This is a genomic window from Leptospirales bacterium (genome assembly GCA_019694655.1).
In the GTDB taxonomy this organism is placed as follows: domain Bacteria; phylum Spirochaetota; class Leptospiria; order Leptospirales; family Leptonemataceae; genus SSF53.
The window spans coordinates 57,403-115,073 of record JAIBBN010000006.1; the positions used below are offsets into that span (position 1 = coordinate 57,403).

Consider the following 57,671-nt stretch of genomic DNA (forward strand, 5'->3'; position numbering starts at 1 on the left):
TACATTCAGCTCGACGGGCAGGCCAACGGGCTACGCCCGGGCGAATCCGTACAAATATTCCTCGCCGACCTGAGGCGGCGCGAAGATGCGCAGGAGCTTTTCGTAGTTGCAATGGGCTTCATCGCTGCTGCAGCGGTGCTGTTACTTCTGAACCGCTATCTGGATCGCCTGATACTGGCGCCCGCCGAGCGCGCGGTACGCGTAAGTCAGTTGAGGCTTAAGGGCGAGGAGATCGAGCGCAGCGGAATTTCACAAGAGCCCTTCACCGAGCTTACGCTCTTGATCAACAGCTACGATCTACTCTACCAGAAAATGCGGGCGCCCGCGCGAAAGCTGCTTACGCATTCCACTGCAATCGACAACTTGCCTGAATCACCCGCCGAGTAGGGCCAGCACCAGGCCCTCGCCCTTTTTCAATTCGCCCAGGCTGCGGGCCACAACCGCGCCTGCTTTGCCGCCGGCCTGGTCCAGTTTCTCCGCCGCACCGCTGTGGATCGAAGAGCACAGCAGGTCGCCAGGCGCAACGGGACGCTTCTCGGCATGTACGCGAATTCTGGCTATGCCCGCGACAGCCACATAGAGTCGACCCTGGCTTTCGCCTTCCGACTGTGCATTCAAGACGATGGCCGGATTTTCAACTATCACGCCAAATATTTGTGAACTCTGGGCATCGCGAGATTTCCGCAGCCGATAGTCAGCGCCCTGCGCTTCGATGGCTACCAGGTCGCCAGGACCCAGTACGTCCTTTTCTTCCACTCGCGCCAGCAATGCCACAACACTATCGACGCCGCTGAACCGGGCGCCGCCCTCAACCGCAACCAGGCCTCGCGCCAGCAATGCCAGCTCGCCGCCCTTTACGCCGCGCTCTGGCAAATCGCCGCCAGCAATCAGTGCGTAGTCGCGATCGCTTGCAAATCTTCCGCCGGCGCCCTCGCGGGAAGCGCCGACCACTCCGGCGCCGTCGGCCCCAAGACCCAGGCCCACCACTCCCGCTTCTTTTCCGGCGCCCAGGACGCCTTCCCGTTGGCCTTCGCCGGTCAACCCGGCGCCCTCGCCGCTATTGACGCCAGCAATTGGCGCGTGGGCCAGAGGCGCGGCTTGCACTGCTTTGAATGCCACGCCCGTAGAGCTCGTGAGGCGAATCAAGCCCTGATGGCTGTCAAAATCATGGGCCTTCGGCGCGTAGTCATGGTGGTGTTCCAGGGGCATCCGGGCGTCGGACAATCTGGGATCGTCAGCTTGAACGGCGCGGCCCTGCAACGCGCTGCCGCTTGCCGCCAGTTCTACTATTCCGGCGCGCTCCTCAGTTGCGCGGCGCAATCTGGAATCCGAACCCTGTACTACGACGCCTTCGCGCTCCTCTCCGTCTCTGGCCAGCTCGACAATGCCGCGGGTTTCCGTGGTAGACGGTTGCAGTCGCGGATCGTTGGCCTGCACCGCCGCTTCGGCGGCGTTTTCGCCAGATCGAGCAAAGCGCATAATGCCGGCCTGTTCCACTGTAGCACGGCGCAATCGATGATCATTTCCCTGCACTGCGGCGTTTGGCGCATCTTCGCCGATTTCGGCGAGGCGCACGATGCCCGGCGCTTTGGTGGATGCCAGTCGCAGGCGAGAATCGGAGCCCTGCACGACGACCCCCGGTCTATTTTCGCTATCGGCTGCAAGTTCTACAAGACCAGGCTGTTCCTCTGTAGCAACGCGCAAACGCGCATCATTGCTCTGCACGGCGTGACCGCCGCGTACTTCTCCGTCTCGCGCCAGCCTTACGATTCCGGGCAGGTCTTCCGTGGCATATTTCAGACGGCGATCGCTGCCCTGCACCGCAACGCCGCTGCGGTCTTCGCCATCCGATGCCAGCTCAACGATTCCGGTACTCTCCGTACTCGCCTCGCGTAGCCGGCGGTCAGACCCCTGAACTACAACGCCTTCGCGCACTTCTCCGTCCACTGCGAGGCGAACCATTCCGGAGCGCAGTACAGAGGCATGGTGGATTGGCTCTGAATATGCTCGGCCCGGACTTTCGAGAGCGTCCGGCGAGGCGTAAAACTCAACCTCGATAATTTGCGAGACGAATTTACCCTCGCGAGTGCGTGCGCCTTCGGCTATGCTGAGGCGAACATAGCGCATATTGGTTGGCAGGAAGCGCCAGCGATACCAGACAGCAGCCTCCGAGAGGAAACCGTTTTCTTCAATCAAATGGTGCCAGGCGATGTTGTCCTCGCTGTATGAAAAACTGAATACTTCAGGGAAAAATGTATCGGCATCATCTTTCGAAAGCAATCTGATTTCGGTCAGGCGGTTGATGGCGCCAAGATCGAAGAGCAGCGTCTCCTCTTCGCGTTTTGCGCGGAGACTGCTGGACCATCCGTACTCCGGTCTCAGATCAATGAGATTTTCTTTCACCCAGAGTCGATCCAGTTCGCTGGAAGCCTGTATTTCGACAATGCCGGATATGCTCAGCCGGAACTCGCCGAAGGCGGCCAGATATTTCCCGGTTCGATTCGCTCTGCCGCACAGGAATAAGAACTTGAGATGGCGCGCCGTAATCAGCGGAAAATGCCAGACAGCTGCTTTGCCGCTGATCAAGCGATAGTCTGCCTCCTGGAGAATTGGTTCCCACACGCGACCGTCGTTTGAAATTTCAAATCGAAACGTATTTGGGAAAAAATCGAGAAGCTCGCTATCAGCTTCGATGGAAATAGAATTGAAAGCCTCAATAGAATCGAAGCTGGCAATGCAGGCGGCAAGACCCGGCGTATCCAATTCCTCTGATCGCCAGCGCAAGATTCGACCAGCGTTTGCCTTGCTTTCGCCCGGCGCGGACCAGCTCTGAATAGGCAGAACGCGAGGGTGAGAGATTCGGACCAGCTCACTCACTCAGTCTACGCTCCGCTCTTGCCAGTAGTCCTTGCGCGTTTGCATAGCGCCGGTCAACACTGGCTCGAAAAAAATCCGCCCTGCACAGCGTTCCAGCAGAATCTTCAACTGCCCCGGAAGATCATCAGCAAACACCAGCAATCCCTCTCGTTCGCCCAGAAATGCGTTGCGAATGAGCGCCATGCTCCCGGCCGAGATTTTGCTGGCGAGCATAGTTTCCAGATGGGTCCAGGAGCCCGTCCTGGGATTGTCCGCGCGATACAAAATGGATTCAAGATTCGTCGCACTGGGCGGCAGTCCGGCAAGTTCGCATTCGTTGCGCGCCTGTTGCAGCGCAGCAGCGCCAAAGCGACGACCAAGATGGTCCACCCGACTCTGCTCGCCGCCAGCGCCGCCGGATGGATGATGATTGATAGATATCTGGATCTGGTTGTACGGCGGGGCGCCAGCAAACACCGGCGAGGGCGCCGCCCCGCCCCGCCGGGGATCGGCGGCATGCTCCGCTGAGGGCGGCCGTGGAGCCCCCGAGGGGGGCGTTGACTCGCCACGCTGGAACTGGTCAAAGCGAAAACTGTAGTGTGTGGTTCGACGTCCGTTGCCAGTCGTGATGCTGAGCAGGCCCAATTCCACCAGCTCCTGACGCGCTTTTCGTAAGGTCGATTTCTGCTTAAATCCTGTCAGTTCAAGAAGTCTCCGCCCGCCCGGGAAGACGCTCTTGTAGCTGCGGTCTGAAAATCGCAGCAAAACGGGATAGAGCGTTCTGGCGGCGCTCGACATCCGTGCCCACAGCCCGCTTTCAATAATTGCAGCTACAAATTTAAAGTACGGCAGTTCATCGCCAGCCATAACAATTCCCCCGGCATTCGGAGGGCAATTCCAGGTTGACAGAAGAAATGCTTGTTTTTAGACTCTTGTTGGATCAACATTTCCCTGTGGAAGCCCCGCCCCCGGTTGCCGCCGGGGGCTTTTTTTGCCTGGTTTCGATCAGTTTGATTTGAATCGACCCCGGCTATGACCGGGGCTGTCGGAGGGCGTTGTAGCTGAGCTTGCCGGCTCAGGCGCTTCCATGTTGGACTAAGCCAAGAGGAAACGCAACAGCGCCCCTCTTCTTGTCCCGGATATCCAGATTATGTCTCCTGAGCTTTCCGGGTCAACGCTTTTTGGAAGCGCGCCTGCAGTTCGGCCAGTTCAAAATAAATTCAGGCATATCAATATTTGATTCTAGGGGCGCGCCGCGCCGCCCAGTAATTCGGCCCAGGATTTCTTGAGCCTGTCGCGCAAACGACGGGCCTCATCGCTGGAGCGACATATCACCAGGAGCTCGTTTTCGCGCAGTTCGACTCGCGGAGCAACGATAGCGTCGACCGCCTGGCTCGCCTTTGGTTTTCCAGTCGCGGGACTGGCTTTGCCCTGGGCAGCCCCCCCCTCCCCCGTTGCGGGAGCTGGCTGCAGAAACTCCCGAGCGTCCCGTACCGTCTTGATTGCGCCGCTGCGATAGGCCGCGAGGAACTCTGGAAGCTGCTGCTTGCGGTAGGCCTGGACGGCCTGGATCAGCAGGTTGCGACTATCAATGCCTGCGCCTACGCATTGCTCCAGGCTTTCCGTCGGCAGCTGCGCGATGCCAAGAATTTCGGTTACATAGTTGCGCGACTTGCCAACCAGTTCGGCCAGGCTTTGATCGGAAAGGTCTTCCTGCTTCTTGAGCCGAAGCAGCGCTTGGGCCTCTTCGCCGGGACTCAGGTTTTCCCGCTGCAAATTCTCGACGATGGCAATTCGCCAGTAGTCGCGTTCTTCGCGCGAGATGATCCGGCACTCCGCCTCCTGTCTGCCCAGCTTCTTCAAGGCGTGGTAGCGTCGTTCTCCGGCGATGATGCGAAAACCTTCTCCGTCGCGCGTCACGACCAGCGGTGAGAGCAAACCCTCGCGCTTGATGCTCTCCGCCAGTTCGTCAATGTTGATCGTTCGCTGCTGGCGCGGCTGCTCGCTGGAGGGGCGCAGGCGATTGAGCTTAACCGACTGGATGACGCCATCCAGGGTCTCGCGGCGGTAAATATCAGTCAGCGCCCCAAGGCGTTTAGTCTTTGAGTTCATGAAGCAGCTCCGCTATGAAAGAGTCGTACTCCTGGGCCTGTTTGGAATCCGGCGCATAGTCAAAGATTGATTGGCGTGCGACATGACTTTCCCCCACCGCCACGCCCTCGCTGATGGCGGCGTCAAAAACCGTGAAATACTGGGAGAGTACCGGCAGGATCGTCTTGTTCAATACGGTCTTGGGTTTGAGTTGTGTGACCAGCGCGCCGGCCACCTGGAGCTCGGGGTTGATTCGCCGCTTGATGGAATTGATGGTGCCTTGCAAACCGGTCATGCCATCGACGGAGAATTTTTCAGCCTGTGCAGGAATGACCACATGCGTGGCGGCGCTGAGCGCATTGATCGTAAAAATGGAAAGTGAAGGCGGGCAGTCGATAACGACCATCTCAAAGCCCTTAAGAGTCTGCAGGGCGTCGCGGACAACGTAGGGCGCATCAACATTCAACGCAAAACTCTCCACCTCGGCCAGGGTAATGCGCGAGGGCGCGAGGCTGAGATTTGGGCGTCCGGTTTCGACAATGACCTCCGCCAGCGGAGTCTGGCTGTTGAACACATCGTACATTGATTTTTCCAGGCTGTCAGGGGGGAGAAAAATTCCCGTACTGTTTGCCTGGGGGTCGAGGTCCATCAACAGGGTTGGAATATTGCGACGCGCCAGTCCGAAGGCCAGGTTCAGGGCGGTCGTAGTCTTGCCTTCGCCTCCCTTCTGGTTTGCTACCGCGATTATGTAGGTCTTTTTCATTGGGCCCAGGAATGTGACATAATATAGGAAGCCATCGCTGTCAAATTCTTCTTGGGCGTAGCGGTGGATTGTTTCTTCTTGCGGATGTCGGATATCCGACGTCAAGCCCTGGAAGCTCGCTGGTTCAGCAGTGGTCGGACGTCCGACATGAGTCTAGAGTTTTTTTGCTGCCGCTCCATTTTGCTGCAGCGCGATGTCGAAGATACAATGGAAATCCAGCAATGTCGGCCTGGTTTGAGAAGTATATTGAGCTGGCCTCTGCCGGCGCCGCAAACCCGGGCGGCGCTCTGCGCGCCCTGGGGCACGCCGGCGCCGCCATGCTATTCCAGCGCCAGGGGAGTTCCTTTGTTGTCCTGGCCCGGTACGGGTATGGCGATGCAAGCTGGTCCTATGAATTCCTGACGAAGCAGCCGCAGGCAATAGCGCCGGCCTTCCGCGGCGGCGCCGCTACTATTCGAGTTGGCGGGCTGCGCCATCCCGGCCTGCAACTCTGGGCGGCCATCGACCAGGTTGACTCGCCGCAATGGCTGCTGCTTGTAGAGGCGCCGCCTGAGATCGAGGATGTTGCCCTTGCCCTTCGGCCGGGCCTCGCTATGGAAATCGGGGCCCGGCATTCGCCCCGCCCGCCGCGGGAATCCGGACCCGTAGAGTTGCCGCTGTGGCTGAGCGAGCAGCTGCCGGATGCCGCTCGGCTGCCGGGTCCGCTTCTAATCTGCGCCGAGCCGGGCGCCGGCAAAGAGGAGTTCGTTCATGCGCTCATTCGGGAGCGACTCGGTCAGGCCCCCGGCGTGATCTTCTTCCATCCCGGACGGCTTTCAGAAGCGGTGCAGTTGCGGGAGCTTTTCGGGGATCCCGCCGGGGCCCGCCTGGGCGCCGATACGCCGGCGACTCCAATTGTACAGCGCGCAGACGGCGCCATTGTCATTCAAGAGGCCGCTGACCTGGCGCCCCACAGCCAGCTTCGGATTCTCGGCCATTTTGCCAGCGCGCCGACTGAGCGCTTGTGGGTATTCGAAACCTCCCGCGACCTGGAGCAGCTTGTCCGGGCAGAGCGATTCCTGGCCGGTCTATACCAGGACCTGCGTCCCGGAATGATCCGCCTGCCAGCCATGAATGCGGTGCGGGAGCGCATCCCCGATGAGGCGCAGCGTTTGCTGTCCGGGTTTCGGCGTACCTATCGGCGAGAGATACAGCTGGCTGACGGGGCGCTGGAAGCGTTGAAGAAGCACAGCTGGCGAGGCAACTGGCGGGAACTGAAGAACAGCCTGGAGTCAGCGTTTCTTATGTGCAGCGGCGCGACAATTGAAGCCCCCGATTTACGGCTTGGTCTGTGGTCCAGTCCGGAGGATTGGGATGACCTCAACTTGCGGCGGCGGCAGCAGGAATTGGAGCGAGCCCTGATCTTGCGAGCCTATGGCTTGCATGGCGGTAACCAGGTCCAGATGGCCCGCGCTCTTGGGATCTCGCGCGGCTCCTTGCAGTACAAGCTGGACAAGTACCGGCTGAATTGAGGCAAAAATGTTCGAGGGAAGTTCGGAGCAGGATTCAGAGCGCAGCACCCGGGGCGGCTATTTGATCAAGATCAAACCCTCGAGGAAGAGCTGCATAGTTTACGCAGACGGAACGCCCGAGAAGGCGGGAAGCGGGGCAGGGCAGAGTATCGAACAGCCTATCCCCTTTGTGGCCTTTATCGGCCCAAATTTTCAACCAACGCTCCCGGCGGGCAAAATCGATCTGGCTGAATGCCGCCGGGGACGGCTGGCAATCCCTTACCGCATAGCTGGCCGCCCGGACCTGCGCGCACTTTCCATAACCTGCAATTCGAGATCTGACCAATTCCCGGTGCAGGTGCAACAGTATCCGACCGTCCGCCAGTTTCTGGGGCGGGAAGGGGAGGGGCATCCTTACCGCTATATTGTAGTCGATCCCGACCTGCCGCGGCTCGACCTGGTTACGCTGAAGGTCAAAAATCCTGAAGCCCGCATTCTAATTCTCAAGGCCGAAGAACGCCCCGCTCCCCAGGTGGCAGCAGAGATTGACCAGCATAAAGTTCGGGCCACGGATCTCGTAAGCAGCGGCAACGCCGCTGGCGAACTCACCGCCAATCCGGTTTTCAATGCTCGAGTCCATCTGCGCAATCTGCATCTGGCAAAGGTGCGGCAGCTCCTGATGGAATCTGTCATGAGTGTACAGGAGCTAGAATTCATCCGTACTTTCCTGGCGATCATGATTCGAAACGATCAGGGAAAAGCAGAGCTCGCAAGCGTCGGAGAGGAGCTGCGTGCGCTGGATGAGCTTTATCGACTTGCCGGATTGGTTCTGAATGCCGACGGCGACTCCCTTTCCGAGGTGCTCGATGGGCCACTGCGGGACCAGGTCCGCAGCAGCCTTCTGGACTTTGTCGCCGCCCGTCGTCGCAAAGCTACGGACAAGGAGGAAGAGTTGCAGCTATGGGAGTGGGAATATCGGCTCAAGTCTGCCTAGCTATACATATGAATAGTTATTTGTGCCTCAAAAAAGGGCTAAAGAGGCTTGACTTCGATCCGATATGCCTCAAATTTAAGCAGTTCATGCGCCTCCGGCTCACAATTGCCCTTCTTGTTGGCATCTCCGCAACTGCGGGGTTGGCCGCGGCATCCTCTGAGCCGGGCAAAGCCGAAATCTATCTGGTGGGGAAAGATCTCCAAACTCAAGCACAGCTTTCTGCAACACTGGTCAAACTACCGCTTGAGGTCCGCCAATCACAAGCCTCTGGTCAGGCTGCGGAGGCCCCCCCGGCCATCCCAGGCTTGGAACGGGCTGTTCTGAATGACAGCCATCAAGTGGCGATAGGCGCATCTTGCTCGCGCATAGCAAATACGGCCTACCCGTCGCAGTCGATCAGGGCCTGCTATCTCCAGTCGGGAAGGGCGTTTGAGGCGTCTCAAATGCTATCAGCCCCATCCCAGGGCATCGCTGTCCCCACCGAACCCGAGTACTCGGCGCTTGACGGGGCTGGAGGGCCGTACTCCCCGCAGAAAGCGGATCAGGCGTCCCTCCTCGACCTGCAAGTAACTGCCTTCAACTATATTCCAGCTTCTGGTATTGCATCTGGGCAGCAGCGGGCGGAGAGCTCGGCAATACGATTCGACCCAGGATCGTCGCCAGCAGGATCGGTGGCAGCCGTTGCGTTGAATGCGGCCGAGCCACTGCTTGCCATTCCCGGCCACAGTCGCAGGACGGCAGGCCTTCCGCATCAAGCGGGCAACAACCGCAGCGCTGCCATCTGGACCAGGCCATTATGGCCGCGTCGCCACGCTTTGAGCGCAGGCTCGCCGCTGTGGCGCCGTTCGACGGTCCAAAACACCCTCTAGAAAGCGCTACGTTTCGTTAGCCACCGGCCGTCGGTTCGAAAATATGGTCAGACTTGAACCCGAAGGGCAGGGCGGAGATTCAGCATGTCTCGAACAAAACCTGGAATCGGCAAATTACTTGGTGCGATGCGCAAGCTTGTCGCGGAAGTAAATGATCAGGAAATCTGCCGCAAACTTGAAATCCTCATGAATTCCGAAAAGGAAGACCTGCCCGCGCAGCTTGCCAAGAAGATGATTGATGATCCTGGCAATTTCGATGCACGGCAGGCGCCTGAACCCTATACACAGTACGTGAAGCACTACCTCTATATGGTGAAACGGGAACGGCGCGATAGAGAAAATGGACGCGCACTTGAGTCAAAGGCCCGCCAGACCAAGAGCTTACGCCGAACTCCAAAGCAGCAATCAAGCAGGCGACAATCCGATCCGACCAAGGCGCCGGCTCGCAGCTCACAAACTTCAGCGGCAAAAACCAGAAAGCCTGGCTCTATCGCAGAGCAGGCGCCAGGCGACTCCCATCCGCCCGAAGAGCGGAACTGAGTTGAACCTTTAGCCTCCGGCTCAGAAGGCTGACCGCTCCCCACAAGGTGATCAGCCAAAACCAAAGCTCAAATACCTCGACAGAAGACCGCCCGCTGGCTGGCATTAAAGTCAGCTCAGCGTCTATCGCCTCCGCGCCTGTATGCCTATTTTCAGGCATTAACTGCAAGCGCTGAAAATCAAGTGCCCATTTTCAAGCGCATGACCCGAGCAGCTGCCGTCCCGGCGGCAAATGAGAAGCGAGTATCAAATTCTGGCAGTTGCTGCCCTTGCACCGGCAATTACCGGCAACGTCGCCGAAAAATCGGCGGAGATAATCTCGCCCATGGCGCCACCAGCCGGGCATTTATGCTGACCGCGCTGGGGATATCAAGCTGTAACATCCTGAAGAAGGGCAGGGGTCTGGGCAAGGATGCGAGTATCCCTGAAAGGCAGGAATTGCCAGCCAGGCGCACACCCCGCGCCGCTGGGAAACAAGTCGCCGCCTCTGCCCCGATGCGCCTTCGCAGGGTCACCCGCAGCAAAAGCTTGCCGGGAACACGCAGTAAAGAGCAGGAAGCACGGCAGGCAAGGCATTTGCCAGCCCGCCGGCGCCCGCAGCCAGGCAGCCGGACACGCTGGCAAAAATCTAAATTGAGATAAAAAGCAGGCTTGTCTGACGTCCGGCGGCCTGCCGAATTGACGGGGCCGGATGACGCAAGCCTCTCAAAGCAAGACAATCTGTCATGCGCATGTCGGACAGAATGGGCATGACAGGCCGGCATACGCCTGTCTGGCTCGCTCAGATTAAGTGAGTAAAAAAAAGCAGATAAACCATGGCGGAAGTAATCAAACTACGGGTGCAATGCCACGCGTGTGGCTATTCAATCGAGGGTTCTGCCAAGTACGGGCCAGGACACTACGTGCCGGAAGGCGTTCCGTTCGAGTTTACGGCAATTGGCAAGCAAGTATCCGAGAAGGGCCGCAGAGTGAAGGCGGAGGCTGTATGCGTATGCCCGAAGTGTAGCGTCAGAAACAAGTATATTATCTGATTAAAGTACGGCAGTTATGGCCTTTACGGACCCATTCTTTATCCTTGGAATAGCGGGCGCCTTTTTTCTTTATTGGCTGCTGCAGGCGATTGCCACGGAGAGTGCGCGTAACAGAGTCCGAATTGCCAGCCTTTTGGTTGGTTCGCTGGCTCTGTTTCTGGCGACGGGGCCAGTGAGCTGGTTGCTGCTGGTAGGTTTGAGCTCGGCGTCCTATTTTTTGGCCGATGCAATCTGGTCGAAGCGGTGGTTGATTGCGCCAATCTTTTTTGTACCCTTGATTCTGGCCAAGCTTTCGGGGGAGATCCGGTGGTGGGGGCTGGCCTACTTTGCAGCATTGCCTGGAGTCTCTTTCTATAGTTTCCAGAATTGGGCTTATATTGTGGATCGGGGGCGAGGGCAGGTCGAACGGGCAAGAAGCCTGTATGAATATCTGGCATTCATAAGCTTCTCGCCTCAACTTGTTGCTGGACCAATTGTCGTGTTCGGGCAAGTTGGGGAGCAAATTAGATCCAGGAAATGGATTAATAGTAAGCAGATTTCGGGAGCAATATGCTTACTATTAATCGGATATGCGCAAAAGGCGCTACTTGCGGACCGTCTTGCGCAGATGGTGGATCCGTGTTTTTCATTGGTTCGGAGCTGCTCTTCGTCAATGGTATGGCTCGCTGCTCTTGCCTACGCTTTGCAGATTTACCTGGATTTCAGCGCTTATTCTATGATAGCGATAGGGCTTGGCCGACTTTTCGGGTTAAGACTTCCTGAGAATTTTGATCATCCGTATCATGCCTCCGGTGTCAGAGAGTTCTGGAGACGGTGGCATATGACGCTGTCGACCTGGTTGCGAGATTACGTATATATCCCGCTGGGAGGAAGCAGGAACGGTCAGGTTCGGGCCTTTCTGGCCGTACTCTTAACCATGGCCCTGGGGGGCCTGTGGCATGGAGGTAGGCCTGGATTTTTGATTTGGGGCTGCGTCCACGGAATAATGATTGGTATTGAGCAGAAAATTAGGCCAGATCTTTGGAGATTTCGCTTTTTTCGAATTATATGGCGGATATTGAGCATTTTGTTTCTGATCTTCTCCTGGCTCCCGTTTCGCATAGGGGTGCAATCCGATGGAAGTAGCACACTGGAAGCCCTTGCTCTTGCATTAAAATCTCTGGTCGTACCTGCTGCAGGAAAACTGGCCCCTGCAGCTTCTGATGTGGGAACGCTGGGTTTGATGGTTCTTCTCGTCGCGCTTGGTCCCTGGCTGGTGGACTTTTGGAAGCGTAGCTTACAAAGGCTGGTCCCAGGCCTCCTGGTTGGTCTGTCTGCTGCAGCCGCACTGTTACTGGTTTTCAGTGCCAGGGATGCGGCGCCCTTCCTCTACTTCGTATTTTGAGCTGCTTTTCTTCAATAATAAGATGGGTTGCCTGGCTAAATGCAGCAAGGGTTCAACACTCATAACTCCGGCCATCCGTACCCGGCCTGAACGATATTGGTTTTCTATCCCAGGAAATTGCTTGCCGGCGCGGAGCTTAGATTAATTCTAAATTCAGAACAATTCATTCTGCCCGTCATTGCATCGGGCAAGGAGAAGGAAATGGCATCCCTGAAAGGTACCAAAACGCACGACAATCTGAAGCAGGCCTTTGCCGGCGAATCGCAGGCAAACCGCCGCTATCTGTATTTTGCAAAACAAGCCGATATCGAAGGTCTTCCGGAAATCGCCGGATTGTTCCGCGATACAGCCGAAGGAGAAACCGGACACGCACACGGTCATCTTGAATACCTCAAGCAAGTAGGCGATCCGGCGACCGATTTGCCAATTGGCGACACGGCTCAGAATCTCAAGGCGGCCATTGCCGGCGAGACCCACGAGTATACCGACATGTATCCCGGAATGGCAAAAACCGCCCGCGACGAGGGCTTCAAGGAAATTGCCGACTGGTTTGAAGTGCTTGCCAAGGCTGAAAAGTCGCACGCCGGCAAGTTCGACGCAGGCCTTAAGTCGCTGTAATTGAACGAAATCTGGCATCTCGCGCCGGGGATTCAGTCCCCGGCATTTTGCCTCAGGGGAGCAGCAAGTGAGCGCAGTGAGCTACGAAAACGTTTCCGATGCCGTCTACGATCCCAATGAGCCTGGCTACTGGGATTCGAATTCGCTGCAGCGTGAGTTGGTCCGCAATTTTGACCTCTGCAACGGCTGTCGGATGTGTTTCAAACTCTGTCCCTCGTTTCCAACACTGTTCAGCGCCATGGACGCGACAGACAACGATGCGCATCAGCTAAGCGAAGCAAAAAAAGAACAGGTCCTCGATGAATGCTTCCAATGCAAGCTCTGCTATGTGATCTGTCCATACACTGCAACCGATAAGCACCCCTACAACATTGACTATCCGGCGCTGATGGAGCGCTATCGTTTGCAGAAGGCAAAGCGCGATGGCATTGGGCTTCGCGAAAAGGCGCTGCAGAATCCGGATTTCCTCGGTCGCGTCAATACTGGAATGATTTCCCGCGTTGCCAATGCGGCAATGAACAGCAATTTCCACCGCAGTATCATGCAGGGCATCCTGGGCATTCACAAGAGCAAAAAGATGCCGGAGTTTCATCGCACATCCTTCATGCAATGGTTTCGCAAGCGCGCCGCAGCGCGCACCCCTGCCGCCGGGGCCGGGCCGCGCGTGGCGCTCTTTGCAACCTGCTTTGTAAACTACAATAATCCGCGTGTTGGCAAGGATGCGGTAGAAGTGCTCGAGAAGAGCGGGGTGCGTGTGGAATGCCCAGAGCAAAATTGCTGCGGGATGCCGGCCCTGGACAGCGGCGATCTGAAATTTGCGCTAAAGAAAATGAAGCGCAATATCGACTCCTTGACCCCTTACGTGGAACAGGGCTACAAGATCCTGGCGATCAATCCAACCTGCTCGCTTACACTTAAGAAGAAGTACGCTCAATTTATGCCGCCCGGAGAACTGCAGGAGAAGGCGCGCGCTCTGGGGGCCGCGACCATGGACCTTCACGAATACTTGTTTGAACTCAAGAAAAGAGAATCCTTCAATCGAGAATTCTTGAGCTTGCCGGGGAAGGTGGCCTACCACGTCCCCTGTCATTTGCGGGCTCAAAACATCGGCTTTCGTTCCCGGGATCTGATGAAGCTGATTCCCGGCGCCCAAATATCGCCTGTCACAGAATGTTGCGGACACGATGGAACCTGGGCGATGAAAGAGGAGTTCTTCGAACCCAGCCTGGAGGCCGGTCGCCGGGCATTCGAGGGGCTCAAGGCGCAGGATGCGGCGGTGGTTGCCACCGATTGCCCTCTGGCCGCCATCCAGCTGGAGCAAGGTATGGAACTCAAGATGCGGCCCCTGCATCCGGTGCAGGTGCTTGCTCGCGCCTACAAGTCGCCGGAGGAAGGCGGTTGGCCGATGCCAGCGGTCAAAGAGCAGCAGGACTGAATCGAGAAGCTGGAAGCGCCAATATGTCGGCTATAGAAGTTAGTGATCTGATTCCAAATAGCGAGTACCTGAAAGTCCGGGCCGAGTACCGTCAGCGTGTGCAGGCTATCAAGGACGCCCGGCGGGTTCTGGCAGGGCCTTATCTCAACTTTCTATTCGAAAACAAGGCTACCATGCTTTACCAGGTTCAGGAAATGATCCGCGCTGAAAATATGCAATCAGCAACGGCGATCCAGCATGAAATCGATACCTACAATGAATTGGTGCCGGGGCCCAATCAGCTCAAGGCGACGCTGTTGATCGAAATTGAAAATCCGCAGGCGCGCGCCTTCAAGTTGAAAGAACTTGTCGGGCTGGAAGGTCAGATCAGCATGCTGATTGACCGCGATTTTCAGATCCAGGCCGAATACGATCGGCGCCAGGTGGACGAGGGCAAAATCAGTTCGGTTCAGTTTTTAACCTTCAATCTGGGCGCTGCAGCGGCCGAGGCATTGATGAGTTCCGGGGCGGTTGAGATTTTGACCACACACCCGGCCTGCAGCTATCGAATTGGCCTTTCGGCGCCGCAGGTCGCTGCTCTCAGCGACGACTTGAAGGAGAACGCGCATCCGGCTTGATCGGAGGCAAGGCAGGCAGCTTTACGATGGACGGCAGCAGGCCGGGGGCTGCTGCTGTCGCGATGATTTGGAGATCGTTGCGGGTTCCGGCGTTCATCTTGTTATCGCTGCTGATTGCGCCTCGAGTGCAGGCGCTCCGGGCCGAAAGCGGAGACGACACTCGATCCTTGCAGCGCGCCATCGTAAAAGTCAGCCTCAGCTACTTTACCTACAACTATGAGAATCCGTGGAATCCTCCGCAAGTCGGCGAGGCGAGCGGAACTGGATTCATCATTTCCGGCAATCGCATCCTGACCAACGCCCATGTTGTCAGCGGCGCCAACCAGATTATGGTTCAGCGACCGGACCAGCGGCGCGACTTTCCGGCGCGCGTCGCTTTCATTGCGCATGATTGTGACCTGGCCGCGCTGAGCGTGGACGATCCGGCCTTTTTTGAAGGCGCAGCGACTCTCGAGCTCGGAGGCATACCGGAGCTGAACAGCAGCGTTGCAGTCATGGGCTTTCCGATTGGCGGAGATCGAATCTCCGTAACGCGCGGCATTGTTTCGCGGCGGGATATGGATCGCTACAGTCATAGCGGCATCGATTTTCATATGATCCTGCAGGTCGATGCAGCGATCAATCCTGGCAACTCCGGGGGGCCTGCCTTACAAGATGGGCGGGTGATTGGCGTAGCATTTCAGGCGCTGAGTCGCGGCGAGAATCTCGGCTATCTGATACCGACGCCAGTCATTGGCAAATTTTTGCGCGATATTGAAGACGGCCGTTATGACGGCTATGTGGAATTTGGCGTATCCGATTTCCCCACCGAGAATCCGACGCTGCGCAGGGCGATAGGCGTGGAACGTCACGCCAGCGCCCCGGACACTGGCGTTCTGGTCCAGGCAATCATGCCGGGGTCAAGCGCTGATGGCATTCTAAAGCCGGGTGATGTGATCCTCTCTGTGAATGGCAAGCCGCTGACGCAAAGCGGCGATGTGGATATGGGCGGCGGCGATCTTGCACCCTATGGCGAGCTTCTGGACAACCTGGAGCCTGGCGATCCAATTCAGGTTGAGATTTTGCGCGACGGACGACGGCAAAGCCTGCAGCTGCCTGCGCGTCGCACGCCGGTCATCAACTTCATGCGCAAAAAATACGACCTTCCGCCCGAGTATCTTATCGCCGGCGGACTGGTTTTTCAACCGCTTGATGAGGACTTGATGGATGCCTACGGTCAGCAGTGGTCGCGAGAGGGCCGGGTGGAGATTCTTTACCGCTTCGGCCACTTCTTGCCGGCGCAGCTCTACCGTGAACGCGACGTGGATGTGGTGTTGACGCGGCGATTGAATGACCCGGTCAATCTCTATTCTGAAGCATACGTTGGCGGCATAGTAGAGTCGGTAAATGGCAAGTCGTTTAGAAACTTCAAGGAGTTTGCAGCATTGATCGACGAAGCCGCTCGCGCCCAGGCAATCATTGTAGTCCGTTTCATTGGGCAGACAACTCCATTGGCGCTGCGCCCGGCGGATCTGCGATCCAGTGCGCCGCGCGTCCGCGCGCGCTACGGAATACGCACGGACCGACGTCTCCATGAAGGAGCAGCTCAATGAGATCGGCGCTGCGTTCGCTTCTTTTCCTGGCGGCTGCTTTTCTTGGCCTTCTGCGTTCGCCGATCGCCGAAACGCAGCGGCCGCTGGATGATGCCCGGATTCAGCACGGTCTCGTATTGCTTCGTATTACGCCGGCCTACTACAATCAGGCCGCGCCATGGATTCGCGAAGCGGCCGACAGCTATTCCGCCCTGGGTCTGGTTGCGTCGGGAGAGCGAATTCTGGCGCTTGCCGATCAGTTGCAGGATGCCTCGTTGATTGAACTGCAACAGGTCGGTTCTTACCGGCGCAGCCTGGCGCACATCGAGCTGTCCGATTCCGAGGCCAATCTGGCTATTTTGCGCGCCGAAGATCCGCAATTCTTTCAGGGCTTGAGACCGCTGCCGCTGGGCGATGGCATGCGTCCAGGTCTGGACCTGACCGCGGTGAAGATTGATACCATGTTTCGCGTCTACCGCGAGAACAACCGTGTCAAGGAGCTCAATGCACAGACGCAGAGCGGCGTAACCGTCCTGCCGATGGCCGCCTTCCGAACTACGGATCCTTTCTTTTCGGGGATTACAATCTGTGGCCCAACAGTTTGCGGATTGATTCGTAGCGCTGACCGCGAACGTCGAACGGAAGCAATCCCGGGACCGGTGATTCAAGCCTTTCTGGAGCGGAGTCGGGAACTGCGAAGCTACGCCGGTTTTGCCTCTCAGGGATTTGTACTTTCCGAGCTGACCGATCCGGCGCTGCGCGAACTGCTCAAGGCTGGCGCCTCCGGCGGCGCGCTGGTAGCGCGAGTTGTTCCGGGGAGTTCGGCGGCGGGGCAGATGCTGCCCGGCGATGTCGTTTTGAGCATCGATGGCAAGCGGATCGATGAGCTGGGTTACTACGAGCAGGCCGGGCTTGGCCGACAACTGGCGCCGCTGGCGCTGGCGCTGGATGGCCGCGGCGCACTGCGCAAGCCGGGCGATTCGGTTGCCCTGGTAATCTTGCGCAATGGCGAGCGCAGAACGCTTCGTCTTCAATTGCGACGTTATACCGGCGAGGGCGAGCGGATCCGTTCGCGAAGCGAAGATGCGCCTTCCTATCTTATTGAAAATGGCCTGGTCTTTGTGGAATTTACTGTCAGCGCAGCGCATTCTATCTTTGGCGCTGAATGGCCGACTCGCGCGGCTGAACTTGGCTTTCTGTACCGTACGCGTCGTTTCTATGAATCGGGCGCCGCGGCGGATCGTATCATTCTGGTTTCGGCCGTCTTGCCGGATGAGGCCAGCCGCAGCTATGATCGCCTGGCCGGCGCCATTCTGCGTTCAGTCAACGGTCAGCCGGCGGCCGATCTTCGTCAGCTTAAGAAGAAATTAGACGAAATGGAGGCGGCCGGGACAGATACCGCCGTTGCTGAATTCAGCGGGGAGCGGATCATCTATCTGGACCTGAAGAATCGGCGAACGATTGGCCAGCGCATTCTTGCGCGCTATTCCATTCCCGCGGCGGACAATCTATCTGAATCAGCTCAGCGCAGATAGTAGCGCATTCCAAAATTGGCGCGCAATTCTTCGCGGATGCTTTGTTCGTCTGGCTGCAGCTGCTGCACGGGGACTTCAACCATTGCCTGGAGGCTGAGCGTGCGCGTCGCAATCTGAAGGCCCGGCGCTACAAATACGGTGCCGTATTCCGTTCCAGCAACGCGAGCATTGTCCTTTCGGTCGGCAAAGTTGTAGCGCGCATTCACGCCAAGCAAGACGGTTAGCTGATAGTCGCGAGCCTCAGGCGAATAGTCGCCGAAACCATAGCCAAAGGCAAGGCTGGCCAGCGAGGTTTCGCCTGGATCGTAGCCATCGCGCTCGGTCCGGAGATTGTGAGCCAGCCCCATGCGGACGTTAGCGCGTTCTCGCTGGTAGCGGACCGCTAATTCATTGTCCAGTCGGTAGCGTTCGTTGGCCAGCCAGGCGTATTCCGGCCCATTGAGTTGGCCGTTTTCATTGGCGATGTTGGCAAAGGTTCGATTGTTCCATTCAATCTGCCATCGGCCTTCATGAAACAACTGGTATCCAAGCAGCAAACCAGCGTAGTGCGGTCCTTCAGCGTTGCTGCTGCCTGCTGCTGACCGGTACTCCTGCACCGCATATTCGAAGGCGCCGCCCATATAGAGCCGGCCAAGGGAGACTTCCAGGGGCAGGATCACCGGAATGGAGTAGCTGCGCACCTCGCCGCCGGCGGCATCATTCAGGGCGCTGTAATTGAGCCCGCCGCCAAGCAGGCCGCCCACGCCCCAGGAACGGGTCGGCGAGGGGGCGGCCCAATCCTGGCTCAAACCGGGGGCCTGGGCCAGCAGCGAAGACGCGGCCAGGCCCGTCGCAACCAACAGGGCTTTCCAGTAGCTTTGCTTCATTCGCTCTTCATTGTAAAAAATCAGCGCCGTGGCAGCAGTCGAGCACTTATGAGCTGCACCGGGACTCCGCTATCGGCCGATCATATGGGAGGCCGCACAGCGACAGGGGCCGGCCCGCCGGCCTCGGTCGGCCCATGGTCCATTGTCGGCAATCTGGGACGGCGGAAGGCTTCGGCGGCAACACTTTCGGCCGCCGGAAGACGGCTTCGAGAATTGGTGAAGGGGAAGGAATGATCAAGGCACATACCCTCTGGAAGCGAATCTGGGACGCTTATGTCGTCCTGGTAACGATTTACGCAGCCGTGGAAATTCCACTGCGACTGACGGTCGGCTATGAGCTTACGGCGATGTTGCTGTGGATGGACCGGCTAATGATCGCCACCTTCAGTGTTGACATTATCCTCAATTTCCAGACGCGCATCTATGTCAACGGGCAGGAGGTTGCCGATCGACGGGCAATTGCCCGCAACTACCTGAGCGGCTGGTTTATCATCGACCTGATCGCCGCCTTGCCCTTCGATCTGATCATCGCCGGCTGGCTGCCTCATCTTACTTATGCGGCCCGCACCCTGCGTCTGGTCCGTCTCTTCCGTCTGGTCCGTATTGCCCAGGTCATGCAGCGTATTACCGAGGCAAATATCATCAGCGTTGGCGTCCTGCGCATGCTCTTCCTGGGCTTCTGGGTGCTGCTGGTGGCCCACTGGACAGCGACGATCTGGATGGCGATTGGCGGCGGAAACATTCCAGCCGAAGATCAAGCGGACAACGGACGCTACTACATTCGCGCCCTCTACTGGTCGATTACCACTATGGTAACCATCGGCTACGGCGATATCACGCCGCAGTCCACCGGGCAAACCATCTTTGCCATGGCCATCGAGATCGCCGGCGCCGCGATGTATGGCTACGTCATCGGTAACGTTGCCAGCGTTATCGCCAATCTTGATGTCGCCCGCTCCCAGTACCTGGAAAAGCTGGAACGCGTCAGTACATTCATGAGCTTCCGACGCATTCCGGAAGACCTACAGGAGCGAGTGCGCCGCTACTACGCCTACCTCTGGCAGAGCCGTCGCGGCTACGATGAATCACACGTACTCCAGGATTTGCCCGGCTCTCTGCATACGCAGCTTTCGCTCTACCTGAATAGCAGCCTGATTCAAAAGGTGCCCCTGTTCAAAGGGGCCAGTCCGGATCTGATTCAACAAATCGTTCTCAGCTTGCGGCCTGCTGTATTTACGCCTGGCGACTACGTCTTTCGCAAGGGCGAGCTTGGCGCTGACATGTTCTTTATCAGTCGCGGCGCAGTTGAGGTCGTGAGCGAGGATGGCCGCACGGTATATGCTACTCTGCATGAGGGCGACTTTTTTGGCGAAATCGCCCTGCTGGAAAGCTCGCCGCGAACGGCAAGCGTACGCGCCGTTGACTATTGTGATCTCTATACGATCGATAAGGAAAGCTTTGAACGTGTGCTGCGCAACTATCCCGATTTTGCCGAAGGCGTCCAGGCATTGGCTCGTGAACGCCGCCAGATGACAGGCGATCGTCGCATCCAGGAGCGACAGGGGCGTCGCCCGGAGGGCGTGATCAATCTGCACGGATTCCGCAAGTCAAGCGGCATCGTCGAACTTACCTGGAGCCGTTCGGCGGGCGCCGCAGTCTACCAGGCTGCCCGCCAGCAACCTGGCGAGGAATCCTGGCGCATGTTGAATGGCTGCATCGAGCGACTTGATTATTACGATGAGTCCGCGCCGGGCGAGCCTGGCCTGCGCTATCGCGTACGTGCCGTGAACCAGAATGGACCGGGAGATTGGAGCGAAGCGGTCGATGTCTGAGCGCCGCAACCGCGGATTGCGCTATGCTCTCCGCTTGCCGGCCATACGTCTGGGGCTGCTTTTTGTAGTCTGTTACTTCGCGCTGGATGCACTGGCGTTCAGATTTCTGCTCTGGCGCATTCCAGATGAAAGCGCGTGGGGCGACCAACCGCACTTCCATTTCGAGTATGCCTTGCGTCGACTGCAGGCGTCGCCGCGCGGCGACGGAGTGCGCATCCTGGTTCTGGGCTCTTCGCTGGCGCTTTATTCCGTTCAACCGTTGCAATTGCAATCGGCGTTGAACAACGAGAGGGAGCTGCAGGGCGCAGAGGTGCAGGTGCTGGCGCATCAAGGAATGACGCCAATGCATTTGAACGCGATGCTGGATCGTATTCTGGATCTGAAGCCCGACCTGGCCATCCTGCCCACAAATTCTGTCGACTATCATCTGGAGTATCCCATCCTTCATGAGGATCTGGCCGAGCTGGATGCCGGCGGCGACCGACGCGATCAGGCTCTGGCGCGAATGGCAGAGGATGTGCTGCAGGCTCGTGAAATCCGCGAACTGGCGCCCTTCGGTCTGGCGCGCATTTACTGCGCACCAGCAGGACTGCAGGTCTGTAGCGCCGCGTTGATGTCGACGTTGAGCGCCGGCTATCGATATCGCTTCCCTGCGCGCGAAGCGCTCTGGGCTTTGATGGAGAACCGATTTTCGGCCGGCCGAAGCTATCTGAACTATGCCGGCGCGGAGATAGGCGAGGACGGCGTTACAGAGCGCGGCTGGACCGGCCGCAGATTCAGCGCGCCGCTGGCGCAGCGTGAGATCTCCGCCGGGCTGCGGCTGGAAGCGCCTGTGGAACTTTTTCTCCACGGTTCCCCAGAACTGTCCCTCAGTCTGGTTCGGGAGGGCCGCACAATACTTGTGTGGTCAGTTTCCTTGCAGCAAGGCTGGAATACGCTGCGCCTGCCGGATGCAGCAAAGGCCGGTGATCTGCTGACGGGTCAACTTGATCGCGGCTGGCATTCGGCCCAGTGCTCCTGCGAGCTGGGACTGCGCCTGACGCGCAATGCCGGTCTGGACACTCCGCGTCTGAGGCCCGAGGAGCGCGTGGCGCGTCGCGAAGACCGTCTTTACCTGTCATTGAATGACACCGACTATCGTGCGTCGTTTGAAGAGCGACTGATGCGCTTCGATCGTGCGGGCATGCAATACTTGCATTCCTTGAAAATTGCCAAGGATGTGTGGGCGTCCCGGGACTTTGACTCTGGATTGCCAACGGCCCGCGCTTTTCAAGAGCTGCGCCAGCGCCTTTTGAGCGCCGGCGTCCGCGTTCTGATCATAAATTCTCCGGAGAATCCAATCAGTTTGAGTTGGTACCGCCCTTCGCGCTGGTATTCCGGCTGGCTGGAATTTTTACGGTGTCCGTCCGGGTCTGGCGATCGCTGTCGCTTGTTCGACGCCGCCAGCGGCATGCCGATGCAGCTCTTCTACGATCACCATCATCTGAGTTACTATGGCGCGCGTCAATTTACCGAACAGCTGGCGGCCGTGCTCAAACGCTGGCCGATTGCAGTCGCGACAGGAGCGGTGCGGCGCGACGCTGCAGCTCGTCAATCGCCTTGAATCCGGCTGCTCCCGGTTCAAGACTGAAATCATTTACATACAAATCGATATGTGCGCGAATGACCCGGTCGGAGAGTTCCTGAGAATGCTGCCGGATGAAGGGCATCAACTCCGGCGGCTGACGGCGCGCTTGTTCAATGCTCTGTCGGATGGATTGCTCAATCTCCAGTCGCAGCCACTCCGGCGCATCCTTACGCAGTCCGATGCAACCCAGGGGGATTGGCGATTGTGCGCTGGCTTCCCACCACTGGCCCAGATCCACGACTGCAACCAGGCCGCGTTGCTGGTAGGTGAAGCGTTCTTCGTGGATGATTACTCCGTACTCCGCCTGCGCTGATTGTAGAGCCGGGATGATGCGATCGTAACGCATCTCTTGAATCTGCAACGAATCCAGGGATGCGCCTCGCTCCATTAGATAGAGGTGAGTCAGCAGATTGGCGGTAGTCCAGCGACCCGGCGCCAGCGCCGAGAACAGGCGCGAAGCGTCCTGCTGCGCTTCGCGAGCCAGCTGTTCATTGGCTGCAACCAGCAGCGGACCGCAGCCGAAACCCATGGCGCCTCCAGGCGCCAGTCGATCGTATTGAGCGCTGGCCTGAAACGACGCAAAGAATGACATCTTGCTCAAAATATGCGGCGCTTCGCCGATAGCTCGCCGATTGAGTTCTTCTACGTCTGCAAATTGCAAATCTACTCTGTCGCTGGAGAGCCCGCGTCGGGCGAGATCAAAAAAGATAAAGGTATCGTTGGGGCAGGGGGATATGGCAATCTCAACGCTCATCGTTCTTCAGCTGATCTGAGGGCGGCCCCTCCGCAAGAACTTTCAGCGCGGCTTCGCGCGCCGTGCGCTGCAGGCGTTGGGCCGCCTTTCGACGCCACTCATCGTCGACGCCTGGGCCGCAGCAAGAAACGGTATCGAAGATACGCAAAGGCAGCTGCGCTTGTTGGGCGGCGGACTGCAATGACTCGCGGTCAGGCGCCTGCCCGGCAATCAGCATTACTGCGGCCTTAGAACCCAGCTGACGCAGACGCTGGGCCGCCCCGCCGGGAACTTTGCCGTCCAGCGATGCAAGATCAACGCGCCCTTCGCCGCTTACCATCCAGTGCGGCCGAAATGCTGCGACACAGCGGTCAAAGCCAGAGCGTTCCAGAAAGAAGTCAATGCCGGAAGCGAAGCGAAATTGCCTGGGCCACGCAGTCAAAGGAAAGCAGAGACCGCCTGCAGCGCCGGCGCCGGGCAAGGCGCCGGAGGCGGGCGTGATGCTGGACAGTAGGTTCTCGAAGCGAGCCAACCAGGCTTCGATCGCTTGCAGCTCTGCGGCTGTTGCCCCCTTTTGCTTCCCAAAGCGCAGAGCCGCGCCGCGATCGCCCAGCAGCGGCGAGCGTACATCGCTGAGCGCAATGATCTGCGCGCCAGGGGCCGACGGCAGTTGAATATCCCTCAACCGCTCCAGCTGAGGCAGTTCGCTGAGAGGTTGATGGCGATCATCAAACAATTGAAAGCCAAGCGCGCGAGCCATCCCCAGACCGCCGTCGCTGGTCAGGCTGCCGCCAAGCATCAGATAGCAGAGCGACATTCCTGAAGCGATACGATCCTTGAGCCATAGACCGACGCCGAAGCTGCTGCGGCGCGCCAGCGGCGGCAGCCGTCGTCCAGAATCTGCTCCAAGAAGCAAAGCTGTCTCAAGAAATGCACATGGCGGTTCGCTGCTCTCCAGCCATCGAATTGTGTGCCTGCCGCCATCTGGACCTGGATAAGCGGCGCTTCTTTCGCTGAGCTCGGGGTCGAGAGTGTGCAGGACTTCGTGGCTTCCTTCGCCGCCGTCGGCCAGCGGCAGCAACATGGTTTCCAGCTGCAGTCCGTATTCAGCCGCGGCCTCGGCGATTCCGCTGCGGATCGTCGTCGCGGCCTCGGAGGCGTTGAGCGTCCCTTTGAATTTGTCCGGCGCAATCAGTACGCGCAATACGCCGCGTTGCAACAAGGATCACTCCAGGGCATGCTTGCCGGCCGGCAGCAACCAGGCTGCAAGGCCCAGCAGCGCAAAAAAAGCGCAGGCCAGGATTGAGAATCGAGTAAGGAAATTCTTTCCTTCGTTCTCTTCTGTTTCGTCGCCAAACAAGCGTGCATAGACAACGCCGCCGTCGTCGCGGTAAAAGCGAGCTTCGGCATTTTTCCCTTCCGTGTTGCGATGAAAGAATTGAGACGAAACGCGCTCTACGCCAATGACAGAGACGCCGTCGTAGATCCCGTGATAGCTGAAATAATAGCGCTGGCCGAGAAAATCTTCCCTGGTTTGCGCCCGGCTCAAGGTTACAAAGCCGCTAACTGCATGGGCCTCTTCCCTGTGGCGTAAATTGGCCAGCATCGAATCGCGCACGGTTGAAGCGACAAACTGGCTGCCAAAGGCGACGCTGCACAGTAGCGCGCCGAGGCGGACGGCGGCAATCATGCCTCGCCTACGCGCAACTGCAGTCCTTCGCGAGCCATCAGAATGCGCGGGCGATCCACTCCGAGGGCGGCCTTGTGTTCCTGAGCGCTGCAATAGTTCTCAAACAGACGCTGGTCGCTGTAGGAGGGTTCGTGGTGGGTGAGAATCAGATTCTTGACTCGCCACTTGACGGCGCAGTTGATCGCCATCGTCAAACTGGTATGGCCCCAATCAAACTTCGTAAAATGATCATCGAGAGTGTACTGCGCGTCCATCACCAGTAGATCAGCGCCGCTGAAAAAGGCATGCCGGTCATCCATGGTTTCCAGGTCCTGACCGGTGAATTCGGCATCTGTAGCAAAGATGAAGGTCCGGCCATTGCGCCGAAAACGATAGGCGAAGCTGCCGCCGGGATGCTTGAGCGGGCAAAAGTCAACAGTCATTCCGCCAGGCGCCTCAACCGGCGCTCCATCGTTCATCACGTAGAAGTACTTGCGCGCTGCTGTTTGCTCAAAGGGAGCGGGGAAGAACATATCGATCTGCTGGCGAATCAATCGACTCTCCAGGTTCTCGATGGGCGAGTAGAAGTGAATGGTATTCCCGGGGATATAGATCGGCTTGAAGAAGGGCAGGCCCTGGATATGATCCCAATGCGTATGGGTCAGGAAGATGTGGATTTCTCCCTCGCCACGGCCGCAGGGCCCCTGCATCAGCTGGTCGCCCAGGGCGCGAATGCCGGTGCCACAATCGAGAATACAAATGGCTTCGGAGCCAGGCAATTGCACAGAGGCGCAGGTGGTGTCGCCGCCGTACGTTTGACCGAGATGCGGCGGCAGCTTGCGCAAAAAGTCGCCTATCTCAGCTTCGTCGCGAAGTCCGCTGCGCACTGCCTGCAGCAGAACGCCTTGCAACTTTTCGCGATACTCGCTGTTTCGCAGGGGAGTCGCGATCGATCCCCGGACTCCCCATAGCGTTACCAGCATCAGCCTGTCTCTTTCGCCAGGAAAACTGTCGGGATGAGTGGATTTGAACCACCGACCCCCGCGTCCCGAACACGGTGCGCTACCCCTGCGCTACATCCCGAACACCTGCGCTGCGGCTGGCGCTGCAACGCGTGCTGGGCATCCTCCGTACCGGTTTCGGTCTGGCAAGGCAATTCCGGGTCCTGGTCCCGGAGCCCCGCTAATCCTCAGCCAAAGCGGTCCATCCTGTCTGCGATTTTTCACTGGACCCTGGCGGGGCTCCAAAAAAATTGGTCAGGCAATGGAGTCGAATGTGCAAGATGCCCTGGTTTCGCCGGCAAGCCTCGAGGAGGTCGAAAGGCGCTTTGAGGGCCTTTCCGACATCACGGACACGGTGGCGCAGGTCAATCAACCCTACGAGAGCGATCTGGACCGGGCTTTTGAATCGATGGAAAGCTTCATCGGCGAGGCAAGGGGCTGGGAGCTGTCGGCCATGGATGCCGCCGGGCTGCGCTGTTACCTTAGCCACATGTCTTTCCACCGCGAAATTGTGGCCGAAATCATCGCCGAGGCGCGGCGCGTTTTGCTGGATGATCGTCGCCACTACGTGAAGCGCCTGGTAAATTACCACCGGGACTTCTCGCGCTGGCTTAGCGGCATTGAAAAACGCTACGCTGCCTGAGAGCGTCGGACAATTTCCAGCTCAGGGAAGCCCGCCAGGCGGATGGAAAATGTTGAAAATTCCGCCGCTTTGGGCCGTCGTACCCAGGACGGGGCAAAGTTGCCCCGTCCAATAAAGAGGCATCTATTATGAAACAAGCAGCATGGGCAATCGCAGCTGTGGCAGTCGCTTTTGCACTGACCGCCTGCGGACAGAAAAACGAGCAATCCGCCGGCCAGAGCGGCGCGGTCAAGACGCTGGTCAGTAACATGGCCGGTCAGGTACAGATCGAGCGGGGCGGCCAGATTACTGCAGCCAGCATCGGTCAGGAACTGACACAAAGCGACATCATCATCACGGGCGTCGACTCCTCTGCTGACCTGGCGATCCAGGGCTTTGGGGTGGTGAAGGTTGGCGCCAGCACTCGCCTGGCAATTCAGAAGCTGAGCCAGGACGCCAGCGCGGCACAGGCCGAGCTGAAGCTGGAGCGCGGCAATGTTGCTTCCTTCATCAATCGTCAGAATGGCCGCGACAGCTATGCAGTGCATACGCCGACGGCTATTGCCGGCGTTCGCGGGACAGCCTTTCTGGTATCTGTAGACGGTTCGGCGGCGCGGCCCCAGGTCAAGGTCGCAGTGCTGGACGGGCAGGTTGCCGTTCAATTGCCGGGTCAGGAAGAAGTGGTTATCGAGAAAAACTCGCAAATCGCCATCGACGGATTTCAGCGCATGACCCGCGAGATGGTACGACCGCTTTCGCGAGACTCGCTCGATGCCATCAAGAAGCTCGCTGTATTTCAGCGCAGCAATGTAATGGAATTTAACGCTCTGCTTGATGAGGCGCGTCAGGCGACGCCGGAAATTGTCGCCATGGATGTTGGCGCTTCAGCGGAGCAATCTGTGAGCTCGCGGGAGAGCCGCGATGGCGGTCTTGACGCCGTTGGCGCTGCTCGCCAGGCTGATCTGTCGCGAACGCTGCGTCGCGATACGCAGGGCGATCCGATCCAGCTCCAGCCAAATCAAGGCTACGCACAGCAGTAAGAATTTAAGAGCGATCTTCGGACTGCTCGGAAGGCGGGGTCATCCCCGCCTTCTTTTTTTGCAGCTCGACTCATGATTTGATGGACCTGGCGTCGCTGGACAGTCTCCACTGACTGTGCGTCGTCACACACGCGAAATGCTTGTCGGAGGGATCTTAACGATGGTGTTCAAGCCGCTGCAGAGCGTTGCAAAATGGGCCGGAGCATTGTGCATTGGCGTGCTGTTGGCTTGCCGTAGCGTTGGCCCCATTCAAGACCTCAGCGCCGCGCTGGAAGAGTTGCCTGCTCTTCGCTTCACTGCGATCAGCGGCGGCAGCGAGCAGTCCGCAGGCGCCGTAGATTTTCGTCTGCGTGAGGCGCCTCGTGAAATTACGCAGCTGAGCCTGCTTCCCCTCCGTGATTCTGTGGATGGCGATCTATCTGAAGGAGCTCGAACCATATTGATGCTGCGCCTGGAGCGCGCCTTAAGAAACAGCGCAAAAGCGCGGTTTACTATGCTGCCGCCGGGCGCGGCGCCCGATAGCGAGGAGACGCGCGCACAACTGCGGCAGGAAGAAAGCGACGCCCTGCTGGTTCCGCGCGTGGAGTTGGCCGAAGGCGCCCGACGCGGCGAACTTGTGGTCGCCTTTCTGGACGCCTTCAACGGCCAGCAACTGAGCGAACTGCGCGTCGCATTTGAACTGGAGCCTCCTGCCAGCGACGCCAATCGCGTGGATCTTGCTGGCAGCGCCTCAGGGTATCGCATCCTGGAAATGCAAAGCAGCGGCGGGATCAAGGTCGGCGCGATCGATGCCGCCGCATTGAATAGCTGCATCTCTGCCACGGTAAGTGGTACGCTCACGGCGCTGTCCACCAGCGGCGACACTGAAGTGATCCTGCTGCGCGGCAACGAACGCAAATCCCTGGGCTCGGCGCCGGTTCGCGCCTATGCCTTGCGCGAGGGAAAGGTGCGCCTGTTGATGCGTCGTAACGGGCAGCCGGAACAGAGTTTTGCACTGCAAATACGGGCCGGTCAGGGATCGCTGGCGGCGGCTACCTGGCCGGATGAAGGCGGCGCCACGGATCTGGCAATCCTCTCCTCGCCGGCCAACTTACGCATTGCCGTGGACGGTCAATTGCGCGGCCAAACGCCGCTCTACCTGACGGACATCCAACCAGGCTCGTACCGCCTGGAGCTTTCGCAGTCGCGGGAGCAAGGGTCTGCCATAGTGCAAGCCGAGGGCGCGGTGCAGGCTGGCGTCGGCGGCGCCGCTCGCGCTTTCTTCATATATCTTAGCGAAACCTTTCAGTCCCCTCTGGCCAACGGAGATCTCTGGAGTCTGGCGGCCCAGGAGGGCGCGGTCAGTCTACAGACTGGCGAGGGCCTGGGCTTTCGCGGCGAAGGCGCCAGCGGAGGGGCCTGGCTGGGTCTGGCTACCCAGTCCGCAATTCTGGAAGATAAATTTGATGCCGAAATCGATCTGCTGGAAAGCGAGGGCGGAGTATTGCTCGCCGGGCTGTACAATCCACGCGGCGCCTCGCTGATGCTTCAAATGCGCGGCGCTTCCTTCACCCTGCAACGTTTTGCGCTCGGTCGGCCGGAGGGCGCGGCCCTGGCCTTTGCACCTTTGAGGCAGCGTGAAGACCATTTGCATCGGCTGCGTTTTCAATTCGATAAGAACGCTCAACTGATCCAGGTATTCCTGGACGGCGACGAAATTTACAGCGGACCCTGGAGCGCCGGCGAAGCGCGCCTTGCCTTGCTCAGTCGCGGGGGAAGCGCGGATGGTCGGCGCCTGGTCAAACGCCTGCGCATTCGGACCGGCGCCGGCTTGAATCAGGATCGAGAATGATGAGAGGCGAACAGGTGTATTCCGCAAATTCTCAACGTTTCCTTCAATTGCTGCTGGCGATTGCCTTTGCCGGCGGCGCCAGCGCTTGCGCCATTCTGCAGCCAGTTCCCGAACGGGTCTCCAGCGCACGGGAGAGCCAAACGACGGTGCAAATTCAGGACCCGGTGCGCTACCGGCAAGCCCTCGATCTTGTGAATCAGGGCAATCGTAGCTTTGTACGTCAGGATTTTGGCGCGGCCTTGCAATTTGCAGAGCAGTCGCTGGCGAAACACGAAAACTATCAGGCTTATTACCTGCGCGGGATAGCTTATCAGCGTCTGGGCAAGTTGGACGAATCTCTGGCGGCGCTTCGCGAAGCGGAACGATTGGCCGGCGGAGATGAGCAAGTGCTGCTGACCCTGGCAACGGTGCTGATTGCGCGCGGCGAAACGGAGCAGGCGCAACAGCGCTACCTGCGCTTGATGGAGCTTTATCCGCAAGAGCCCCTTTATCCTTATCGCGCTGGCGTCACCTACAAAAATATGCGTCAGTACGAGAGGGCCTACGAGTTCCTGCTGAAGGCGGATCAGCCAAACTTTCAGTTCAGAGATCAACTGTATCTGCAGCTGGGCGACGTCTGTCTGGAGTTGAAGCGTTACGACGAATCCCGTCAGTTCTTTCAGAAGGCGGCTCAGGCCAATCCGCAACTGGCCGATGCCGCGCGCGGCGGACAGGCCACGCAAACGGCGCAACTGCTGGAGCAGGGCAACCGCGCCCTTGCGGCTCGAAACTATGAAGAGGCCCTCAGCAGCTACCGCGCCGCACGCGAACAGGCCCCGGACCAGGCGGCGCCCTATTTGCTGAGCGGAACTGCGTTGCTGGCTCTGGAGCGACCACAGGAAGCAACCGCCGATCTTTTGAAGGCGCTGGAATTGAATCCGCGCGATGCGAAGACCTACTCTTTGCTTGGCGCCGCGTATCAGAAGCAGCGTCGCTACAGGGAGGCGCTGGAGACTCTGGAGCGCGGCATTCAGGTGGCGCCGGACAGCGCAGATCTCTTCAACAAGATTGGTCTGGTCCGCCGCGATCGCGAAGAAACGCGCGCCGCGATTGACTCCTTCAATCGCGCCCTGCAGGTGCAGTCGGACTATCAGCCGGCGCGGATCAATCTAGCTTTCACATTGCTGGACGACCATCGTTACTCCGATGCGCGCCGCGAGTTCGAGGCGGCGCTGCGTCAGGACCCAAACAATGAAGAGCTCAAGCGCGGGCTTGGCCTGATTGATGTATATACCATTCTCGATCGCGGCAATCGACATTTCCAGGACAATCGTCTGCCTGAGGCGCTGAATGAATACCGGCGCGCGCGGCAACTGCGCGCCGACCTGCCCATCGTACACAATGCCATCGGCCAGGCTGAGTTGGCGCGCCGTGATGGGCGCGCCGCCGAAAGCAGCTACCGTGAATCGCTTAAGCTGGATGCCAACGGCGTGGCGGCCTTGCAAGGGCTGGCGCGCGCCCTGGCTCTGCAGCGGCGCACCCGGGAGTCAAACGAAATCATCGCTCGACTTGGCGCACTGACCCGAAACGACGCCGGCGCCGCGCTGGCCATTGGTCGCATTCGCGAGGACCAGAATGATCTGGCCGGCGCCGAACGTCACTACCAGGAATTCCTGCGGCGCAATCCGGACGCAATCCCCGTGCAGCGTCGTCTTGGATTGGTCTACTACCGTCAGGCGCTTGCCGCCAACGATCGTGAGCAGTATCCAGCAGCCTTGCGGTTGTTCGAAAAAGCGCAGGCGGCCAATCCGGAGATCCCGCAGCTGCCCGCAGCGCTGGCTACTGTACGTGAAAATATCCGTTATGCTGCCCTGCTGCCGCGCCTGAAGAGCGCCGAGGCCCTGTTCAATCGCGGGGAATTCGAGCGCGCCCTGCCAATCTACCAGGAGGTATATCGCGATCTGAAACGGCCGCTAATTGCTGTAAAGATTTCGCAGTGCTATATCGCCATGGGACAGGAGCAGCGCGCCTTCCAATCGCTGGAGCAGGCCGAAGCCGAAAATGGCGCCGGAAATGTCGCTGTGGAAATTTCCGAAGCGATCTACAACTTCGCTTTGCGCCGCGATGAGATGGATCGGGCGGAGCGAGGCTTCGGAGAGATCGTTGAGCGTCATCCAGATGCCTACTACTCGTGGTATAAATTGGGAGTGATCCATCTTCATCGGCGGCAATTCAGCGATGCCATCGCCGACTTCGACCGGTCGATAACTTTCAAGCCCGATTTCGCGCCGGCCTACATTGCACGAGGCGTCGCTCGCTACGAGGGCGGCGATCATGATCGTGCCAGACAGGAATTCGAAGAGGCGATTCAACGCGATTCGGAAGCAGTGCTGGCTTCGTTCAACCTCGGCGTCTACTTCTACAATGCGAGCATGATCGATCGTGCTGAGAAAATCTTCCGCGATCTGGTGCAGGATTTCCCGGAGTTTCCTGACGCGCGCTACCAGCTGTCTTTTATTCTATTTCAGCGCGGCGAATTGCCGGGCGCTGAAAGTGAATTGCGCGCCGCGCTGGAACGCAAGGATGACGATCGATATCGCTGGGCTCTGGCGCAGGTGCTGGACAAACGCTTTCAGCAGAGCCGTAATCCCGGCGATGGCGAGGCTGCACGCAGCGCCTACGAAGACGTTATCCGCCGCTTCCCCGGCTCGCGCTTTGCTGGCGAAGCCAGGCAACGCATCATGACCTTGCGGCCAGGCGAGCGCATTGTCCAGGCCTATGCAGCCGATGCCAGCGGTCGAATCGTAGGCCTGCTGCGCGGCGCGCTGATAGTCTGGCGCGACCGGCAGATCCTTGCTCTTGATGCAGCCTCGCGGCGACAGCTCTGGGTGCTGCGGCTTGATGAAAAACCGCGCGCAGTGGGCGCCGACCAGACCCTGGTTGTACTTGGCGTCGGACAAATCGCGCTCTACGATTTGAGCGATGGCAGCCTGTTGAATAGCTTCGCAACGCCGCGCGAGTCGGAACAGCTTTACGCCAGCGGCAACCGTATTGCTGTGCTGGCGTCCCCGGCCCGCAGGACGGCGCCCAGCGCTCTGAAGGTCTACGATAGCCGCGGCGAGCTGCTTGGCGCCGGCCTTCTACCCGCCGGCGCACGACTGGCCGCCGTTTCGGGTCATATATTGCGTGTTGAGCGCAAGGGAGCGCGCGCTGTGGTCGCCCGCTTGAAATTTGTAAGCGGCCTGATTCAGGATGATGCGATTGTGGAGGCTCCCTTTGAACGGCTGCGTGCGGCGCCGTTGGTCAGCTCACAGGGCGAGATGCTGGTGCTGTCCAATGCCGGAGAACAGTCGATCGCAATCAATGTCAGGGAAATGGCAATGACGGCCACAATTGCTCTGCCAGTCGGAGTCGAGCAGGCCCGACTGCAACGGGGCGAACCTGCGCGCTGGATCGTAGTTCAAGGGCAAGACATTCGTGTGCACGGCGATGGCGGGCGAGAGCTGCGACGGGTGCGCTTGCCGACGCCTCCCGCCTCTGCTGCGGCGGTCGAACTGCAGGGCGCTGAGTCGGTCATTTACGTTGGACGCGACGGAGCGCTCCGAAGCATTGGCTCCAATGGACAGGAAGAGTGGAAGACGGCCTTGCCTGAAGAGCGCGCCGCCGCCTACACCCTGTACTACTGAGGCCGGCCCGGGAAGTACGGGCCGCCTGCGGAGGGCAAGCCTTGGATCATAATGCTCCGATCGCCGCACGCTGGCGCTACTACGTAGATCGCCCCTTCCAGAATCATATGCTACTGCGCTTTGCGCTGGTAGTTGCGATGGTGGTTGCCATTGCCCTGCTCGGACTCTGGCTGGTGCATGAAAACTCAGCAGTCCTTCTGCCGGAAGGGGAGGGCGCCCTCTTTGCTCTGAATGAAGAAGCGGCGGCTGATGGCAGCCCGCAGATGTGCGTGCTGCCTGGCGGCGAGGAACTGCCGGCCATTCGTCCCGGTCGCAGTTACAACGCATTTCAACTCTACTGGCGACCGATGGCTGCTGTCAGCGTGGCAACGTTGATTGCCGTGCTGGCTTTTGCTTTCTTCTATTCGCACAGCGTCGCCGGCCCCATGATCAGCATCAAAAGATCGCTGCGCCGTATCATCGATAGCGGGGAAGCGGAACCCATTCGGATACGCAAGGGCGACAAGTTTCAAGAGCTTGTTGAATTGCTGAATGAGCTGATCGAAAAGCGGGTCAAATAGGATGATGCAATTTGCATCGCGATCGATCGCTCTATTCTTGCTGGCTGCTGTTCTGTTTGCGGTTGCTTGCCGAAAACAATCCGCGCAACTCCCGGCCGAGGAGATGCAGCGTCGCATGGAGCTGATTGACCAATGGCAAAGCAGTCTGAAATCTGGCGATGCCTCAGCTGGTCGAGCGGCCGCTTTGCTTGGCGGTTGCCTGCGCGATCTCCAGGCGCCGCAGCTTCAGCGCCTGGCATGTGTTCAAGGTCTGGGAAATGCGGAATCGCTGTCGCCTGACTCGCCGCTGCGCCGTGCGGCAGCCGCCGAACTCAATCAGTCGATTATACTCGAGCTATCCCTTCGTCGTGATGAGCGCAACGCCTACGTAGCGCGCGCCGTCGCTCAGAATCTGGGACGCCTGGCGGATCGGCGCAGCTTCGCGCCGCTCTTGCGTTTGATGCGCTCGTCTTACCCGACGATGGTCCGGCGCGCTGCGCAGCGAGCGATCAATGAAATTGACTGGCAGCCGCCTCAAGTTTCGCCGGCAAATCCGTGAATGACGCGCAAGTTTCGTTCGCTCACTCGAAAACGAGCAATTGCTCCAGGCGGAAAATCAAAGGTGCGGTCTGGTTCGGCATCGACCGTAATTTCGCCGTCCATCTCTGATACGACCAGCAGCGTTTCGCCGGCGGCAATCGTCGCATCCTGGTAGCGTCGCGGACGCTTCGAGTTTTCGCCCGCCTCGCGCGCTAGCGCTCGAAAGTAAGGCGCATCCTTGGGGAAGACGGAATCCTGTTTTCCGGGCCGACAGTTCCGGTACCATCCAGTGGAGCCTGCGCCGGTGGCCAGAAGCAGACCGGAACATTTCTGTTCTTCGAGTTCGTCCCCTTCGCGCGCAATCCAGTAACGACTGATGTAGTCGTGGAAGCGGCTGCGTGCGCTGATTTCCGAGGTGCAGGGTCCGGCCTGGATGCGTCGGCCTTCCGGGTACTCAATCTCGCATTCAATGCGCGTCCAGTATTCGCAAAGCAAATCCTGGGGGCTACGGTAACGGCTCGCACACTCCATCAGTCGTTCTGGCGTGAAGTACAACAATGCTCCGGTGGAGGAGGAGGGATCGCTGTTGCAGCCGAGAATCGGCTTGCCTCCGGCAAACTGGGAAACGTAGACAAAGTGATTGTCGCCGCCAAAGGCTGCCAGGAAGTCGATGCTATCCTCCGAAAGATAGGGCAGCGCCTCGCGATACTGGAAACGAGCCTGCGGCATTGCTTGCCGGAGCGCCGCCAGATTTTGCAGCTGCCGCAGATGAGCGCCGTAGATGCGATCAAAGCCGCGATTCTGTCGTTCGTAAATGCTTCGCGCTGTTTGCTCCGAGCCGTAGCGGAGCAGATCTCGCTCCCACTTGGTGCGCTTGATTACAACCAGAACTCGTTCCATTCAAGACGGTCCAGGCACAGTGGCGCCATGAATCACTGCCGCGCCAAAAAGCTGATTCCAGAAACGAACCTCAACGAAACCCACGCGTTGCAGTAACTCGCTGAGCTGGCTCTGGCTGAGGTAGACCTGCGCCGATGCCGGCAGGTATTCGTACATTTCGGTGCGTTTGCCTTCCAGCAGGTGGCCAACGCGCGGCACAATTTTCTCAAAGTAGAAGCCGTGTAGGAAGCCGATTGGGCCGCGCGGCGTCTTGCCCACATCGAGAATAATCAGACGTCCGCCGGGTCGCAATACGCGTCGGCATTCGCGCAGGCAGCGCTCCCGCTCCAGTATGTTGCGCAATCCAAAGCCGATGGTGACAGCGTCAAAAGTTCCGTCGGCAAAGCGCGATAGATCGCTGGCGTCGCCTTGCTGCACAAGGACCGGCGCTGCGGCTGGCGGAAGACTGGCAAGGCGCGCTTCGAGGACGGCGAGCATTCCTGCGCTGAAATCGAGCGCACTTACCTGTCCGCGCCGTCCCAGCTGGCGGGCCAGTAGCAGGCTGAGGTCCCCGCTGCCGGCGCACAAGTCCAGCGCACGCATGCCGGGCTGCAGGCGGCATAGAGCGACAGTACGCCGCTTCCAGAGGCGATGGAGGCCAAAGGTAGTCAGGTCATTGAAGCGGTCATAGCTTCGGGCGATGGCGTCGAAATTTCGACGAACGTATTCGGCGCGCTCCGCAAGATCGGGGAGTTCATAGGAGCGTTGCGAGGAGGAGGGTAGGCCTTGCATTAGAACTGCTTGTCAGGCCGGGGGAATCATTGAAGCTGTCCCGGCCGGCTTTGCTCTTCTTCTTGCACCCGCCCGGCGCGGTAGGCGCAGAATCGGGGCATCTGTCCCTGGCACGACATCCCGGACAATGGCGGCCGACAACCAAAATGCTGCGCTCGATCTGGAAGGCGCCATACGCGTGATGTCCGCCCGTCCGGCGGAGGAGCAGGTTCAGGCTCTCGAATCGCGCGGCGACTTCAAGTTCAGGGGTATTATCAAGGTCTTTGACCTGATTCGTGACTGGAGCAACTCCTTCACACAGCGCGGAATTCTGCCTTCCTTCGATCAGCTGGCCAGAGACACGGAGCTGCCGGAGGAGAAGATTCGCCTCTACCTGCTGGAGCTGCTGGGTCGCGGCTCCTCCAGCGATCGTTACATAGTCTATTTCCCCGCGTTGCAATTTATCGCCGGCGCTGGAGCGCGGATCACTTCGATGACCGTCTTCTGTCGGCCGGCCGCGTCTGATGGCGAAACCGCGCGTCGCTATCTGACCATGTACAACAACAAGAACCTGCAGGCGCTGGAAAAGTGGATTGGCGCACGTACGGCGCAAGACCCGGCTCGAATTCGAGAACAGATGACCAAGGCCATTCAGGCTGGCAAGGTGCGCGAGACCCAGGCGCGCGGCGAAATTGTAAGACTGTTCTATACTGATTTCGATGATAACCCGGAGCGCAGAAAGGTCGCCTATATGCTCTACGCGCGACCGGTCATTCAAAAGTTGATCGAGGAGCGAAAGCTTCTCTATTTGCAGACGGAACTGCCGGGAGGACGCAAGATCAATGGCGTTTACTTTCACAACGCACGCGATCTTGAGGAGCGATTCAAGGCGCTGGCAGAATACTATACGAAACGCATCGATCGGGCGGAGAGCAGCGAGGCGCCGGAACCGGATGCCGTGATGCAACGCCTGCGCGCTTTTAGCGCACAGTATGCGAGTCTCGCGGAAGCCGACCAGCAGGTGTATGATGATCTTTTTTTAATTACTCCTGCGATTACGCGAAGTCGCAAAGAGCACAGCGAGCAGGTGCGACGACAGACCCTCGAACAGGCGCTGGACCAGCTGGCCAAGATCCCGCGTGTCGCCGATGCCACCGCCTTTCGCAACGTCGATTCAGAGACTATGGCTCAGTTGCGCAATGTCAATGGCGTGCTGTATGCCGAGTATCCCTATCGCGGTCGTATAACTGATTTTTTCTTACACAAGAATATGATCAACGAGGCGGTGAAGACGGCGCGCGATGCTTTTGACCAGCGTAACGATGATGCGCAGGTCTTTATTCTTTCGGCAATGGGCCTGGAGCGCTTTTTGGATAAGGACCAGTACAAGGCTTTCCTTGATCTGGAACAGCGAGTGCTTTTCGAGCAGCTGCCGTTGATTGTCCGGCTCTGGCGCATGCTCACCGGTCGTGGAAAGCTGGCGCAAAGAGAAATAGTCCAGACCAAGCAGAAGGCGGCGGCCGAGCAGCAGCGCGAACTGCTGCGATTGCGAGAGGAAGAAGCGCGGCAAACGCGCAAGAAACTGATCAGCGAGAGAATGAGCGGCGAGGAAGGCAGTCAGGCTGCAAAATCTTCGGCTACGGAGCGCGGCGACAGCGAAGCCGGCGGCCGCGGCGTTGAAGCTCCGGAGCCGCAAAGTGAAGAAGAGAAGTATGAGCAGGTACAGGAAGAGCAACGGGCGCGCGATATCCTGAAAAAGATCGTCGATACGCTGGACGCGGCCTGGGATCAGAAGCTGCTGCCAAATCGGGAATACGTACTGCAATATGTCAAAGAACTGGATGAGGACAGTCTGATTCTATTCTTGAAAAAGTACGGTCGCAAAGAGGTGCTCTCCTTCCGGATTCGCAATGATAAGCCGGAGTATGTTTGGCCGATTTTGATCTCGCGCCGCTATCTGCGCCGTTCTGGCAAGAAACTGCTGGCTCGCGTGCAGGAGGAAGCGGACGCTCAGCGCAAGGCGTCGATGCCCAATCAGGAAAAATTTGACGTGGCCAGTTCGATTGAAGATTTTCTGGGACGCGTTTTGCCGAAATTAAACTGAGGGTCCGGTCGAGCCGGGCATCCTATGGAACAAGCCCCCGATATCTCCACCTTGCGCCGGGATTTTCGACGCACCAAGATCATAGCTACAATTGGCCCCGCTACGGCGGCCTCCGAACGTCTGAGCCGCATGGCCAGCGCCGGTATGAACATTGCCCGCCTGAACATGTCCCATGGAACACATGAGACGCATCTGCCGGTGATCAAACGCATCAAGAATCTCAACAAGAAGCTGAACCATCCGATTTCCATACTCCTTGATCTCCAGGGCCCGGAGATTCGCACTGGAGAGCTCAAGGAGAGCCTGAATCTAAAGGTCGGCGAGATCGTATCCATCACCGTTACGCCAGATGAGGACCCCGAAGAAAAATCGGTGCATGTAAACTATCAAGATCTGGTGACTGACCTCAAGCCCGGTCATAAGGTTACCGTCGACAACGGCTTGATCAACCTGCAAGTGCTTGAGGTCAACGAGCGACGATTGCGCTGCCGGGTGCTGGAAGGCGGAACCCTTGGTTCGCGCAAGCATATCAATTTGCCGGGCGTCCGCGTCAATTTGCCTTCCATCACAGAAAAGGATCGCCGAGACATATTGTTTGGCGTCGCAAACGAAGTCGATTTTGTTGCGCTCTCTTTTGCTCGCTCCGCCGAGGATGTTCTTCAAGCGCGCGGCATAGTTGAAGGCGCTCATGGCAACGCGCGGATCATTGCCAAGATTGAAAATCAGGAGGGGCTCGACAATTTCGACAGCATACTGGATGTCGCCGATGGCATTATGATTGCCCGCGGCGACCTGGGCGTCGAGGTGCCGCTGGAAGAGCTGGCCGTCATACAGCGCCGAATGGTACGCGCCTGCGCCATTGCCGGCAAGCCGGTGATCGTCGCCACCCACTTGCTGGAGTCCATGATTGAGAATCCGCTGCCTACGCGAGCCGAAGTGACGGATGTCTCCAATGCCGTCTATGAACAGGCCGACGCCTTGATGCTTTCCGGCGAAACAGCAGTTGGCCGTTATCCAGAAAAGTGCATTCAGATCATGGATACGATCATCCGCCGTATCGAAAAGGAACCGGGCATGGCCTTTTTCCAGGAGCGTTCGCCGGCAAACCTGCGCGAGGAGCTGGCCCGCAGCGCTGCGAGACTGGCCGATTCACTGAATGCCGCTGCGATTGTAGTAGTGACCCGTCGCGGCTTGCTGGGGCAGCTGGTTGCCAGCTATCGTCCGCAAAAATCAATTATTTACGCATTTACAAACATGTCCAGCACGCGCCGCAAGCTATGGCTGTTGCGGTCGGTGGTGCCCTTTGTTCTGGAATTCTCGCGCACGCCGGAGAAGACCATTCGACAGGCCTTTGAAAAGTTGCGCGGTCGAAATCGCGTTGTTGCCGGCGATCGAATCGTAGTAATCTCTGATTTTGAAGCGGGCCAGGAGCGAATCACAGGCATTCAGGTGCGCACCTTCGAATAGGCATTCCCGTTGCGGCCGATCGCAAACTCCTCACGGGGCCTGGGCGGACAGCACCAGATCGGTTAGCTGCGGGAAACAGGCGCCGCTCAAATGGTGAGAATCAATAAAGTCCCGGCAACGGAGCCGCTGATCGTCATTGGGATCAACAAAGCGAATATCTGCGCCGGGCTGCTCTGATTGCAGCCGCCGCAACAGCGCGCGCAGCGGAATCTCCACGCGCTGCGGCATCTTCTGCTGCAGCATATGCTTCTGAAAAGCGGCGGCGGATACTGGCCAGTAAACTATGACGCGCGTCTGGCGGGATAACAGCTCGCGGATGATATGCTTGAGAAAAATGATTTGCGTCCCTGAAATTCGGTAATTGCTGAACAGACGCTTGGCGCGATCCTCTGCGTCATTCTGCATTTCTCTTTCGTCCAATCGACGACTCAGCGGATTGGGTATCCCGCCAAGTTTCAGCTCATTGGCCAGCTGGACAAACTCTCGAAATCTCAGGCGCGAGTCGCGAGCCGGCATCAGCTGCGGAATCATCCCACCCGGCGGCAACGCCCAGATCTGTTTGTTGTTCTCAAGAAGCGTCGAGGGAACCAGCGGATAGCGATACAGGGCAAAGGCGCGCAACAGAAAGTAATCTTCGGCTTCCGGATAGGAAAAGCCGCGGCCTTCGATCATCCAGATGTCGGATGGATCGCGGCGGAAGAGATCGGTGTGACCGACCACGAAATTCGCATCCAGACTGTACTTCAGCGTGTACTCCATGGAGTCTCCGCCGAGGATCAACGGGTCGGCCTCTATAATAGCGAAGGCCGGCCGAATCCCGGCGGCCAGGATCTTCTGCAGCCAGTAATAGTGGAAGGCGGGCGAAGCAAAAGGAGCGCTAAAATTGTAGGCAGCGACGCCGCCGCTACGGCGCGCAATGTATTCATGATCAAACTCGGCAGCCCGCGAGCTGCCAAAAATCAAGGCCAGTCGGGAGCGATCCGCCGGCGAGCGACGATTGTACTCCGCGCGCAGCTGTTCGAAAAGCGGGCCGCGCGATTCGTAGAATATCGGCTCGATTTTCTGAAAGTGCATCGTGTGATGCAGGACCGATGGCAGCATAAAGACTTTGTCGAGGGCGAAGAGCAGCGCGAAGCCCAGCAGTGGGAACCAGAGAAAGCGTTTTGTCTTCCAATTCATAGCACGCCTCCTCAAAACTGAAAGTAGATGTAGTCATGCGAACCGGGCGCAAAGCGACCGAGCAAGACAATTGCCAGGAATCCAAGCGCCAGCAAGCCAGCATACTGCCAGCGCGGCGACCAATCAGGGGCGCGCCGCCGCAATTGCAGGGCGTTAAAGAAAAAACCAACGGCGCTCAGGCCGACAATGGCGGCGAGCGCCGGCATGGTCTTGCCCTCGGCCAGGCTGGTCATCTGCCACATGAAGCGATGAGCGACGCCTACCGAAGCCGAATTGAAATACACCGCGCCGTAGACAAAGATCGCAAACACAAAAACCGCGCGAACTGTCTTGAAGAGGCCGGCGGCAGGCTGGGACCAGAAGCCGCTCCGATTTGTGCGTGGAGCGTCATCCGCCTGCAGCATATCCGCCGATGTCTTACGGCTTGCGAGGCGCGAACCCAGCCAGCGCTCGATGCTCAAACCGACGCCGTGCATGAAACCCCAGAGAATGTAGGTGTAATTCGCTCCATGCCAGGCGCCGACCAACGTGAAGGTCAGAATCAGATTGAAATACTCGCGTACGACGCCCCGCCGGTTGCCGCCCAACGAGATGTAGATGTAGTCTCGCATCCACATGGTCAGCGTCATGTGCCAGCCTTGCCATAGCTCGCGCAGGCTGCTGCGCAGAAAGGGCGCATGAAAGTTCTCCGGAAACTCATAGCCCAGCATCAGTCCCAGTCCGCGGGCCATGTCGGTGTAGCCGGAAAAATCGCAGAATACGCGCACCGAGAAGCCGGCGGCGGCAATCCAGCAAGAAAGGCCGCTGTAGTCTTCCGGCGCCTGGAAGACGGCCTGGATCGGTCCGACCATATTGTCGGCAACGACAACTTTTTTGATCAATCCCTGTAATACCAGGTAGATACCGCGCCTGATCTTTTCCGATTCGGCCTGTGGTCGGTCGATGAATGGATAAAAATCCTGGTAGCGCAAGATGGGTCCGGCGACCAACTGCGGGAAAAACATAATGAACGTAAAGAATTTGAGCGCAGTTACTTTTTCTTCAACACGGCCGCGATTGACGTCGATCAAAAATGCAATCAGCTGAAAGGTGTAGAAGCTGATTGCCAGCGGCAGCGTGATTTCGGCAAAGCCGGCGGTGTTTTCCAGCCAGCGGTTGAATGCCCCGACGCTGATCTGTCCGCCAGGAAAAATATGATGCAGACTGACAATCCCCAGATAGAAATACTTGAATACGAGAAGGTTGGCCAGGTTAGCAAGGATTGCCAATGCGGCCAGCAGGTTGCGTCGCGACGGCAGCTCTACATTTTGCATGCCGCGAATAGCGGCAAAGCTGATTGAGACCATCGCCAGAAAGTGCAGCGCAAAGGGAATGGACCAGACGGCGTAAAATCCAATAGATGTGACCAGCAAGGAGATGGTCCGCGCGCGTCCGCTAAGACTCCAGTGCAGCAGATATACCAGACAGAAAAAAAGCAGAAAGCCAAGAGTAGTAAAGAGCATAGCGCGCGCTACCTGCCAGCCAGAATTTGTGGCGCCAGGCGACGCAGCTCGGCGGCGACGCTGGTCGTCCAGACCTGTGCGCCGCGAGCATTTAGGTGCAGCAGATCATAATAGTAGGCGGCATTCTGCGGCCCATCCAGGGCATGGCGCAAGTCGACCAGTGCGTAGCGCCGACCCTCTTCGATGCGCGTGGTCTCGCGTCGCCAGAGCGCCATTCGGTCGTCGCCGTTCAGATGGCTGACCAGATTGGAGTAGGGCGGCAGCAGCGTGATCACCATGCGTCCATCGGCGTGGATTTCATCGTAGAAGCGCTGCAGGCGCCGGAAGAACAGGGCATTCCATTGCGGAGCGCCGCTTTCCGGCAGGCTCTGCTCGTAGGCCGCGATCTGGCAGGTTTGCAGCGCAGAATTGGCATGGTGACGGTCGGTCTTGCCGGCAGCAATCAGTTCGGCCTGCATTTGCGGAATATGTTCCAGGCATTCCTGAAGCGAGCGCGCCTCGAAAATGGATAGATCAAACTGGTATTCATTTACATAGGGAAAGTCTGCGCGTCGATGTCGCTCGAAGCGGCTGAGCGACTTGATGCGCGTCAGCGGCGCCAGGGCCAGATCGCGCATGTCCGACTGGTAGCTCAAAAGACCGATGTAGTAGAAGGCAAAGTCCCAGGCGCCAAGTTCGAACTCCTGCTCTTGCAGGAGCTGCAGAGTCTCGCGACGAGAGAATTGGGCCAGCATACCGCGATTGGCCACATCCACGGTGTAGCGGGCCTTCCAGGCAAGCGCCGTTTCACCGGAGTGCACCACAGCCTTCAGCTCCGGGAATTGGTCATGCAATTCGCGATACAGACGCTGTTGCGTTTCCAGCATGCAGCCCTGGCAGGCTACGCTCTGCACCCTCAGTCCGCTGCCGGCCAGCTGCTCATTGAGCTGCGGCAGAAGAATGCCCTGGTAGGCGACGGAGGTCCCAATGATCAGCACATTGGGCCGCAGCGGCGATTCACGGACGGTCCGGATGATGTGGCGGATGCTTGCGGCATAAGAGTTGGGTTCGAGGATGCGGGCGTAGATACCGCTTTGCATCAGGGCTTCCAGGCCCAGAAGCATCAGTAGCGGCGTCAGAAATCGCCAGTCGCGCAGAAATTTTCCCAGCTCGCCCATGCCCATGCCTCAGAACTGGAAGTAGATGAAATTTGGCGATTCTGGCGGCGCAAAGACTATGGTTGCCAGTATCATCGCACAGAGCGTCAGGATCAGTTTCCCGCGGTTGCCTTCCTTCCAGAAATACTCCAGCTGCAATCGATCAAATACATATTCGTAAATGTAAAGGAATCCCAGCAGCTGCAGATAGCGCGTGTAGATGCCTGTCGGCCACGCCCAGTTGGCCGGCCCAGAGAGAGCCAGCGACCACGCGCCGCTCTCGCCGCCCAGATTTGCTAGAGATTTCAGGAGCTCAGGGAGGTGATAGATGCTGAAGCCGCGGCCAATGAAGATCATTGCATCGGTCAGAGTTGGCGCGCGAAACAGTACAAAGGCGAACCACAGGGTAAACATCAGGAACACTCGCGCGGCGATGCTGTAGGACAGGCCGCCGTGCTGGTGCAGCCATTCGCGCAGTCGCGTGCGCGACCACTGGCGGTGAATCAGCAGGCTCAGGCCCTGCGAAATGCCCCAGGCAATGTAGTGATAAGCGGCCCCGTGCCACGCCCCGGTCAAGAACCAGGCGATCATGATGTTGGCATTCTGTCGAGCCGGGCTGACTCGCGAGCCTCCCAGCGGGATGTAAAGATAATCCCGAATCCAGGTGGTCAGAGAGAGGTGCCAGCGTTGCCAGTGTTCGCGAATGTTGCGCGCCGCCATCGGATAGAGAAAGTTGATTTCAAATTCGTATCCGAAAAGTCGCGCCACCCCGCGGGCGATATCGGTGTAGCCGGCAAAGTCAAAATAGATCTGCCAGCCAAAGCCAAAGCCGACAATCCAGAGATCCAGAACGCTCAGGCTCTGGTAGCGAGCAAAGCCCTCGTTGACCATCAAGCCCAAATTGTCTGCCAGCACCAGCTTGCGGAAGAAGCCGACCACAATGCGCGTAAGGCCGACGATCATGTCCTCGTGGCCTACGCTGCGCTTTCGATCCAGATCGTGAAAAAAGGTCGTTGCACGAACGATTGGTCCAGCTACCAACTGCGGAAAAAAAGCTACGTAAAGCGCAAAGTCAACGAAGCTGCGCCGAGCCTGCAATTGCTGCCGGTAGACATCAATTGTATAGGACATCGATTGGAATGTGTAGAAGGAAATTCCGATTGGCAGCAGCACATTGATTGTCGGCCAGGAAAGCAACGTCCCGCCGTAGGGCGACAGATCGTTGAGTACTTCGATGCCAAAATTGGTGTACTTGAAGTATCCAAGTAAGCTCAAGTTGAGGATCATGGATGCAACGATCCACAATCGCGGACTGACGCGCGCTAAGGCGCGTTCCCAGGAACGGCGCCCGCCGCCCTTTTGAATGTCGTAGCCGGCCTGAATCCCCAGCGCCAGAACGTAGTCCACTGCCGTGGAGAGCAAAATCAGAAACAGGTAGGTCGGTTCGAAAGCGCCGTAGAAATAGTAGGAGGCCAGCAGCAGAAAGATCTTTTGAGCGCGGTTCTTCAGCAAGTGGCCAAGCAAGATGCTGACGATGAAGAAACCCGCAAAGTGCAGCGAGGTAAAACTCATTGGCGTTGAGTCGCTTGCGCGCCGGGGCCTGAAGCACTGCCGACCGGTCTGCCAGTTTGGCCTTCCGTCTGTCTCGGTCAAGCAACCCTTCGTTCGCTGACAGTCGTTTGATCCCTGGCGCGGTCCAGCGGATGCGAGCCCATTTGGGAATTGACAGCCTGCCTGGAACGCTCAACCTGACGGCATGAGAACCCGAATTCTGATTCTCTCTGGCTGCCTGGTTGCAGGACTTGTCGCCTCTGCCTGTTCCAAAGAGGATAAACCCGATCCGGCGCAGTTTACAGCTATCTGCGAAGAAGTAGTGCGTTGTGATGCACAAGTACGGCAAATCCCTGATCCGGCTAAAGCCTGCGGTCAGCTGCTTGCCAGCGTGCAGGAAAAGTATCCGCAAAAACTGCCTGAACTGGAATCTTGCCTGAAGGCGCAGTCCTGCGAGAAGAAGAACATCGCCGAGTGCTTTGCCAATGTAGTGCAGGGCATCGGGGGCGTGCCGACTCCCTGATCGGCGTCCTTGCCCCACCCGGCAGGCGTTGCCTGCCGGGCTTTCCTGAATCTACGGACTCGTTGCCCTCTCAAGTTCCTCATCGAGAATTGTGGCCAGAGTCTTTGCACGCTGCAGCCAGGACCAATCTGCCAGGTCAATCGGAGCGGATCGTACGCCGCGCCCTTCTGATTCTTTGAGTATAGCTATCATCTTTTGCGCCCATTGGGCCGGGTCGGTTGCAGCGGCGAAGCTCTGCGTTGGCGCGATTTCGCGAAAGATAGGAATATCAGAGAGTAGCGCGGGACATCCCTGGGCCAGGGCTTCAATCACCGGCAGCCCAAATCCTTCGTGCAGGCTGGGCTGAAGCAGGGCCAGCGCGTGCCTGTAACACCAGCGCAGTTCGGCGTCGCTGGCGTTGCCCAGATAAAAGACGTCCTCCTTTTCCAGAGCGCCCGATTCAAGCTGCTGTTGCAGGGCATGTTCGCCCCAGCCTCGCCGCCCGACGATCAATAAGGGAACGGTTCGTTCCCCGTGCGCACGCAACTGCCGATGTGCGGCGAGAATTGTGCTCTGATTCTTGCGCGGTTCAATAGTCCCGACGCAGAGAAAAAAGGATTCGCTGGAGAGCGAGCGGGGAAGTTGCAGCGGCGGCCGGATATCAAGGCCGGGTTCGCAACCGGGGTAGACTACGGAGAGCTTGCTGGCATCGAGCCTCGGAAAAAAGTGGATGATGTCCTGGCGCGTCGTCTCCGACAGACAGAGCACGCGGTCCGCGGCGCGCAGCGACGGTCCATCCAGCAGACGGTGCTGCCAGCGATTCCAGGCAACCATCGTGTCCGGGGCCCGGAAGGCGTTGAGGTCGTGAAAATTCACGACGATCGGCGCGGTAATGCGGCGCCGGGCAAGCAGCGGCAGCAGGCTCAAGCTACCCCAGTAGAGATCGGCCGTGGAGCGCTGTAGCAGCGTCGGCAGCCGGCATTGCAGCCAGAGCGGGCCGCTCTTCGTCATCAGGCCTTGATCGATCTCTAGCTCTACGTTGGAACGCGAAAAGAGGTCGGCGTGCAAGGCGTGCAGGCCGCGATGCGCAATCAGTTGCCAGCGGTAGTCGGGCCGCAGTTCGCAAAGCGCCAGCAACATACGGTGCAAATAGACGGCATTGCCGTTTCCGGGGAAAGCCAGCGGTCGAGCATCGACCGCAATTGTGAAAGATCTGGACGTCATCCAGGCGCCTGCCAGGTTCAGCACCCTTGATGCCGGAGCGTCTGCTGGCGTCGATTGAGAACTCTATGCCGGATTCCGATTCTACTGTTCCCGAAGGCCGTCGCCGGACGCCGCGCCCCATCGAAAATGACGATTTTCTGCAGGGTCCGGCGGCCCGTCCGCTGCGCATTCTGGGCGAATACATCTATCCCGATCGCGTCCTGCGCGAAGAGGGCGTGACCGATACCGTCGTTTTCTTTGGCTCAGCGCGGGTGGCGCCGCCGCCTGAATTGCGTCAGGATCAGGATCTTTCCGGACGCGATTACAGCGACGCGCCGCCAGAGCGGATCAACCGCTACTATATGGATGCGCGCGAACTGGCGCGGCGGATTACCAGCTGGTCGATGGAGCGCGCAGAGGCCCAGGGGCGTCGGATCCTGGTGGTAACCGGCGGCGGGCCTGGAATCATGGAGGCTGCCAATCGCGGCGCCGGCGAGGCCGGCGGTCATAGCGTCGGCCTGAATATCGAGCTGCCCCATGAGCAGAATGCCAACCCCTATATCACTCCGGCGTTGAGCATCAGCTTTCAGTACTTCTTCATGCGCAAGTACTGGTTCCTCTATTATGCGCGCGCTTTGATTGTATTCCCTGGCGGCTTCGGCACGCTGGATGAGCTTTTTGAAACGCTCACGCTGCAGCAGACGCGCACTATACGCAACCAGATCCCGGTAATCCTTTTTGGCCGCGATTTCTGGCGGCGTCTGATTGATTTCGAATTTCTGGCGGAGTCAGGCTTGATTTCAGCTCAGGATTTGTGCTTATTTCAGATAGTCGATACGGTCGATGAAGCAATGACGCTTATGAACCGGATACTGGCAGAGCTGATCGAGCAATGAATCCGCGGGCGCGCTATCCTTTCCTTGATTTGTTGAAGGAGAGCGAAGCCATAGCCCGCGGCGCCAACCTCAGCGAGAAGATTCCGCATACTGTATTCAAAACGATTCAGAGCCTGTCGACGACGATCGGCGCCAAGCGCAACGCCCTGTTTACCGCCGCCACTCCGGTGCCGGAGGTGATCAACCTGACGCGTAAGGATCTGCTGCATGTCATCGGTCGCCTGGCATCCGATCGTGTTGTTACCCAGATCTTCCGACTGGATTTTGCTCCGGGCGAAGGCCTGCAGCTGGTCTGCTGCTACATCGCGCAGCCAGTCGACGAAAAGGATACTATCTACCATCTGTTTTCGGAGACCGCGGCGCTTTCGGCGCGCGCTGTAGGCATGATGCTGGATGCCATTCCGTCGGCGACGGCGCAAAGCGTGCGACGCGACCTGGAGAATGACCTGCGCCTGGAAAAGCAGCCGCAGCCTGGCGACCTGCCGGCAACGATCGTCGATCCCTTTGTCGGAGTGCATGCCAGCAAGTTTGATTTGCTGCCGGCTCCGGAGCTGATCCAGCGATCCGTGGAAGATATCCGCGACCTTTTGTTGCGCAATAATGCCGCCCTGGAACTGCTCAACTACGGTTTGATGCCGCAGCGCGAAACAGAAACTCTGCTGCGTTTTGAAACGGCCGCTGAGTTTTTGCTGGAGAAGCTGGCGCCGCGCTACCGCGGGCTGGGCGGTTTGAAGTCGCAGCTGGAAGATATTCGACTGGAGGAGAGCGCCCGTAACCTGGATGAATTTGCTCCTCCCACCGCCCAATTCAGTATCCAGAGGGCGCAGGCGATCAAGCAGGCGGCGCAGTCCGACGCCGGTACGCGCGGCGGACGCTTTGCCGGTCAGCTGGCGGCGGAGTTGATTGCGGCGCTTGGACCGGCCTGCGAAATCGCCTATCAGGCGCGTCACAAGGCGGAAATCGAAAAGAAAATTGCCGAGATTCGAGATCGACTGACGCGCGGCGGCGCCGACTGGCGCAATCGTATCTTGTTTCTGAATGAAGAAGCGCGCGATCGGATGCCAGCGGAGGTCTTTCGCGCCATCAGCCAGGATGCGGCGCTCTTGTATTCAGTATGGCAGCGACGCAATGAGGGCTTGCATTGCTTTGCGGCGCGCAACTCCGACGCCTTTCGGCAGCTGGCGCGCGGAATGGGATCGCTCAGCTATGATGAATGCTGGCAGGCCCTGGCGATGCGATCGCTGCTCGATGTATACGAGAAACAGTTCCCGGATTTGTTCGAGGATCCCGAATTCCTGCGTGAATACGGGCGCATGCTGCGCAACGCCTATGTCCACTACATGCCCTGGTACTACCGTCTGCTGCTGCAATTTGGCATCACGTGGTTCCAGGATCGATCCTTCCAGCTGGCCAAGCGCGCCATCGCCGCAGAGCAGCAGTCGCTCAGCGCGCAAAACGAGGCCCGTGCAGCATCGCGTCGCGAACAGCGCGAGCAAGAATTGAAAGACAAGCGATTGAAGATCGCGCATTCCTCCCAGGCCAACCGCATCGCCGAGGCGCTGGACCAGTCCTATATCGAACAGAATCTGATTCCCAGCGTTGGCGAGATTCGCCGTTTGCTGGGCGAACCAGATGATGCCGCCTTTCGCGAATTTCTGGCCCGCGAGGGCTTTCAGTTGCTTGCGCCGGCGCGCGACCAGCCGGCGGAAGAGGCGATTCTACTCTATCCCTTAAACCACGAGTGGCGCGTGCGCGCCGCCCGCTTGCGTCGCACTGTGGACCGCCTGTTGCAGGCCGAGAGCAGCACTGCGCCAGAGATGCTGGCGCGCGCCCGGCGTCTGCTCAAGCGCCTCAACCGGCCGGAGGGTGCGACGACAGAAGCTGCCGGCGACGCAGGGCAGGGCGATCCTTACCAGCGCTTCAGCGATGAATTGGACCGTTTTGAAAAGCGTTCCAGCCAGCATGCCGAGGAGGCGCAGCCTGCGCAAAAGGAGACCTGAATCATCTCCAGCATCCTGCATTGCTGCGCTCCCGGAAAACCCGCTTGTCGCATGGATTCCGGGGGTCTATCCGGTCATATGATCGAGACCCGCCGCGCAATGGAGCGGGTTGCGGGCAAAGGAGTCGCGCCGGATGTCGGATAGTAGTTTAAGCAATCTGGAAACGCACATCGACCAGTTGCGACGCGAGATACGCGATCTGCAATCCGAGCTGGAGGCCGTTCGTCTCTCGCCTTTCATCCAATCAAGCATTGCCAGCATGTGCTATCAGGTGGTCATCAATCGCGAGGAAGTGGTGCAGAAAGAACTGCACAATCGCATTGATGAAAAGCTTGGGACGATGTTCGAAATCAAGAATCAGGCCAAACGTTTCGCGCATCTGCTGGGAGTCGACGAGGACAACGTTCGCCTGATGGTAACGGAAGCGCTGCAGAATCTGATCGAGCATGGCTACGGTCGCTTTGCCGAGGTTCGCTTTGAAATCAAGAACGACCTGCTGAACCCCTATCTGATTTGCACCTTCAAGCATGAGATGCCGGCAGGCGAGCGCTATACGATGACCGACATCAATCGCAATGCGCTGAAAGCTGATATTACTTCGGAGTATTTCGATTTCGAAAGCTCGCGCGGACGCGGCGAGTTTATTATGAAACAGCTGACGGATGAGCGACGGATCATCAACGGCATTGAGATGAATCGCGAGGGTCGCAAGTCGCACTACTTCAAGCGCATCCTGATCAACTACAAGGACCCCAACGGTCCCAAGGAGCGCATCAACTTTGCCGAAATCAAAGATGAGATCGACCGATTGGACTATGAGGATGTCATCTGCTGCTTTCACGTAGATTTTCAGCAAGAGCGCCCCAATCTGGTAACCATCGCCTGCGTCCGGCACAATCTGCCCAAAGTCGCCGAGCTTTTGCGCCAGAGCGGGTATGAAATGATCGAGCAGGAACCCTATTTTCGCACGGTCTTTGCCAGCTTTCGCGTGCCGGAGACGGCGGATCGCGAACAATTGATCCAGCTATTTGCCCAGGTGAAGCAGATTGTCTATCAGGAACGCGACGCACGCAATCCGGAGACGGCAGATTTTCAATCGCTTTGAGGCCGGCAGGATGTCAAAGATCAAGTCAATTCTCTTGATGATGCGACCCCATCAGTGGGTCAAGAGCAGCTTCGTTTTTACCGGTTTGATCTTTGGTCATCGCTGGCACGAAGCCCATACCATTGTGCTTACTGTAGCGGCGGCCGGCGCCTTTTCCCTGGCCTCCAGCGGCATGTACGTCATCAATGATCTGCGCGACGCCGCTCACGATCGAGAACATCCGGTCAAACGAAAGCGCCCGATTGCGTCCGGCGCTGTGGGCCCGGCGCCAGCCGGCGCAATTTCGGCCATCTTGCTGCTGGCGGCGGCGGGCATTGCCGTATGGATCGGCTGGCAGGCGGCATTGCTGCTGGCCCTCTACGTTGCGATGAACCTGGGCTATTCCTATGGCCTGAAGCACGTTGTGATTCTCGATGTCTTTGTGATATCGCTGGGTTTTATGCTGCGCATCCTGATGGGTACGATTGGCATCGGCATTGAGCCCTCGCACTGGCTGCTATTTTGCGGCCTGGCCATGACGCTGTTTCTGGGCTTCTGCAAGCGCCGCGCTGAGTTGCTGCAGGCGGCGAATGCGGGCGGTAAGACGCGTCGCGTTCTGGAGCACTACAGTTCGCAGTTGCTGGATCTGATGATAGCCGTCACTTCGGCCTGCGCCATTCTCAGCTACAGCCTGTACACAATTGATGATCGTACGATTGTGATCCATCGCACCGCGCAGCTGATCTATACTGCGCCGCTGGTCATCTACGCTATCTTTCGCTACCTGTATCTGATGTACCGCCAGGGCGGCGGCGAAGATACGGCGCGCGATATCTTTCGCGATCTGCACATCCTGGGCGCCATTGCGCTGTGGGGCGCACTGGTGCTCTATCTGACCTGGTTTTGAGCCAGGCCCGCCTGAGCGCGCGAGGCAAATCGGCGCAGCAAGGCTACTTCCGATAATATATGTTATGTCACAAATGGGCGGCGCCAGCAATCTACGGATCGCCGCATAGCTAACAGCTCAGCGCGGCAGCGTCTGCAGTATCTTCAGGTACTCGGCCGCCATGCCGCGCACCACTTCGCCGGCCGGCGCAACCTGATCGATTTGAGCCACGCCGTGGCCGGCCGACCAGATGTCGCGCCAGCGCTTGTATTCATCGCCGTCGCCGGCCAGGGCCGCCGGCGCTCCCTGTTTGGGATCCATCCGTTCCACGCTCTTTTTCAGCCAGTTGGCGGGAATGCCGCTGATGGTCTCCGTATAAACAATCTCCTCCGGCGCTGAATCGATCAGCATCTGCTTGTAGCCGTCCTGCGCCTTCGATTCAGGCGTAGCAATCAGCCGCGTGCCCACGTAGACGGCTGAGGCGCCCAGCGCCAGCGCTGCAGCCATCTGCTGGCCGGTGCTGATGGCGCCGGCGGCGATCACCGGCAGTCCGGTCTCCTTGATCAGATAAGGAATCAAACTGAAGGGCGTAATGGCCCCGGCATGGCCGCCGGCCCCCTGGGCTACGGCAATCAGAGCGTCGGCGCCCGCCTTCTGAACAATACGAGCATGCTTCAAGGTCGTAACATCGTAAAAGACTTTTGCGCCTGCCGCTTTGGCCTCGTTCACGGCGCTGCGCGCGGCGCCGAGGCTAAAAATAAGCAGGTCGACTTTCTTCTCCAGGCAGACCTTTAGCTGCTCCGGCCAGTTTGGATTGTGCGGCTTATGCAGTATGATATTTACGCCGATCGGACGCGAGGTGCGACTGCGAATCTCATCCAGGCCGCGACGCAAATCATCGACATTGCGGTAATTCAATGCCGGAAAGCAGCCGATGCCGCCGGCCTCGCTGACGGCAACTACCAGATCCGGATAGGAGACCAGAAACATTGGCGCGCCGATAATCGGCAGGTCGATGCCCAGCATTCTGGTTATGCTTGTTTCTATTTTCACCGGATCGTTCCTGCGGCCGCCAGGCGGCAGCCGACTTACAATTTGGTCCAGCGCAACATGGGACAGCGCCGGGGCAAGCACTCGCCGCTCAGTCGACAGACCTTTGTTTGCGTCGCCAGGCTTGAGGAAAATCAGCGGCTGCGCAGGTATTGACGCAGAGCGCCGCGTTCGGGCGGAAATAGATCGACCAGGCTCACGCCGGGATTGTAGAATTGCGCATCGCGCTGGTGCAGACGGGCAAAGCCGCACTCGCCAACCACCTGCTCTACAAGCGCCTTGATGTGTCCCTCGCCTACGCCGTGAATGACGCTGACCTGTTCTTCGCCGGCCAGAAAGGCTTGATTCAATTCGCTCTCCAGCAGCAGTCGCGCCTGCTCAACGCTCATCTTGCGAAGTCGGATTTCTCGCCGCGCGCTGCGTTTCATGGCGCTGGCGGCTGCAGCATCTGCTGACTGTGATCGCGGTAGAGTTCAAGATCCAGGGCGCCAACACTGCGAGCGACGATGCAGGCAGTCATTGCATCGCCGCAGATATTGACGGCCGTGCGCGTCATATCGAGGAGACGATCGACGCCAATGATCAGGGCCACGCCCTCGACGGGCAGACCGACCTCCGCCAGCACCATGGTCAGCGTAATCAAACCAACGCCCGGCACGCCGGCCGTGCCAATCGAGGCAAGCACTGCCATGGCCACAACTGTAGCCAGTTGCGCCACGCTCAGATCAATTCCGTATACCTGAGCAATAAATACGGTAGCCACGCCCTGCATGATCGCCGTGCCATCCATATTGATCGTAGCGCCCAGCGGCAATACAAAGCTGGCCACGCTGTTGGAGACGCCGAGGCGTTTCTCGGTGACGCTCATGTTGAGCGGCAGCGTAGCATTGCTGGAAGAGATGCTGAAGGCAAAGAGCATTACCGGCCGCATCTTGCGAAAAAAGTCCAGCGGATTCAAGCGCGCCAGCAGCGCCAGGGCGAAGCTGTAGGTCAGGGATGCATGGAGCAGCAGCGCCGCCAGCACCGTGAAAAAATAAGCGGCCAGCGGGCCCAGGGCCGCTGCGCCGCGATCGGCAAAGACCGGCAGCAGCAGGCAGAAAACGCCAAAGGGCGCCAGCTGCACCAGCATCGAAACCAATTCCAGCAACACATCATTCAAGGCCAGCAGACCGCGCTGAATGGCCTGCCCCTTTTCGCCGCTCTTGGCAATGGCGCCGCCCAAAAGCAGCGCAAAGACAATGATCTGCAGCATATTGCCGTCGGCCATTGCTCGAACCGGATTGTCCGGGAAGATGTTGATCAAAACTTCCTTAAACGAAGGCGGCGTCGGCGCTGGCGCGGCAACTGGCGGCCTCAGATTGTGCCCGGAACCTGGCGCCACAGCCTCGGCCACAAGAATGGCGATGATGATAGCGATGGCCGTCGTCGCCGTGAATAGAATCAGCGTCCGCAGTCCAAGCCGTCCAACGCTGCGCAGATCGCCCAGCGAGGCGGCGCCGCTGGCCAGACTGACCAGCACCAGCGGAACGACCAGCAGCTTGAGGCTGGCGATGAAGATCTTGCCGCCTATTTGCAGGAGGCCCTCAAAAAACCAGGTCTTCAGCCACGCAATGGCATCCGGCCCCAGCCAGCCGCCGGCCTGCAAGGCCTGGTAGGCGGAACCCAGCGCCGCGGAGAGCAAGAGCGCCGCAACAATCTGACCGGTGAGTCCCAGACGCCTCATCAGCGTCAGGATTGCAGGAATTCCTGAATGGCGTCAACGATCGAATTGTAAATTTGATCGAAGCGCTGATCATCCCGTTCCAGCAGGGTGCAGCGGAATCCCATCAAACTGGTAACAAAGGAGCTGAGCGGGACGACGCAGATATTGCGCGAACCCAGCAACTGATAGACAAAGCGGCGATCGGGCGCCGCATCGGCGGGCGTCACGCTATCGATGTAGCGACGCATGCTTTCGTCGGCAATTTTCAAATGCATCTTTGAGTGCAGCTCGGCGCTGAAGACCACGCTCAAATAAAAAGCGCCATCCGGGGGATTGACTACCACGCCAGGGCAGCGGGCAAAGATTTCCGCTGCGCGTTTTGAACGCCTCTGGAAGAAGGCGTTGCGTTCTTCCTGCCAGGCCGGATAGCGAGCGTCGCCCAGGATCTGTGGGATCACCGTCTGCGGCAGGGTCGTTGAACAGACCTCCAGCATCTTTGCATCTAGAATCGACTTTATATACTTCTTAAATATTGGATGCGCTTCTTGATTGTAGACTTGCATCCAGCCGCACCGCGATCCTGGCCACGGAATTTCCTTGGAGATCCCCTTCAGCGAAATGGCTGGAACATCGCCAATCACCTGAGCCAGCGGCGCGTATTGCTGCTGACGGTTGAAGACCATGTTCATGTAAATCTCGTCGGCAACGATGAACAGACGATACTGGCGGGCGATTTCCACCATTTCGGCTACGACATCGCGCGGAAATACGGCGCCGGTCGGATTATCCGGATTGATGATCATAATGCCGGCTATGCTTTCATTGTACTTTACTTTGTTGCGCAGCTCATCCAGATCGGGCATCCAGCCGCGCTGGGGGTCCAGGTTGTAAGTGATTGGCGGATAGCCGGCATGGCTTGCCTCCGCCGAGGAATGCGTGGGATAAGCAGGCGAAGGACCGATGACGCGCGCCTCGCGACGCAACATGTAGTAAACCTTGTTCACCGCGTCGCCAAGGCCGTTGAAAAACAGAATATCCTCGGGGCTGATCTGAGCGCCGCCAAGGGCGTTGGAACGGGCGGCCAGAAATTCGCGCGTCTCGGCCATGCCGCGCGTCGGGCTGTAGGAATAGGTGGCGTTGCTCTGCACGGCGGCGGCGACGATGTCCTTGATCCACTGCGGCAGTTGTTCGCCCTTCTGTACGGGATCGCCAATGTTTTCCCAGAAGATCTGCCGCCCGCTGATTTGCTGGACTCTGCCAGCTACCTCAACGATTTGCCGGATCTCGTAGTTGAGCTCGCCGGCGCCAATGTGGACTATGTTCATGCGCATGTCGGCGGCCGCGGCGCGCGGCGCTGCGCTGGCTGCAGATGAAGGCTGGCGATCGTCCATGGTTCTTTCCACGGATGAACGGCAGGCCTGGCGGGCAAGTGAAACCCGACAACAGCGCAGGAGAATGTGACATAATCCAGCGAGGCCCGGCAGGGACTAATGCGACATAATCCTGCAGCCGAGCGCTCGGTCGCAATGCGACATAATCCAGATGGAGTCCGGCAGTCGCCCGGCCTCCGCTCAGGTCCGCTCTTCTTTGTGCTCCTGATCGAGCGCCGCTGCAATCAGCTCCACTGGAATGTCGTACGATCCCTGGAAGCGAATGCCGGCGCTGGCCAGGCGCGGGTCGAGCTGCCAGGGCTCAAGATGCTGCAACACGCCCTCAAAATGCAGGAGCGGCAGTCCGCGCGCACTGACCGATCCGCGCAGACTGCGACCGATAACCGGCGCTGCCGCCTGCGCCGGAATCAGCACCCCCAGCCCGCCCTCTGAAATATTGAGCGCGCGTCCCTCGAGTACAAGATCATCCAGCTCCAGGCGAACCAGATAGCGACGAAACAGTTCTCCGCTGCGTCGCTGCACTCTGCGTCGCTCTGCATCATTCTCTTCAATCATAAGAGCTTTCCGATCGCGCCGCAGATCAGCCGCAGGCCGCGATACAACTAAATTCAAGCATTGGGAAGGCGCCTTTGCGACAGAAAGATGAAGATTTCGCATTCGCCTGCAGCTACGGAGCATTTTTGCGCCTTCGCAGCAAAAAAGTCCTTGTTTCTCTCGTCGAAAATCGGAGTTTGCAATCAGGGTCCGCGTGCGGCAAGTCCGCACATCCTACAAACGAGTGCGATGGATGTTGCACTCAACAGTATCTGGCTTCGTCCAGTATCCCTGAGCGGTCCCGCCGTATGAGACACGGCGCCGTCAGGACTACACAGTCCGCACGGCAGCGCTGAACAGAAATCAACGGGAAACCCTGCAGATTTTCCGTTTGAACAATTCGACCGCATTTTGTGCGGCCGCCGCTGGCATTTTGCCGGAAATTTTGAGCGCAAATGCGCCCGCCCGAGGTATGTGATGACAGTATCAACTCAGGACTACGGCCCCGACCCGCAGGCGATTCGAGAAACGGATCGCTACCGCCAGGAATACATTCGCAGCTTTGTCGCCAAGTGGGACGAGTTGATTGACTGGAAGCAGCGGGCGCGAAGCGAGGGCAACTTCTTCATTGATGTGCTGCGCAAACGCGGCGCCAGCAAGATTCTTGATGTCGCCACTGGCACAGGCTTTCACTCGGTGCGATTGTGGGAGGCGGGCTTTGAGGTTACCAGCGCCGATGGCAGCGCCGAAATGCTGGCGCGCGCCTTTGAAAATGGCGTTCGTCGCGGCCTGGTGTTGCGTACGGTGCAGGCCGACTGGCGCTGGTTGAACCGGGATGTCCACGGCAAGTACGATGCCGTGATTTGCCTCGGCAATTCCTTCACACACCTTTTCTCTGAGCGCGATCGACGCAAAACCCTTGCGGAATTTTACGCAGCGCTGCGACACGATGGCGTCCTGATCATTGATCAACGCAACTACGACGGCATTCTTGATCATGGCTTCACTTCGAAGCATATCTACTATTACTGTGGCGAGAATGTGCGCGCTGAACCGGAGTATGTGGACGACGGACTGGCTCGTTTCCGCTATTCCTTCCCGGATGGCGCCACCTTTCACCTGAACATGTTCCCCCTGCGACGCACTTACCTGACGCGACTGCTGGGCGAAGTTGGCTTTCAAAAAGTAACAACCTACGCTGACTTTCAAGAATCGCGGCGGCAGACCGACCCCGACTTTTTCATTCATGTTGCTGAGAAATTCTACGAACCGGATGGCGAGGAACCAATCGACCAGACGCTGCGCAACAAAGGAGAAGTGCAGTGAGCGCGGCGGAGTATTCGGCGGCCGTCGAAACAGCCAGGCGCTACTACAATAGCGCCGATGCCGACGCCTTCTATGCCGCCGTGTGGGGCGGCGAGGATATTCACATTGGGCTCTATTCTTCGGCGCGAGAGAGCATAGCAGCGGCCAGTCGGCGAACCGTGGAACGCCTGATCCAGCTCAGCCAGCCAGGGCCCTCGGACCGCGTTCTGGATCTGGGCGCCGGCTACGGCGGCGCAGCGCGCTTTCTGGCGCAACACTGCGGCTGCCGCGTCGATTGCGTCAATCTCAGCGAAGTCCAAAATGCGCGCAACCGGCAGCTCAATACCGCGCTGGGTTTGGAGCGGCAGATCGAGGTCATCGACGCCAGCTTTGAAGACCTGCCGCTGCCAGCCGGACGCTACAGCGTCGTCTGGTCGCAGGATGCACTGTTGCACAGCGGTCAGCGCGAACGCGCCATTGCCGAGGCGGCGCGCGTCCTGGCCTCAGGCGGCCGTTTCATTTTCACCGATCCGATGCAAAGCGATCGATGTGATCCTGCCGCACTGGCAGCGGTTCTGGAGCGCATTCATCTGAAGAGCATGGGATCCCCGGCGCGCTATTGTGAGCTGGGTCAACAGTTGGGGTTCACAAACTTTCGTTTTGAAGAACATGCCGGCCAGCTGGTCAACCACTACAGTGCGGTGCTGGGCGAACTGAACAAACGCTTCGCGGAGTTGCGCGCAAGTTGCGATTTGGGCTACCTGCAAAAC

General features: G+C 58.5%; 50 protein-coding genes and 1 tRNA gene (2 of these 51 only partly in view). 29 read left to right on the forward strand and 22 right to left on the reverse strand.

What is annotated here, in order from left to right; translation table 11 throughout:
- On the forward strand, nt 1–387 hold the 3' end of the coding sequence (locus tag K1X75_10695; protein MBX7058522.1) for an ion transporter. The gene continues 774 nt to the left of window position 1, outside the view; 387 of the gene's 1,161 nt are visible here — the last part of the coding sequence; the start codon falls outside the window, past its left edge; it ends in the stop codon at nt 385–387.
- Here K1X75_10695 and K1X75_10700 read toward each other — a convergent pair.
- From K1X75_10700 to K1X75_10715, 4 genes are all read right to left on the reverse strand, one after another.
- Nucleotides 373–2,877, reverse strand: a complete 2,505-nt coding sequence (locus K1X75_10700; protein ID MBX7058523.1) for a discoidin domain-containing protein — start codon at nt 2,875–2,877, stop codon at nt 373–375. The genes K1X75_10695 and K1X75_10700 overlap by 15 nt on opposite strands.
- Nucleotides 2,878–3,723, reverse strand: a complete 846-nt coding sequence (locus K1X75_10705) for a helix-turn-helix domain-containing protein (GenBank protein ID MBX7058524.1) — start codon at nt 3,721–3,723, stop codon at nt 2,878–2,880.
- A gap of 375 nt (nt 3,724–4,098) precedes the next feature.
- Nucleotides 4,099–4,968 (reverse strand): ParB/RepB/Spo0J family partition protein, encoded by an 870-nt coding sequence (locus K1X75_10710; GenBank protein ID MBX7058525.1) that lies wholly within the window; start codon nt 4,966–4,968, stop codon nt 4,099–4,101.
- Nucleotides 4,952–5,710, reverse strand: coding sequence for an AAA family ATPase (locus K1X75_10715; protein ID MBX7058526.1), 759 nt, complete (start codon nt 5,708–5,710; stop codon nt 4,952–4,954). Before K1X75_10715 ends, K1X75_10710 begins: the two co-directional genes overlap by 17 nt.
- Before the next feature lie 221 nt (nt 5,711–5,931).
- Here K1X75_10715 and K1X75_10720 point away from each other — a divergent pair, with 221 nt between their 5' ends.
- The 11 genes from K1X75_10720 (at nt 5,932) to K1X75_10770 (ending at nt 17,794) form a co-directional block, all read left to right on the forward strand.
- Nucleotides 5,932–7,221, forward strand: coding sequence for a sigma 54-interacting transcriptional regulator (locus K1X75_10720; GenBank protein MBX7058527.1), 1,290 nt, complete (start codon nt 5,932–5,934; stop codon nt 7,219–7,221).
- Between the two features lie 7 nt (nt 7,222–7,228).
- A complete protein-coding gene (locus K1X75_10725; GenBank protein MBX7058528.1) occupies nt 7,229–8,194 on the forward strand; it encodes a hypothetical protein in 966 nt (321 codons plus the stop codon).
- Nucleotides 8,195–8,202: 8 nt separating this feature from the next.
- Nucleotides 8,203–9,063, forward strand: coding sequence for a hypothetical protein (locus K1X75_10730; protein MBX7058529.1), 861 nt, complete (start codon nt 8,203–8,205; stop codon nt 9,061–9,063).
- A 186-nt stretch (nt 9,064–9,249) separates the two neighbouring features.
- Complete coding sequence (locus K1X75_10735) at nt 9,250–9,603, forward strand: hypothetical protein (GenBank protein MBX7058530.1); 354 nt, start codon at nt 9,250–9,252, stop codon at nt 9,601–9,603.
- An 815-nt stretch (nt 9,604–10,418) separates the two neighbouring features.
- A complete protein-coding gene (locus K1X75_10740; GenBank protein ID MBX7058531.1) occupies nt 10,419–10,634 on the forward strand; it encodes a hypothetical protein in 216 nt (71 codons plus the stop codon).
- Between the two features lie 16 nt (nt 10,635–10,650).
- Nucleotides 10,651–12,018, forward strand: a complete 1,368-nt coding sequence (locus K1X75_10745; protein ID MBX7058532.1) for a hypothetical protein — start codon at nt 10,651–10,653, stop codon at nt 12,016–12,018.
- Nucleotides 12,019–12,135: 117 nt separating this feature from the next.
- Entirely contained in the window at nt 12,136–12,636 is a 501-nt protein-coding gene (locus K1X75_10750; GenBank protein ID MBX7058533.1) for a rubrerythrin family protein, read from the forward strand.
- A gap of 67 nt (nt 12,637–12,703) precedes the next feature.
- Nucleotides 12,704–14,071, forward strand: coding sequence for a 4Fe-4S dicluster domain-containing protein (locus K1X75_10755; GenBank protein ID MBX7058534.1), 1,368 nt, complete (start codon nt 12,704–12,706; stop codon nt 14,069–14,071).
- Nucleotides 14,072–14,094: 23 nt separating this feature from the next.
- Nucleotides 14,095–14,688, forward strand: coding sequence for a DUF3501 family protein (locus tag K1X75_10760; protein MBX7058535.1), 594 nt, complete (start codon nt 14,095–14,097; stop codon nt 14,686–14,688).
- Nucleotides 14,689–14,750: 62 nt separating this feature from the next.
- Nucleotides 14,751–16,280, forward strand: coding sequence for a trypsin-like peptidase domain-containing protein (locus tag K1X75_10765; protein MBX7058536.1), 1,530 nt, complete (start codon nt 14,751–14,753; stop codon nt 16,278–16,280).
- The gene (locus tag K1X75_10770) at nt 16,277–17,794 is read left to right on the forward strand and encodes a hypothetical protein (protein MBX7058537.1); all 1,518 of its coding nucleotides are present in this window, start codon (nt 16,277–16,279) and stop codon (nt 17,792–17,794) included. Before K1X75_10765 ends, K1X75_10770 begins: the two co-directional genes overlap by 4 nt.
- Here K1X75_10770 and K1X75_10775 read toward each other — a convergent pair.
- Nucleotides 17,782–18,660 (reverse strand): hypothetical protein, encoded by an 879-nt coding sequence (locus tag K1X75_10775; protein ID MBX7058538.1) that lies wholly within the window; start codon nt 18,658–18,660, stop codon nt 17,782–17,784. The genes K1X75_10770 and K1X75_10775 overlap by 13 nt on opposite strands.
- A 230-nt stretch (nt 18,661–18,890) precedes the next feature.
- On the opposite strand from K1X75_10775, the gene K1X75_10780 reads away from it, so the two are divergent.
- Together K1X75_10780 and K1X75_10785 are read left to right on the forward strand one after the other, a co-directional pair.
- Nucleotides 18,891–20,492 (forward strand): ion transporter, encoded by a 1,602-nt coding sequence (locus tag K1X75_10780; protein ID MBX7058539.1) that lies wholly within the window; start codon nt 18,891–18,893, stop codon nt 20,490–20,492.
- Nucleotides 20,485–22,095 (forward strand): hypothetical protein, encoded by a 1,611-nt coding sequence (locus K1X75_10785; protein ID MBX7058540.1) that lies wholly within the window; start codon nt 20,485–20,487, stop codon nt 22,093–22,095. The genes K1X75_10780 and K1X75_10785 overlap by 8 nt, the downstream gene beginning before the upstream one ends.
- Here the strand turns inward: K1X75_10785 and K1X75_10790 are convergent.
- The 5 genes from K1X75_10790 to K1X75_10810 form a co-directional block, all read right to left on the reverse strand.
- Nucleotides 22,025–22,873 (reverse strand): 1,4-dihydroxy-6-naphthoate synthase, encoded by an 849-nt coding sequence (locus K1X75_10790; GenBank protein ID MBX7058541.1) that lies wholly within the window; start codon nt 22,871–22,873, stop codon nt 22,025–22,027. The genes K1X75_10785 and K1X75_10790 overlap by 71 nt on opposite strands.
- On the reverse strand, nt 22,863–24,074 hold the full coding sequence (locus K1X75_10795; protein MBX7058542.1) for a glycerate kinase: 1,212 nt from the start codon (nt 24,072–24,074) through the stop codon (nt 22,863–22,865). The genes K1X75_10790 and K1X75_10795 overlap by 11 nt, the downstream gene beginning before the upstream one ends.
- Before the next feature lie 3 nt (nt 24,075–24,077).
- Entirely contained in the window at nt 24,078–24,542 is a 465-nt protein-coding gene (locus tag K1X75_10800) for a hypothetical protein (GenBank protein ID MBX7058543.1), read from the reverse strand.
- Entirely contained in the window at nt 24,539–25,504 is a 966-nt protein-coding gene (locus K1X75_10805; GenBank protein MBX7058544.1) for an MBL fold metallo-hydrolase, read from the reverse strand. The genes K1X75_10800 and K1X75_10805 overlap by 4 nt, the downstream gene beginning before the upstream one ends.
- 28 nt (nt 25,505–25,532) lie before the next feature.
- Nucleotides 25,533–25,604 (reverse strand) — tRNA-Pro (locus tag K1X75_10810).
- A gap of 192 nt (nt 25,605–25,796) precedes the next feature.
- On the opposite strand from K1X75_10810, the gene K1X75_10815 reads away from it, so the two are divergent.
- The 6 genes from K1X75_10815 to K1X75_10840 all read left to right on the forward strand — a co-directional run bounded on the left by K1X75_10815 (nt 25,797) and on the right by K1X75_10840 (nt 33,778).
- Nucleotides 25,797–26,165: a hypothetical protein gene (locus tag K1X75_10815; protein MBX7058545.1), complete on the forward strand. Its 369-nt coding sequence runs from the start codon at nt 25,797–25,799 to the stop codon at nt 26,163–26,165.
- 128 nt (nt 26,166–26,293) lie between these two features.
- Nucleotides 26,294–27,184, forward strand: a complete 891-nt coding sequence (locus K1X75_10820; protein MBX7058546.1) for a FecR domain-containing protein — start codon at nt 26,294–26,296, stop codon at nt 27,182–27,184.
- 115 nt (nt 27,185–27,299) lie between these two features.
- Nucleotides 27,300–29,015: a PEGA domain-containing protein gene (locus K1X75_10825; GenBank protein MBX7058547.1), complete on the forward strand. Its 1,716-nt coding sequence runs from the start codon at nt 27,300–27,302 to the stop codon at nt 29,013–29,015.
- Nucleotides 29,012–32,680: a tetratricopeptide repeat protein gene (locus K1X75_10830; protein ID MBX7058548.1), complete on the forward strand. Its 3,669-nt coding sequence runs from the start codon at nt 29,012–29,014 to the stop codon at nt 32,678–32,680. Before K1X75_10825 ends, K1X75_10830 begins: the two co-directional genes overlap by 4 nt.
- Before the next feature lie 41 nt (nt 32,681–32,721).
- Nucleotides 32,722–33,240, forward strand: coding sequence for a hypothetical protein (locus K1X75_10835; protein ID MBX7058549.1), 519 nt, complete (start codon nt 32,722–32,724; stop codon nt 33,238–33,240).
- Between the two features lies 1 nt (nt 33,241).
- Nucleotides 33,242–33,778 carry a hypothetical protein gene (locus K1X75_10840; GenBank protein ID MBX7058550.1) on the forward strand — a complete coding sequence of 179 codons (537 nt, stop codon included), beginning with the start codon at nt 33,242–33,244 and terminating at the stop codon, nt 33,776–33,778.
- Here K1X75_10840 and K1X75_10845 read toward each other — a convergent pair.
- A complete protein-coding gene (locus K1X75_10845) occupies nt 33,754–34,659 on the reverse strand; it encodes an NAD+ kinase (protein ID MBX7058551.1) in 906 nt (301 codons plus the stop codon). The genes K1X75_10840 and K1X75_10845 overlap by 25 nt on opposite strands.
- The gene (locus K1X75_10850) at nt 34,660–35,430 is read right to left on the reverse strand and encodes a ubiquinone/menaquinone biosynthesis methyltransferase (protein ID MBX7058552.1); all 771 of its coding nucleotides are present in this window, start codon (nt 35,428–35,430) and stop codon (nt 34,660–34,662) included.
- Nucleotides 35,431–35,557: 127 nt separating this feature from the next.
- Between K1X75_10850 and K1X75_10855 the strand changes: the two genes are divergently transcribed.
- Both K1X75_10855 and pyk read left to right on the forward strand, forming a co-directional pair.
- The gene (locus K1X75_10855) at nt 35,558–37,513 is read left to right on the forward strand and encodes a hypothetical protein (GenBank protein MBX7058553.1); all 1,956 of its coding nucleotides are present in this window, start codon (nt 35,558–35,560) and stop codon (nt 37,511–37,513) included.
- A gap of 24 nt (nt 37,514–37,537) precedes the next feature.
- The gene (gene pyk, locus K1X75_10860; GenBank protein ID MBX7058554.1) at nt 37,538–38,980 is read left to right on the forward strand and encodes a pyruvate kinase; all 1,443 of its coding nucleotides are present in this window, start codon (nt 37,538–37,540) and stop codon (nt 38,978–38,980) included.
- 30 nt (nt 38,981–39,010) lie between these two features.
- Here pyk and K1X75_10865 read toward each other — a convergent pair whose 3' ends face one another.
- The 4 genes from K1X75_10865 to K1X75_10880 are packed head-to-tail and all read right to left on the reverse strand — an operon-like array spanning nt 39,011 to nt 44,369.
- Entirely contained in the window at nt 39,011–40,159 is a 1,149-nt protein-coding gene (locus K1X75_10865) for a DUF1574 domain-containing protein (GenBank protein ID MBX7058555.1), read from the reverse strand.
- Nucleotides 40,160–40,170: 11 nt separating this feature from the next.
- Nucleotides 40,171–41,661, reverse strand: coding sequence for an MBOAT family protein (locus K1X75_10870; protein MBX7058556.1), 1,491 nt, complete (start codon nt 41,659–41,661; stop codon nt 40,171–40,173).
- Between the two features lie 8 nt (nt 41,662–41,669).
- Complete coding sequence (locus K1X75_10875; protein MBX7058557.1) at nt 41,670–42,818, reverse strand: hypothetical protein; 1,149 nt, start codon at nt 42,816–42,818, stop codon at nt 41,670–41,672.
- A gap of 9 nt (nt 42,819–42,827) precedes the next feature.
- Nucleotides 42,828–44,369 carry an MBOAT family protein gene (locus K1X75_10880; GenBank protein ID MBX7058558.1) on the reverse strand — a complete coding sequence of 514 codons (1,542 nt, stop codon included), beginning with the start codon at nt 44,367–44,369 and terminating at the stop codon, nt 42,828–42,830.
- Nucleotides 44,370–44,553: 184 nt separating this feature from the next.
- Here K1X75_10880 and K1X75_10885 point away from each other — a divergent pair, with 184 nt between their 5' ends.
- Nucleotides 44,554–44,871, forward strand: a complete 318-nt coding sequence (locus tag K1X75_10885) for a hypothetical protein (protein MBX7058559.1) — start codon at nt 44,554–44,556, stop codon at nt 44,869–44,871.
- Nucleotides 44,872–44,922: 51 nt separating this feature from the next.
- Here K1X75_10885 and K1X75_10890 read toward each other — a convergent pair whose 3' ends face one another.
- Nucleotides 44,923–46,074 carry a glycosyltransferase family 4 protein gene (locus tag K1X75_10890; GenBank protein ID MBX7058560.1) on the reverse strand — a complete coding sequence of 384 codons (1,152 nt, stop codon included), beginning with the start codon at nt 46,072–46,074 and terminating at the stop codon, nt 44,923–44,925.
- A 65-nt stretch (nt 46,075–46,139) separates the two neighbouring features.
- On the opposite strand from K1X75_10890, the gene K1X75_10895 reads away from it, so the two are divergent.
- The 4 genes from K1X75_10895 to K1X75_10910 all read left to right on the forward strand — a co-directional run bounded on the left by K1X75_10895 (nt 46,140) and on the right by K1X75_10910 (nt 50,940).
- Nucleotides 46,140–46,949: a TIGR00730 family Rossman fold protein gene (locus K1X75_10895; GenBank protein MBX7058561.1), complete on the forward strand. Its 810-nt coding sequence runs from the start codon at nt 46,140–46,142 to the stop codon at nt 46,947–46,949.
- Entirely contained in the window at nt 46,946–48,949 is a 2,004-nt protein-coding gene (locus K1X75_10900; protein MBX7058562.1) for a hypothetical protein, read from the forward strand. The genes K1X75_10895 and K1X75_10900 overlap by 4 nt, the downstream gene beginning before the upstream one ends.
- Before the next feature lie 133 nt (nt 48,950–49,082).
- Nucleotides 49,083–50,054, forward strand: a complete 972-nt coding sequence (locus tag K1X75_10905; protein MBX7058563.1) for an ATP-binding protein — start codon at nt 49,083–49,085, stop codon at nt 50,052–50,054.
- Between the two features lie 10 nt (nt 50,055–50,064).
- Nucleotides 50,065–50,940, forward strand: coding sequence for a decaprenyl-phosphate phosphoribosyltransferase (locus tag K1X75_10910; GenBank protein MBX7058564.1), 876 nt, complete (start codon nt 50,065–50,067; stop codon nt 50,938–50,940).
- Between the two features lie 117 nt (nt 50,941–51,057).
- Here the strand turns inward: K1X75_10910 and K1X75_10915 are convergent, their stop codons facing one another.
- From K1X75_10915 to K1X75_10935, 5 genes are all read right to left on the reverse strand, one after another.
- A complete protein-coding gene (locus tag K1X75_10915; protein ID MBX7058565.1) occupies nt 51,058–51,972 on the reverse strand; it encodes a nitronate monooxygenase in 915 nt (304 codons plus the stop codon).
- Nucleotides 51,973–52,103: 131 nt separating this feature from the next.
- Entirely contained in the window at nt 52,104–52,397 is a 294-nt protein-coding gene (locus K1X75_10920) for a Smr/MutS family protein (protein ID MBX7058566.1), read from the reverse strand.
- The gene (locus K1X75_10925) at nt 52,394–53,692 is read right to left on the reverse strand and encodes a dicarboxylate/amino acid:cation symporter (protein MBX7058567.1); all 1,299 of its coding nucleotides are present in this window, start codon (nt 53,690–53,692) and stop codon (nt 52,394–52,396) included. Before K1X75_10925 ends, K1X75_10920 begins: the two co-directional genes overlap by 4 nt.
- 5 nt (nt 53,693–53,697) lie before the next feature.
- Complete coding sequence (locus tag K1X75_10930) at nt 53,698–55,002, reverse strand: pyridoxal phosphate-dependent aminotransferase (GenBank protein ID MBX7058568.1); 1,305 nt, start codon at nt 55,000–55,002, stop codon at nt 53,698–53,700.
- Nucleotides 55,003–55,242: 240 nt separating this feature from the next.
- Nucleotides 55,243–55,617: a PilZ domain-containing protein gene (locus K1X75_10935; protein MBX7058569.1), complete on the reverse strand. Its 375-nt coding sequence runs from the start codon at nt 55,615–55,617 to the stop codon at nt 55,243–55,245.
- A gap of 456 nt (nt 55,618–56,073) precedes the next feature.
- On the opposite strand from K1X75_10935, the gene K1X75_10940 reads away from it, so the two are divergent.
- Nucleotides 56,074–56,922 carry a class I SAM-dependent methyltransferase gene (locus K1X75_10940; protein MBX7058570.1) on the forward strand — a complete coding sequence of 283 codons (849 nt, stop codon included), beginning with the start codon at nt 56,074–56,076 and terminating at the stop codon, nt 56,920–56,922.
- On the forward strand, nt 56,919–57,671 hold the 5' portion of the coding sequence (locus K1X75_10945; protein ID MBX7058571.1) for a methyltransferase domain-containing protein. It continues 84 nt past the right edge of the window; only the first 753 of its 837 coding nucleotides appear in the window; the start codon lies at nt 56,919–56,921; the stop codon falls past the right edge of the window. Before K1X75_10940 ends, K1X75_10945 begins: the two co-directional genes overlap by 4 nt.

Coding starts and splice junctions, on each gene's coding strand:
- K1X75_10705 (MBX7058524.1), bottom strand. CDS start 3,723: ATGGCTGGCGATGAACTGCCGTACTTTAAATTTGTAGCTGCAATTATT.
- K1X75_10710 (MBX7058525.1), bottom strand. CDS start 4,968: ATGAACTCAAAGACTAAACGCCTTGGGGCGCTGACTGATATTTACCGC.
- K1X75_10715 (MBX7058526.1), bottom strand. CDS start 5,710: ATGAAAAAGACCTACATAATCGCGGTAGCAAACCAGAAGGGAGGCGAA.
- K1X75_10720 (MBX7058527.1), top strand. CDS start 5,932: ATGTCGGCCTGGTTTGAGAAGTATATTGAGCTGGCCTCTGCCGGCGCC.
- K1X75_10725 (MBX7058528.1), top strand. CDS start 7,229: ATGTTCGAGGGAAGTTCGGAGCAGGATTCAGAGCGCAGCACCCGGGGC.
- K1X75_10730 (MBX7058529.1), top strand. CDS start 8,203: ATGAATAGTTATTTGTGCCTCAAAAAAGGGCTAAAGAGGCTTGACTTC.
- K1X75_10735 (MBX7058530.1), top strand. CDS start 9,250: ATGAATTCCGAAAAGGAAGACCTGCCCGCGCAGCTTGCCAAGAAGATG.
- K1X75_10740 (MBX7058531.1), top strand. CDS start 10,419: ATGGCGGAAGTAATCAAACTACGGGTGCAATGCCACGCGTGTGGCTAT.
- K1X75_10745 (MBX7058532.1), top strand. CDS start 10,651: ATGGCCTTTACGGACCCATTCTTTATCCTTGGAATAGCGGGCGCCTTT.
- K1X75_10760 (MBX7058535.1), top strand. CDS start 14,095: ATGTCGGCTATAGAAGTTAGTGATCTGATTCCAAATAGCGAGTACCTG.
- K1X75_10765 (MBX7058536.1), top strand. CDS start 14,751: ATGATTTGGAGATCGTTGCGGGTTCCGGCGTTCATCTTGTTATCGCTG.
- K1X75_10770 (MBX7058537.1), top strand. CDS start 16,277: ATGAGATCGGCGCTGCGTTCGCTTCTTTTCCTGGCGGCTGCTTTTCTT.
- K1X75_10775 (MBX7058538.1), bottom strand. CDS start 18,660: ATGAAGCAAAGCTACTGGAAAGCCCTGTTGGTTGCGACGGGCCTGGCC.
- K1X75_10780 (MBX7058539.1), top strand. CDS start 18,891: ATGATCAAGGCACATACCCTCTGGAAGCGAATCTGGGACGCTTATGTC.
- K1X75_10785 (MBX7058540.1), top strand. CDS start 20,485: ATGTCTGAGCGCCGCAACCGCGGATTGCGCTATGCTCTCCGCTTGCCG.
- K1X75_10790 (MBX7058541.1), bottom strand. CDS start 22,873: ATGAGCGTTGAGATTGCCATATCCCCCTGCCCCAACGATACCTTTATC.
- K1X75_10800 (MBX7058543.1), bottom strand. CDS start 24,542: ATGATTGCCGCCGTCCGCCTCGGCGCGCTACTGTGCAGCGTCGCCTTT.
- K1X75_10805 (MBX7058544.1), bottom strand. CDS start 25,504: ATGCTGGTAACGCTATGGGGAGTCCGGGGATCGATCGCGACTCCCCTG.
- K1X75_10820 (MBX7058546.1), top strand. CDS start 26,294: ATGAAACAAGCAGCATGGGCAATCGCAGCTGTGGCAGTCGCTTTTGCA.
- K1X75_10830 (MBX7058548.1), top strand. CDS start 29,012: ATGATGAGAGGCGAACAGGTGTATTCCGCAAATTCTCAACGTTTCCTT.
- K1X75_10840 (MBX7058550.1), top strand. CDS start 33,242: ATGATGCAATTTGCATCGCGATCGATCGCTCTATTCTTGCTGGCTGCT.
- K1X75_10845 (MBX7058551.1), bottom strand. CDS start 34,659: ATGGAACGAGTTCTGGTTGTAATCAAGCGCACCAAGTGGGAGCGAGAT.
- K1X75_10850 (MBX7058552.1), bottom strand. CDS start 35,430: ATGCAAGGCCTACCCTCCTCCTCGCAACGCTCCTATGAACTCCCCGAT.
- K1X75_10855 (MBX7058553.1), top strand. CDS start 35,558: ATGGCGGCCGACAACCAAAATGCTGCGCTCGATCTGGAAGGCGCCATA.
- pyk (MBX7058554.1), top strand. CDS start 37,538: ATGGAACAAGCCCCCGATATCTCCACCTTGCGCCGGGATTTTCGACGC.
- K1X75_10865 (MBX7058555.1), bottom strand. CDS start 40,159: ATGAATTGGAAGACAAAACGCTTTCTCTGGTTCCCACTGCTGGGCTTC.
- K1X75_10870 (MBX7058556.1), bottom strand. CDS start 41,661: ATGCTCTTTACTACTCTTGGCTTTCTGCTTTTTTTCTGTCTGGTATAT.
- K1X75_10875 (MBX7058557.1), bottom strand. CDS start 42,818: ATGGGCGAGCTGGGAAAATTTCTGCGCGACTGGCGATTTCTGACGCCG.
- K1X75_10880 (MBX7058558.1), bottom strand. CDS start 44,369: ATGAGTTTTACCTCGCTGCACTTTGCGGGTTTCTTCATCGTCAGCATC.
- K1X75_10885 (MBX7058559.1), top strand. CDS start 44,554: ATGAGAACCCGAATTCTGATTCTCTCTGGCTGCCTGGTTGCAGGACTT.
- K1X75_10890 (MBX7058560.1), bottom strand. CDS start 46,074: ATGACGTCCAGATCTTTCACAATTGCGGTCGATGCTCGACCGCTGGCT.
- K1X75_10895 (MBX7058561.1), top strand. CDS start 46,140: ATGCCGGATTCCGATTCTACTGTTCCCGAAGGCCGTCGCCGGACGCCG.
- K1X75_10900 (MBX7058562.1), top strand. CDS start 46,946: ATGAATCCGCGGGCGCGCTATCCTTTCCTTGATTTGTTGAAGGAGAGC.
- K1X75_10905 (MBX7058563.1), top strand. CDS start 49,083: ATGTCGGATAGTAGTTTAAGCAATCTGGAAACGCACATCGACCAGTTG.
- K1X75_10910 (MBX7058564.1), top strand. CDS start 50,065: ATGTCAAAGATCAAGTCAATTCTCTTGATGATGCGACCCCATCAGTGG.
- K1X75_10920 (MBX7058566.1), bottom strand. CDS start 52,397: ATGAAACGCAGCGCGCGGCGAGAAATCCGACTTCGCAAGATGAGCGTT.
- K1X75_10925 (MBX7058567.1), bottom strand. CDS start 53,692: ATGAGGCGTCTGGGACTCACCGGTCAGATTGTTGCGGCGCTCTTGCTC.
- K1X75_10930 (MBX7058568.1), bottom strand. CDS start 55,002: ATGCGCATGAACATAGTCCACATTGGCGCCGGCGAGCTCAACTACGAG.
- K1X75_10935 (MBX7058569.1), bottom strand. CDS start 55,617: ATGATTGAAGAGAATGATGCAGAGCGACGCAGAGTGCAGCGACGCAGC.
- K1X75_10940 (MBX7058570.1), top strand. CDS start 56,074: ATGACAGTATCAACTCAGGACTACGGCCCCGACCCGCAGGCGATTCGA.